This window comes from Enterococcus dispar ATCC 51266 (assembly GCF_000406945.1).
Lineage (GTDB): Bacteria > Bacillota > Bacilli > Lactobacillales > Enterococcaceae > Enterococcus_C > Enterococcus_C dispar.
Window position 1 is genome coordinate 2,468,000 of sequence record NZ_KE136354.1, and the last position, 57,671, is coordinate 2,525,670.

General features: G+C 38.5%; 52 protein-coding genes. 38 read left to right on the forward strand and 14 right to left on the reverse strand.

Features of this window, described 5'->3' with window-relative positions; genetic code table 11:
- Positions 1-99: 99 nt before the first annotated feature.
- From RK01_RS11570 to rsxC, 3 genes are read right to left on the reverse strand one after another with little or no spacing between them, the layout of a single operon-like run.
- Complete coding sequence (locus tag RK01_RS11570; protein ID WP_016173460.1) at positions 100-675, reverse strand: hypothetical protein; 576 nt, start codon at positions 673-675, stop codon at positions 100-102.
- A gap of 12 nt (positions 676-687) precedes the next feature.
- Positions 688-1,686, reverse strand: coding sequence for an RnfABCDGE type electron transport complex subunit D (locus RK01_RS11575; protein WP_016173461.1), 999 nt, complete (start codon positions 1,684-1,686; stop codon positions 688-690).
- The gene (rsxC, locus tag RK01_RS11580; RefSeq protein WP_016173462.1) at positions 1,676-3,001 is read right to left on the reverse strand and encodes an electron transport complex subunit RsxC; all 1,326 of its coding nucleotides are present in this window, start codon (positions 2,999-3,001) and stop codon (positions 1,676-1,678) included. The genes RK01_RS11575 and rsxC overlap by 11 nt, the downstream gene beginning before the upstream one ends.
- A 359-nt stretch (positions 3,002-3,360) precedes the next feature.
- On the opposite strand from rsxC, the gene RK01_RS11585 reads away from it, so the two are divergent.
- A complete protein-coding gene (locus RK01_RS11585; protein ID WP_051113730.1) occupies positions 3,361-4,785 on the forward strand; it encodes an aldehyde dehydrogenase family protein in 1,425 nt (474 codons plus the stop codon).
- 74 nt (positions 4,786-4,859) lie between these two features.
- Here the strand turns inward: RK01_RS11585 and RK01_RS11590 are convergent, their stop codons facing one another.
- A complete protein-coding gene (locus tag RK01_RS11590; RefSeq protein WP_016173464.1) occupies positions 4,860-5,765 on the reverse strand; it encodes a diacylglycerol/lipid kinase family protein in 906 nt (301 codons plus the stop codon).
- A 70-nt stretch (positions 5,766-5,835) separates the two neighbouring features.
- Positions 5,836-6,021: a hypothetical protein gene (locus RK01_RS11595; RefSeq protein ID WP_016173465.1), complete on the reverse strand. Its 186-nt coding sequence runs from the start codon at positions 6,019-6,021 to the stop codon at positions 5,836-5,838.
- A 212-nt stretch (positions 6,022-6,233) separates the two neighbouring features.
- Here RK01_RS11595 and RK01_RS11600 point away from each other — a divergent pair, with 212 nt between their 5' ends.
- The 5 genes from RK01_RS11600 (at position 6,234) to RK01_RS11620 (ending at position 9,430) form a co-directional block, all read left to right on the forward strand.
- A complete protein-coding gene (locus RK01_RS11600; RefSeq protein WP_016173466.1) occupies positions 6,234-6,701 on the forward strand; it encodes a TspO/MBR family protein in 468 nt (155 codons plus the stop codon).
- Positions 6,702-6,912: 211 nt separating this feature from the next.
- Entirely contained in the window at positions 6,913-7,230 is a 318-nt protein-coding gene (locus RK01_RS11605; protein WP_016173467.1) for a rhodanese-like domain-containing protein, read from the forward strand.
- Positions 7,227-8,894: an FAD-dependent oxidoreductase gene (locus RK01_RS11610; protein WP_016173468.1), complete on the forward strand. Its 1,668-nt coding sequence runs from the start codon at positions 7,227-7,229 to the stop codon at positions 8,892-8,894. Before RK01_RS11605 ends, RK01_RS11610 begins: the two co-directional genes overlap by 4 nt.
- A complete protein-coding gene (locus RK01_RS11615; protein ID WP_016173469.1) occupies positions 8,872-9,177 on the forward strand; it encodes a rhodanese-like domain-containing protein in 306 nt (101 codons plus the stop codon). Before RK01_RS11610 ends, RK01_RS11615 begins: the two co-directional genes overlap by 23 nt.
- Positions 9,167-9,430 carry a metal-sensitive transcriptional regulator gene (locus tag RK01_RS11620; RefSeq protein WP_016173470.1) on the forward strand — a complete coding sequence of 88 codons (264 nt, stop codon included), beginning with the start codon at positions 9,167-9,169 and terminating at the stop codon, positions 9,428-9,430. Before RK01_RS11615 ends, RK01_RS11620 begins: the two co-directional genes overlap by 11 nt.
- Positions 9,431-9,525: 95 nt before the next feature.
- Here RK01_RS11620 and RK01_RS11625 read toward each other — a convergent pair whose 3' ends face one another.
- Positions 9,526-10,548, reverse strand: a complete 1,023-nt coding sequence (locus tag RK01_RS11625; RefSeq protein ID WP_016173471.1) for an LLM class flavin-dependent oxidoreductase — start codon at positions 10,546-10,548, stop codon at positions 9,526-9,528.
- A 526-nt stretch (positions 10,549-11,074) separates the two neighbouring features.
- On the opposite strand from RK01_RS11625, the gene RK01_RS11630 reads away from it, so the two are divergent.
- The 10 genes from RK01_RS11630 (at position 11,075) to lepB (RK01_RS11675) (ending at position 22,957) form a co-directional block, all read left to right on the forward strand.
- Positions 11,075-11,830 carry a V-type ATP synthase subunit I domain-containing protein gene (locus RK01_RS11630; RefSeq protein WP_016173472.1) on the forward strand — a complete coding sequence of 252 codons (756 nt, stop codon included), beginning with the start codon at positions 11,075-11,077 and terminating at the stop codon, positions 11,828-11,830.
- A 23-nt stretch (positions 11,831-11,853) separates the two neighbouring features.
- Positions 11,854-13,608: a glucosaminidase domain-containing protein gene (locus RK01_RS11635; RefSeq protein WP_016173473.1), complete on the forward strand. Its 1,755-nt coding sequence runs from the start codon at positions 11,854-11,856 to the stop codon at positions 13,606-13,608.
- A gap of 70 nt (positions 13,609-13,678) precedes the next feature.
- Positions 13,679-17,878: a pectate lyase-like adhesive domain-containing protein gene (locus tag RK01_RS11640; RefSeq protein WP_016173474.1), complete on the forward strand. Its 4,200-nt coding sequence runs from the start codon at positions 13,679-13,681 to the stop codon at positions 17,876-17,878.
- 17 nt (positions 17,879-17,895) lie between these two features.
- Positions 17,896-18,255: an LPXTG cell wall anchor domain-containing protein gene (locus tag RK01_RS11645; protein ID WP_016173475.1), complete on the forward strand. Its 360-nt coding sequence runs from the start codon at positions 17,896-17,898 to the stop codon at positions 18,253-18,255.
- The gene (locus RK01_RS11650; protein WP_016173476.1) at positions 18,252-19,016 is read left to right on the forward strand and encodes a WxL domain-containing protein; all 765 of its coding nucleotides are present in this window, start codon (positions 18,252-18,254) and stop codon (positions 19,014-19,016) included. The genes RK01_RS11645 and RK01_RS11650 overlap by 4 nt, the downstream gene beginning before the upstream one ends.
- Positions 19,017-19,035: 19 nt before the next feature.
- On the forward strand, positions 19,036-19,797 hold the full coding sequence (locus RK01_RS11655) for a WxL domain-containing protein (RefSeq protein ID WP_016173477.1): 762 nt from the start codon (positions 19,036-19,038) through the stop codon (positions 19,795-19,797).
- Positions 19,798-19,884: 87 nt separating this feature from the next.
- Positions 19,885-20,976, forward strand: coding sequence for a WxLIP family cell surface protein (locus RK01_RS11660; RefSeq protein WP_016173478.1), 1,092 nt, complete (start codon positions 19,885-19,887; stop codon positions 20,974-20,976).
- Positions 20,977-20,988: 12 nt separating this feature from the next.
- Positions 20,989-21,648, forward strand: a complete 660-nt coding sequence (locus tag RK01_RS11665; RefSeq protein ID WP_016173479.1) for a hypothetical protein — start codon at positions 20,989-20,991, stop codon at positions 21,646-21,648.
- 11 nt (positions 21,649-21,659) lie between these two features.
- Positions 21,660-22,277: a signal peptidase I gene (gene lepB / locus RK01_RS11670; RefSeq protein WP_016173480.1), complete on the forward strand. Its 618-nt coding sequence runs from the start codon at positions 21,660-21,662 to the stop codon at positions 22,275-22,277.
- A 5-nt stretch (positions 22,278-22,282) separates the two neighbouring features.
- Positions 22,283-22,957, forward strand: coding sequence for a signal peptidase I (gene lepB, locus RK01_RS11675; protein ID WP_016173481.1), 675 nt, complete (start codon positions 22,283-22,285; stop codon positions 22,955-22,957).
- 173 nt (positions 22,958-23,130) lie between these two features.
- Here lepB (RK01_RS11675) and RK01_RS11680 read toward each other — a convergent pair whose 3' ends face one another.
- Complete coding sequence (locus RK01_RS11680) at positions 23,131-24,108, reverse strand: alpha/beta hydrolase (protein WP_016173482.1); 978 nt, start codon at positions 24,106-24,108, stop codon at positions 23,131-23,133.
- Between the two features lie 335 nt (positions 24,109-24,443).
- On the opposite strand from RK01_RS11680, the gene RK01_RS11685 reads away from it, so the two are divergent.
- Positions 24,444-27,995, forward strand: a complete 3,552-nt coding sequence (locus RK01_RS11685; RefSeq protein ID WP_016173483.1) for a SpaA isopeptide-forming pilin-related protein — start codon at positions 24,444-24,446, stop codon at positions 27,993-27,995.
- A 388-nt stretch (positions 27,996-28,383) separates the two neighbouring features.
- Here RK01_RS11685 and guaA read toward each other — a convergent pair whose 3' ends face one another.
- Both guaA and coaA read right to left on the reverse strand, forming a co-directional pair.
- Complete coding sequence (guaA, locus tag RK01_RS11690; RefSeq protein ID WP_016173484.1) at positions 28,384-29,949, reverse strand: glutamine-hydrolyzing GMP synthase; 1,566 nt, start codon at positions 29,947-29,949, stop codon at positions 28,384-28,386.
- An 82-nt stretch (positions 29,950-30,031) separates the two neighbouring features.
- Positions 30,032-30,955, reverse strand: coding sequence for a type I pantothenate kinase (gene coaA, locus RK01_RS11695; protein WP_034864692.1), 924 nt, complete (start codon positions 30,953-30,955; stop codon positions 30,032-30,034).
- Positions 30,956-31,189: 234 nt separating this feature from the next.
- Here coaA and RK01_RS11700 point away from each other — a divergent pair, with 234 nt between their 5' ends.
- The 17 genes from RK01_RS11700 (at position 31,190) to RK01_RS11780 (ending at position 47,802) form a co-directional block, all read left to right on the forward strand.
- A complete protein-coding gene (locus tag RK01_RS11700) occupies positions 31,190-31,762 on the forward strand; it encodes an SGNH/GDSL hydrolase family protein (protein ID WP_016173486.1) in 573 nt (190 codons plus the stop codon).
- 4 nt (positions 31,763-31,766) lie between these two features.
- Positions 31,767-32,372, forward strand: coding sequence for a class I SAM-dependent methyltransferase (locus RK01_RS11705; protein WP_016173487.1), 606 nt, complete (start codon positions 31,767-31,769; stop codon positions 32,370-32,372).
- Positions 32,373-32,763: 391 nt separating this feature from the next.
- Entirely contained in the window at positions 32,764-33,042 is a 279-nt protein-coding gene (locus tag RK01_RS11710; protein WP_016173488.1) for a hypothetical protein, read from the forward strand.
- Between the two features lie 25 nt (positions 33,043-33,067).
- A complete protein-coding gene (locus RK01_RS11715) occupies positions 33,068-33,991 on the forward strand; it encodes a LacI family DNA-binding transcriptional regulator (protein ID WP_016173489.1) in 924 nt (307 codons plus the stop codon).
- A 188-nt stretch (positions 33,992-34,179) separates the two neighbouring features.
- Complete coding sequence (locus RK01_RS11720; RefSeq protein ID WP_016173490.1) at positions 34,180-35,199, forward strand: LacI family DNA-binding transcriptional regulator; 1,020 nt, start codon at positions 34,180-34,182, stop codon at positions 35,197-35,199.
- Positions 35,200-35,323: 124 nt separating this feature from the next.
- Positions 35,324-36,625: a pyrimidine-nucleoside phosphorylase gene (locus RK01_RS11725; protein ID WP_016173491.1), complete on the forward strand. Its 1,302-nt coding sequence runs from the start codon at positions 35,324-35,326 to the stop codon at positions 36,623-36,625.
- Positions 36,626-36,763: 138 nt separating this feature from the next.
- Positions 36,764-37,426: a deoxyribose-phosphate aldolase gene (gene deoC, locus RK01_RS11730; protein ID WP_016173492.1), complete on the forward strand. Its 663-nt coding sequence runs from the start codon at positions 36,764-36,766 to the stop codon at positions 37,424-37,426.
- A gap of 54 nt (positions 37,427-37,480) precedes the next feature.
- Complete coding sequence (locus RK01_RS11735; protein ID WP_016173493.1) at positions 37,481-37,879, forward strand: cytidine deaminase; 399 nt, start codon at positions 37,481-37,483, stop codon at positions 37,877-37,879.
- Between the two features lie 80 nt (positions 37,880-37,959).
- A complete protein-coding gene (locus RK01_RS11740; RefSeq protein ID WP_016173494.1) occupies positions 37,960-39,081 on the forward strand; it encodes a BMP family lipoprotein in 1,122 nt (373 codons plus the stop codon).
- A 247-nt stretch (positions 39,082-39,328) separates the two neighbouring features.
- Complete coding sequence (locus RK01_RS11745; RefSeq protein WP_034864845.1) at positions 39,329-40,891, forward strand: ABC transporter ATP-binding protein; 1,563 nt, start codon at positions 39,329-39,331, stop codon at positions 40,889-40,891.
- Positions 40,884-42,035, forward strand: a complete 1,152-nt coding sequence (locus RK01_RS11750; RefSeq protein WP_034864689.1) for an ABC transporter permease — start codon at positions 40,884-40,886, stop codon at positions 42,033-42,035. The genes RK01_RS11745 and RK01_RS11750 overlap by 8 nt, the downstream gene beginning before the upstream one ends.
- Positions 42,035-42,988 carry an ABC transporter permease gene (locus RK01_RS11755; RefSeq protein ID WP_016173497.1) on the forward strand — a complete coding sequence of 318 codons (954 nt, stop codon included), beginning with the start codon at positions 42,035-42,037 and terminating at the stop codon, positions 42,986-42,988. The genes RK01_RS11750 and RK01_RS11755 overlap by 1 nt, the downstream gene beginning before the upstream one ends.
- Positions 42,989-43,117: 129 nt before the next feature.
- Positions 43,118-44,284, forward strand: a complete 1,167-nt coding sequence (gene deoB, locus RK01_RS11760; protein WP_016173498.1) for a phosphopentomutase — start codon at positions 43,118-43,120, stop codon at positions 44,282-44,284.
- A 108-nt stretch (positions 44,285-44,392) separates the two neighbouring features.
- A complete protein-coding gene (locus RK01_RS11765; protein WP_016173499.1) occupies positions 44,393-45,211 on the forward strand; it encodes a purine-nucleoside phosphorylase in 819 nt (272 codons plus the stop codon).
- A 52-nt stretch (positions 45,212-45,263) separates the two neighbouring features.
- Entirely contained in the window at positions 45,264-45,971 is a 708-nt protein-coding gene (gene deoD, locus RK01_RS11770) for a purine-nucleoside phosphorylase (protein WP_016173500.1), read from the forward strand.
- A 399-nt stretch (positions 45,972-46,370) separates the two neighbouring features.
- Positions 46,371-47,555 carry an iron-containing alcohol dehydrogenase gene (locus RK01_RS11775; RefSeq protein ID WP_016173501.1) on the forward strand — a complete coding sequence of 395 codons (1,185 nt, stop codon included), beginning with the start codon at positions 46,371-46,373 and terminating at the stop codon, positions 47,553-47,555.
- 16 nt (positions 47,556-47,571) lie between these two features.
- The gene (locus RK01_RS11780) at positions 47,572-47,802 is read left to right on the forward strand and encodes a hypothetical protein (protein ID WP_016173502.1); all 231 of its coding nucleotides are present in this window, start codon (positions 47,572-47,574) and stop codon (positions 47,800-47,802) included.
- Between the two features lie 174 nt (positions 47,803-47,976).
- Here RK01_RS11780 and RK01_RS11785 read toward each other — a convergent pair whose 3' ends face one another.
- From RK01_RS11785 to rpiA, 3 genes are all read right to left on the reverse strand, one after another.
- Positions 47,977-48,663, reverse strand: coding sequence for a 2,3-diphosphoglycerate-dependent phosphoglycerate mutase (locus tag RK01_RS11785; RefSeq protein WP_016173504.1), 687 nt, complete (start codon positions 48,661-48,663; stop codon positions 47,977-47,979).
- A 136-nt stretch (positions 48,664-48,799) separates the two neighbouring features.
- Positions 48,800-49,384, reverse strand: a complete 585-nt coding sequence (locus tag RK01_RS11790) for a recombinase family protein (RefSeq protein WP_016173505.1) — start codon at positions 49,382-49,384, stop codon at positions 48,800-48,802.
- Positions 49,385-49,575: 191 nt separating this feature from the next.
- On the reverse strand, positions 49,576-50,259 hold the full coding sequence (rpiA, locus tag RK01_RS11795) for a ribose-5-phosphate isomerase RpiA (protein WP_016173506.1): 684 nt from the start codon (positions 50,257-50,259) through the stop codon (positions 49,576-49,578).
- Between the two features lie 407 nt (positions 50,260-50,666).
- Between rpiA and rpsL the strand changes: the two genes are divergently transcribed.
- From rpsL to tuf, 4 genes are all read left to right on the forward strand, one after another.
- Positions 50,667-51,080, forward strand: a complete 414-nt coding sequence (gene rpsL / locus RK01_RS11800; protein WP_016173507.1) for a 30S ribosomal protein S12 — start codon at positions 50,667-50,669, stop codon at positions 51,078-51,080.
- Between the two features lie 66 nt (positions 51,081-51,146).
- Positions 51,147-51,617 carry a 30S ribosomal protein S7 gene (gene rpsG / locus RK01_RS11805; protein WP_016173508.1) on the forward strand — a complete coding sequence of 157 codons (471 nt, stop codon included), beginning with the start codon at positions 51,147-51,149 and terminating at the stop codon, positions 51,615-51,617.
- 100 nt (positions 51,618-51,717) lie between these two features.
- Complete coding sequence (gene fusA, locus RK01_RS11810) at positions 51,718-53,802, forward strand: elongation factor G (RefSeq protein ID WP_016173509.1); 2,085 nt, start codon at positions 51,718-51,720, stop codon at positions 53,800-53,802.
- Positions 53,803-53,954: 152 nt separating this feature from the next.
- The gene (gene tuf / locus RK01_RS11815; RefSeq protein ID WP_016173510.1) at positions 53,955-55,142 is read left to right on the forward strand and encodes an elongation factor Tu; all 1,188 of its coding nucleotides are present in this window, start codon (positions 53,955-53,957) and stop codon (positions 55,140-55,142) included.
- 328 nt (positions 55,143-55,470) lie between these two features.
- Here tuf and RK01_RS11820 read toward each other — a convergent pair whose 3' ends face one another.
- Together RK01_RS11820 and RK01_RS11825 are read right to left on the reverse strand one after the other, a co-directional pair.
- Positions 55,471-56,193 carry a nitroreductase family protein gene (locus RK01_RS11820; protein ID WP_016173511.1) on the reverse strand — a complete coding sequence of 241 codons (723 nt, stop codon included), beginning with the start codon at positions 56,191-56,193 and terminating at the stop codon, positions 55,471-55,473.
- A gap of 37 nt (positions 56,194-56,230) precedes the next feature.
- The gene (locus RK01_RS11825; protein WP_016173512.1) at positions 56,231-57,658 is read right to left on the reverse strand and encodes an aminotransferase-like domain-containing protein; all 1,428 of its coding nucleotides are present in this window, start codon (positions 57,656-57,658) and stop codon (positions 56,231-56,233) included.
- Positions 57,659-57,671 lie beyond the last annotated feature (13 nt).

Genomic DNA, 57,671 nt, shown 5'->3' on the forward strand with positions numbered 1-57,671 from the left:
AAGAAATTTGAAGAGCAATTTATCAAAATCCCATCTTATTGCTTGAGAGTTAATCACGTTCATTTCGCTTTTCTTAGTTTGCTGCTACCAAAAATCGGTTTAAAATAACTCGTCAAAGAAAACACCTTTGAAAAAGGATAAGCTCAAAAATATTAGCATTAAGACAGTCAATTGGATTGGCAAGCCTTGTAAAAGACGCGGAATAGGGGCTATTTTTAACCGTTCTAAAATACCAGCAGAAAACAAACTGACGACAAAAAGGAAAAGCAAGCTCAAAAGATAGGTGTACCAAAATTCAGCTTTACTGTCTCTGAGAAGTCCAGGTACAAGGGCTAAATTCAGTAATATTGGTAATAGTAGCAAACAAGATTGTAAGGCAGGCTCTAATCTTTTTTTCACTAAGAGAAGTGTCACGCCTGATATTACAAAACTCATCAATCCTACTAAAAAGGGGCGCATTACTACTTCGTTGCCACCGATGGTTCCAAAAATTTGATCAAATCCCCAAAATAAAGCTGTACCACCTAAAGCGGCGCCGGTAATCAGAAAAGTTAACTGGACTTGGTTTAAAAAAGGTGTCTTCTTTTTTTGCCCAATTTTTACTGGCATGTGCTGGGTAATGTTTTGCAAGACTAAAATAGTGAAAAAACATACTAAACGCATGGTTAAATTCATCTGTTTTTCCTCCTATCTTCTGAATTTCAAATCAAGCGGCATTGTCTTTTTTTCACCTAAAACGCGCCGACGTAAGATGCGATCAATGAAAGGCGTAGCACAATTCATGGTTAAAATGGCATAACTGACCCCTTCTTGAGTGGGACCCCAGAAACGGAAAATGATAATTAGACACCCAATGATAAAGGCATAGAGGTATTCCCCAACTTTGGTTGAAGGGCTTGAAGCATAGTCAGTCGCCATGAAAACGGCACCCAATAATAATCCACCACTTAATAAATGTCCGACTACAGTTTGCCATGGTGCAAAAGTTCCATCACCAGCAAAAAGCCAAGCACCAATTCCTACTGTTGCAAGAATGACTAAGGGAATATGCAGGCTAATGATTTTTTTGCGCCATAAAACGATAAAGGCTATTAAAATTAAAAAACTGCTTGTTTCCCCAATACGCCCGCCAGTAAAGCCAATAAACGTTTGCCACAATTCAGTATTACTTAATGTGGCTGATTTCATCTGAGCCAATGGTGTAGCTTTAGTGACAGCATCAGGTGTAATACTGTTAAAAGGGGGAGCTGGCCAACTAATTTTAAACATTTCTTGGAAAAATAAACCGACTAACAATGCTCGTCCTCCTAATGCCGGATTTAAAAAGTTGTAGCCTAGTCCACCAAAAAATTCTTTTACGACAATAATGGCAAAAATTGCACCAATGACAGGAAAATACCACGGAGCAGAAGGCGGTAAGTTCATTGTCATTAACACAGCAGTGACAATTGCACTTAAATCCCACGTTAGTTCTTTTTTTGAGCATTTAAACCAAACGATTTCGGCTAATTGAGCAGTTGTAATCGCAATGAAGAATAAAAGATAAACCCGCCAACCAAAAAAGTAGCCTGAAACTAAAATAATAGGAAAAAGAGTAATTAAGACCCATTTCATAATCCCGCGAGTATTAGTATCACCGAGTAGATGGGGAGAGTCGGCGGTTTTTAATGTCCTCCTATTTAGCATCTTCTAACGCCTCCTTTTCTTTTTGAATGGCGGCGCTTGCTTTGGTGATGTTGGCAGCCAAATGACGTCTGGCCGGACAGACATACGTACAACAGCCACAGTTAATACAAGCTGTTGCCAGTAGCTGGTCACAAGTAAATAAATCATTGCTGCGATAGGCCAGATCAATATTTTGTGGTTCTAAGCGCACCGGACAAACTTCAACACAGCGATTGCAACGAATACAAGGTGATTCATTTGTCTTTTCGTCGTGTTCTTCATTAAAAACGATAATGGCATTACTCCCTTTGGTTAAGGGTAATTCCAAATTGGTGATAGCTTTTCCCATCATGGGCCCCCCATGAATAATCCGTGAAGGACGCCCTTTATACCCCCCACAAAATGCAATTAAATCTTTGACTTGCGTCCCTAAAGGAAAACAAATAACTTGCGGCTGCTGCACGTCTCCGGTAACTGTCACGTAGCGGTGTGTCAAAGACTTCCGTTCATCCACGCTTTCTGCAATTGCAAAAGCTGTCGCTACATTAATTGTAAAAGCTCCCGTTTCCACTGAACGCCCATCCAGTGGCGATTCAGCGGCAACTAAAGTTTCTAAAAGCTGGCCTTCGCCCCCTTGGGGATATTTCACTGGTAAAGGAACAATCCGACAATTTTTAACTTTGCGCGCAGCTTTTTCCATCGCTGCAATGGCTTGAGGTTTATCTCTTTCAATCCCAACTAAAATTTCTTTTGCTTCTAAAATATCTCGGGCAATTTCACCACCGCGCAAAATTTTGCTGCTTTCTTTTTGCATTAAGAAATCATCTGAGGCAATAAAAGGCTCACATTCGGCGCCATTTAGAATAATCGTTTGAACATCAATATGATCGGCGGGATTCAATTTAACATGGGTTGGAAAAGTGGCACCGCCCAATCCGACAATTCCAGCAGCTCGGACAGCTTTTTCAGGAGAATAGCGCACATCAATCAAACTTTCAGTGTTACTATTTTTCGACTCGCCTTTGATAACAGCGGCAGTTTGGGTGTTGCCTTCTAGTGCTGGAACTTCGCAAACATCTACTAGAGTTCCAGTAATCGAAGAATGGACATGCCCACTAATATCAGCGCTGCTTTTAGCGATGACTTCTCCTTTTTTGACGGTATCTCCTATGGCTACCACCAATTCATTGGCAGCGCCGATATGCTGATCAAAAGGAATTACAACCAAAGCGGGCTCGAATGTCACAACTTCTTCTTGCTGAATTTTGAACAAGTCTTTTAAGTGATTACTACTAGCATCAAAAAAGAAACCACCGGAAAATCGTTTTATTTTCATTTCTTGTTCCTCCTTTGAAAACGCTCTATATTTTTATCGTAACATAAGGAAAAAAATCACAAAAGAAATATGAGAAATCCGGCAAGACAATTCTTCTTGTAGCGGCGCTTAATAAAATCTTAATAGTTTAGAAAAATTCCTTTGGTTTCTGTTAGGACGTGGTTTCTCTAAAGGTCTGTAATACTCAAAAAGAAAACGGATACATATCATTTGAAGTCTACTTTGTTTCTTCTTTATACTGAGATTAAGCGGCATAAGGAAATTTCAAAATTTTTTTGTGCCAAATTTTTAGATAAACCCAAAAAATAGGAGGAGATTCGGTGAAGAAACCTGCAGAACTGCTAGACGAAAAGTATTTGATGTATATCAATGGTGAGTGGACAAATGGGGTTAAAGGAAAAACACTAACCTCCAAAAATCCAAGTGATGGTGCTACATTAGCAACTTTTATCAGTGCTGAAGAAGAAGATGTGGATCAGGCAGTAGAAGCGGCAAGTGCAGCATTTCCTGCGTGGAGCAAGACTGGAGTTGAAGAGCGCAGTCAAATTCTTTTAGACATTGCCGATGTTTTAGAAGAAAATGCCGAAAAATTGGCATGGATTGAAACATATGATAATGGCAAGCCGCTACGGGAAACTAAAAATGCAGATATTCCTTTGGTAATCGATCATTTTCGTTACTTTGCAGCATTAGTGCGTTCAGAAGAAGGTACCATTAAAGAGTTAGATGAACACACTTTGACAATGGTGTTAAAAGAACCAATCGGTGTAGTTGGTCAAATTGTACCGTGGAATTTTCCTTTGCTGATGGCAGCGTGGAAAATAGCTCCCGCATTAGCAGCGGGTAACACCATCGTGATTCATCCTTCTTCATCCACTCCCCTTAGTTTATTAGAGGCAACGAAATTAATCGGCCCATTATTACCAAAGGGGGTCTTAAATGTGGTAACCGGAAAAGGTTCTGAGTCTGGTGATTATATGTTAAGCCATCCGGGTTTTGCCAAAATTGCCTTTACGGGTTCAACTGAAGTGGGTTATAAAGTAGCCGAAGGTGCAGCAAAAAATCTCATTCCAGCGACATTAGAGTTAGGTGGAAAATCCGCTCACATTATTTTCAGTGATGCCGACCAAAAACGGGCACTGGAATATGCCAAAGATGGTATTTTAACCAATCAAGGACAAGTTTGTTCAGCAGGAAGTCGCTTATTAGTACAAGCTGATATTTACGACGATTTTGTTGAAAAATTAGCTGAAAGTTTTAAAGCAGTAAAAGTCGGTCTCCCTTGGGAAGAAGATACGGTCATGGGCGCTCAAATTAATGAAGGACAAGTTGAAACCATTTTGGACTATATTAAAATTGGTAAAGATGAAGGTGCGAAAGTTATTGTGGGTGGCGAACGCTATACAGATGGCCCACTATCAGAAGGCGCTTTTGTCAAACCAACTATTTTGGCTGAGGTTAGCAATGATATGCGCGTTGCCCAAGAAGAAATTTTTGGTCCGGTTATTGTAGTAATTAAATTTGAAGATGAAAAAGAGGCGATTGAAATCGCCAATGATTCAGATTACGGTTTAGCCGGCGGTGTCTTCACGGAAAATATTAATAAAGCATTCCGGGTTGCTCGCGCTGTTCGTACAGGGACCATGTGGATCAATACTTATGGCGATTTACCGGCAGGAACACCATTTGGAGGTTACAAAAAATCTGGTATCGGACGGGAAACTTATAAAACGATTCTAGATGCTTATTCCCAAACAAAAAATATTTACATGCATATCGAATAACTTAGGCGGTATTTGTAAAAAACACGGCTTGCGCTTCTCTCATAGAAAAGCGTAAGCCGTGTTTTTGCGTCTAATTAATCAGGATTAGATTCCACCGTAGTTTTGGCATATATAGGCAAAAAGCCATCTAAAAATTCTACAGTTAAAGGTAGAGCTGGTCCTTTATCACCATCAATCCGACTGTAAATTTTCTTTTGTTCCAAAGACTCTAACCTAATTTTTTTAGGTTTTAAATAGGTAAGTGTATGGGCTTTTTTTTGACGCAAATTCCCAGTTAAAACAAAAAAGAGTAATTGAAATAATTTCCGTAAGCGCATGTTATGCAAGATACTGACGTGAAAGGCATGGGGGCTTGAAGGGACGTAATCAATACCTCCTACCAAATGTGTCGTTGTCAATAGGAAAATCCAAACTTTCATTTTTTCGTTGAAATCTTCTGTCTGAATATGCACCTTATAAGAGGCTTTTTGACTAATTTGTTTAAGACCTTTTAACGGATAAATCAATAAGCCGAATTTTCGTTTCTCGCTTTGACGGACTTGATTGGAAATATCTGCCAAAGAACCAAAAGTCAAAGAACTGACAATTGCTTTTTGTCTGTCTTGGCAGGCGCCAATGCCGACGTTTATCTTCTGTTGATCTAATATCAAAGCCATTGCAGCATCTAAATCCTGGGGAATTTCCCATCGTTTGGCAAAGTTATTAATGGTTCCTCCAGGAATGATTCCTAAAGGGAGTGTTTGTTTTGCTTGTAAAAAGGCAGTCGCCACTAGATTTAACGTCCCGTCCCCTCCAATTGAAATCAGGCCATCGTAATCTGTTAAAGAAGTACGAATTTTTTCAACCGCTTTTTTAGGATTGGGAGCTGTAAGTGGTTCAGAAGTATGACCGGCTTTCTTTAATTTAGCTGCAACTTTTTGAGCCGTGTCTTCGTTATCACCACGTCCGGCAGTGGGATTATAAAAAATGGCATAATGCATTGTGATCACCTCGTAATAAGGGTAACACTTTTAGTATCTAGGAACGAACAAAAGCGTTTGGCAATTTTAGTTAGTCTTTGTCCTTATCAGAATCATTGATAATTACATCGCAGCGCTTTGCTACTGCTAACTCATTAGTATCAAGACATTCTACGATCGCCACATTTTGATATTCTTTTACTAGGATAACTTCGTGCACACCTTCTAAACCGATTATTTTAGCTTGGCAAGTTGGGGTAGTATTTGTTTTTGTCATTTCGCAACAATCCTTTATTTTTTAGGTAGAATAGCCTATTTGGGTAAAATAATCGAATATTTCGCCTTATAAAACTCAAAATTTAAAATTATTTAGCGAGATATTGAGCAGATTTGTTTTTTGTCGCATTTAAGAAGCGTATGCTGGGTTAAGAAGGTAAAAAATGAAATAACGGACTAGCTGTCTTTAAAATAGAGGAGATGAGATAAAATATGAAGAAAATGGGCCAATGGTTATTGTGTGTGCTTGGTGTTGAAGCAGTGGGAATTTTGTCGGGAGTTTTTGCAAGGGATATTGCAGCTACTTATGCAAATTTGAATACGCCGCCTTTTTCACCCCCAGGAAATATTATTGGCATTATATGGACTGTTTTATATGGATTAATTGGAACGGCCTTGTATTTTATTTTAAATGCATCGAGTAGCAAGAAAGTAAAAAATCAAGCGTTATTCTTATTTGGTTTACAACTTCTTTTGAATTTTATTTGGAGCATTGTTTTCTTTGGCGGTGAGAATTTTTGGTTAGGCGTAGTAATTGTTTTACTACTATTGGCCACAGTTTTTAGTTGTCTGATCCGTTTTTATTCTATTCAAAAACTGGCAACATTTCTGTTTACTCCTTATTTTATCTGGTGCATATATGCTGCCTACTTAGCCATTGGTTTGGCAATCAAAAATTAAAGAGCACCTAGACAAAGGCTACTGAGAAAATAAAACTCGGTAGTCTTTTTAGTTAAGGATAAATCAGTATTCTAATATACCCTATGTAGGTATTAACATAAAGATAATGGAAAATAGAAATATTTTTTAGAAAAAAATGATGCTTCGTGTTTGACAATGGTGGCTTTCTATTGTTCAATAATACCTATCGGGGTATATAAGGAGTGGCATTATGTTTTCATTTTTTTCAAAGACAAAAAGTATTACAACGACAGAACTGGCAGATAAATTGACTAGTTCTATCACATTATTAGATGTACGCACACCAGAGGAATACCGGAAGGGGCATATTTCAAGTGCGCAAAATATTCCTTTAAACAAGATTTCAGGTTATCGTGGAAAAAAAGATACTGAAATTTATGTCATTTGTCAGTCTGGGATGCGCAGTAAACAAGCAGCAAAACAGTTAAGAGATCAAGGCTACGATGTGGTGAATGTCAAAGGTGGCATGAGTCAGTGGTCCGGCAAAGTAAGAGGAGGAAAAGCATGAAAGTCATTATCGTAGGCGGAGTAGCAGGAGGAATGTCAGCAGCTACGCGATTACGCCGCTTAGATGAAAAAGCAGAAATTGTTATTTTGGAAAAAGGACCATTTGTCTCCTTTGCCAACTGTGGTTTACCTTATTATGTTTCGGGTGAAATTGCAGATAAAGAAACATTATTGGTCCAAACACCGGAAAGTTTACACCGGCGCTTCAATTTGGATGTGCGCCCTTTTAATGAAGTTATAGAAATTGAGGCCTCAAAAAAAGTTGTGACGATACAAAACCAAACTGAAACGTATCAAGAAAGCTATGACTTCCTTATTTTATCGCCGGGGGCAAAACCATTTGTTCCACCAATTAGTGGTATTGAGGAAGCGAAAAATACTTTTACGCTACGGAATGTACCCGACTTAGATAAAATTATGCAGGCACTTACACCGAACGTCAAAAAGGCAACTGTCATTGGGGCAGGTTTTATCGGTTTGGAAATGGCAGAGAATTTGAAAAAAACAGGTTTAGACGTCACGATTATTGAAAAGGCTCCTCATGTTTTACCGCCATTAGATGAAGAAATGGCCAGTTTTGTGCAAAAAGAGCTGATTGATAACGGGGTTAACGTCATTACTGGACAATCAGCAGTAGCCTTTAAACAAGCTGGCAGAGAAATTGTATTAGAAGATGGTACTCAACTGGAAACAGATATCACGATTTTATCTGTTGGTGTGCAACCAGAAACAGCGCTTGCCCAAAAAGCCGGTATTGAATTGGGGTTAAGAGGTGGTATTGTCGTAGATGAAAAATATGAAACCAATCTTGCTGGAATTTTTGCCGTAGGAGATGCAATTGTCACCAAACAACAAATTTCCAATGAAGATGCCTTGATTTCCTTAGCTTCACCGGCGAACCGTCAAGGGCGGCAGGTTGCCGATGTAATTTATGGCTTGCCACGTAAAAATCTCGGCAGTATCGGAACGGCAATTGTACGTGTCTTTCATTTAAGTGCGGCAGCTACGGGACTAAATGAAAAAGCTGTGCAACAAGCGGGCTTACCTTATGCTGTTGTCCATGTGAGTGGTAAAGATCATGCCGGCTACTATCCGGGTGCTACAGAATTAACCTTAAAATTAATTTTTAATCCCACGACAGGAACGATTTATGGCGCGCAAGGCATAGGAGCAAAAGGTGTTGATAAACGCATTGATGTCTTAGCTACTGCCATTAAAGGGGAACAGACAATTTTTGACTTACCGGAATTAGAATTCACCTATGCCCCACCTTTTGGTTCGGCTAAAGATCCAGTGAATATGCTGGGCTATAGCGCCTTAAACATTGCAGAAGATTTTAGCCAAAATATTCAATGGTACGAGCTTTCTGATGAAATAAAAAAAGGTAAAGTGCTATTAGATGTACGCAATGAAGCTGAATTAATAAATAACGGTCAATTTTTACAATCTGTTCATATACCGTTAGATACATTGCGGAACAATTTAGCGCAGTTAGACAAAGAAAAAGAATACATTGTCACGTGCCACAGTGGGTTACGTAGTTATATCGCAGAACGAATTTTGAAGCAAAATGGCTTTGACGTAGTGAATTTAGACGGGGCATTTGCATTGTATCAGATGGTAAGACCAGAGGAGATTAAACATGGAAAAAACAATATCAAATAATGATTTTAATGAACTATTGCAAAAAGAAAATTTAGTCGTAATTGATGTGCGTGAAGCAGATGAATTTGCTGCAGGACATATTCCGAATGCAAAAAACTTGCCATTAAGCCAATTAGAAAATCGCTTTTTTGAATTAGCTAAAGATACTCACTATTACGTTATCTGTCATTCAGGCCGTCGTTCTGAAATTGCGTGTCAATTTTTAACTGCTCAAGGTTATCAGGTGACCAATGTTTTAGGTGGAATGATGGATTGGAAAGGAGCAGTTGTTGATGGCCGCTAGCTGTGATAAGAATATTTTAAATCGTTTAAAACGTACGGAAGGACAAATTCGAGGCATTCAAAAGATGATTGAAGAGGAAAAAGAGTGTGTCGATGTCATTACCCAATTAAGTGCGGTTCGCGCAAGTATTGATCGAGTAATGGGAATTATCGTAGCGGAGAATTTGAAAAATTGCTTGGAAAATCCCACCGAAGATGCAACAGTCCAACAAGAAAAAATTCAACAAGCCATTCGAATGATTATTAAAAAATAGCAAAAAGCGCCGAAATACAAGTAGAGAGATAAAACTTTTTCTACTTGATTTTCGACGCTTTTTTGTGCATTCAACTAGCAACTAAGGCTGGTAACTTAACGCCAGCTCAATTCTGGTGCTACATCTTTCATAATTGTTTCTAAAATGTGCATATTATATTCGACACCCAAAGTATTTGGAATAGTGATTAAAACCGTATCAGCTTCTTTAATTGCTTCATCTTCTGCCAGTTCTTTCACTAATTTATCTGGTTCCCCAGCAAAAGTACGTCCAAAAATTGTTGGATTACGGTGATAAGCTAAGTAACCCACAGAATCTTGTTGCGGTTCACCATCTTGTCCGAATAATTGGCGGTCCAAGTCGGTTGTAATCGGTTGAATCGAACGTGTTACTAATGTACGTGGTTCAAAGTTATGTCCGGCTTCTTTCCAAGCTTGTTTGTATGCTCGTAATTGATTGGCTTGCTGCACATGAAAAGGTTCGTTACTTTCATAATTCACCAAAGTAGAAGATTGCAAATTCATTCCATGTTTTGCTGCCCAAATCGCAGTTTCTTTGGAACCGGCCCCCCACCAGATGCGTTGACGTAATCCTTCTGCATAAGGTTCAAGACGTAATTTTCCTGGTGCTTGCGGGAACATTGGTTGTGGATTTGGTTCAGCAAAATATTTACCTTCTAATAAATCCAAAAATTCCAATGTCCGTTCCCGTGTGATTTCTTTAATTTCTTCTTCCGTGTAGTCATAACCAAAATAACGCCAACCATCTAAAACTTGTTCAGGTGAACCACGACCCACGCCTAATTGCACACGACCTTGTGTAATAACATCCGTTAAGCTAGCATTTTCAGCCATCATATACGGATTTTCATAGCGCATATCGATTAAACCTGTCCCAACTTCGATCTTGCTTGTTTTCGCACCAATCGCAGATAAAAGTGGAAATGGGGAACCGATTTGAGGGGCAAAATGATGAACGCGGAAATATGCACCGTCCACGCCGATTTTTTCAGCTTCAACTGCTAATTCAATTGATTGCAAATAAGCATCGCTAGCAGTCTTAACCAATGACCCACGATCCATCCAATGACCAAAACTCAAAAAACCAATTTTTTTCATGCTGGAAAACCTCCTTTTTTATTTATCAGCTCATCCTCTGATAATTACCACGATTTTACTACGATTCTTTTTAAAAGACGAATAATTGTGCCGCAGGAAGCTTTCAGTTGATTATGTATCACATTTCCATTTTTTTATTTAAAAAAATGAGGTTTTTGAAGGCGTAATTACTATTTATGATAAAAAAAGCGTTTTTAACAATCATTTTTTTTAACTCACAATAAAAATTTGATTGTGAAAATAAAAACAATATTAGCTGTTTTTATTTCAAAAAAAGCACAAATGTTGAAAAAACGGGAATGTTGTATTTAAACATTCTCAATTTTTTTGTAATTCTATTGAATTTTTGAGAAAACTAGGTAAGTTTTTTTCAATTTTATTAAATAACGATAATATTTTTGAGAAAAAAAGTGAATAAGATTTTTATATACTAGGACTGTAACAGAGTACTGATGAGTGAAATTAGTTTAGGTCGCTAACTTTACTCCAGAAATTGACGGAATAAAAATAGAGAGGGGAAAAAGAGATGTTTGGTAAAAAAAAGAAAGATGACTTATTAGCAGAATTAGAAGAACTCGGTTTTCATGATGATAGCGATGAAGATGTCAAAGAATTAGAAGCAAAAAATAGTTCACTGACACAAGAGATTGCGTCATTGAAGGAAAAAAATACAGGGTTAGAGAAAGAAAAACAAGAGCTGACTACTAAGGTACAAGAGTTACAAGCAACCGTTGAAAAAATGGAAAATGAATTGGCTTCTGTTGCTGCAATTCCTGCTGATTATGACGGACGGGTAGCAGAAAGTGAGCAACTGAATCAAAAAATAGAAACCTTAAAAGCTGAAAATAAACAATTGACAGCCAATTTGGAATTTGCCAGTAATCGTGCGATGGAGTTAACGCAGCGTCTTGAAAAACAAACGCCAGAAGACAAGGACGATGATGAAATTAGCCTACCCAGTGATGCCTATAGTGAATTAGAAGAAAAATACCAACAGGTAAAAGCAGAGCTTACAGCATTGAAGTCAAGTCAAGAACGTGACGAATTGGAATTGACGAAAAATGAGCTGGCAGATGTCTTATTAGCCGCAAAATCGAAAGCCAAAGAAATTGTGCGCAAAGCTGAATTTGATGCGCATGATCTTAAAATGAAATCAGAAGAAGAATTAGAGGAATTAAAACAAGGATGTTTACGTTATCAAAATTATATTGAAAAAATGCGCGATGAGTCGATATCTTTGTTAGATCAACTACTACAACAATCCCATCGAGCTACAAAATGATCAAAAGTGAGGGGGGAAAATCCATGAAAAAAATCGTACCGCTATTAACAGGAGCGTTTGTGATTGCTTCATCTACTACAACTTTTTTATCCACACCAGTCAATGCAAAAAATCTGGATGAAAAAGAAAATGAAATAAAAGAAACAAACGAAAGCGATAAGCAGGAGATTCCTCTCTTAGATAGTCACGATAAAGAGGAACCTGATGAGCAAGAAGAAATAGAAGTAGAAAAAAACGTAGAATCAGAAGAACTGGCAGAAAAAGATTCTGATTCTTCAACAGAAATAGCTGAAACAACGGATGCCACTGATGAACAGACAGCATCAACAGAAGAAAGTAAAGAAGGTGCTACTCCAACTGACAGTAAAGAAGATACCACACCAACTTCTGAAAATGTTGAAGCAGAAAAAGAAATCGTTACAGTAGATGCAGCAAATTCTAACCCAACATCAAGTTCAGTTGGGAAAAACCAATCCGACAAAATCAATACAAGTTCGAGTCAGAAAAAGACTACTACAGCACCTAAAAAGAAAAACAAAACTGCTAAAACAAAAGTCCATAAAAGCACACCATTTGCGCCCGGTAAAAGTCAAAGTTCTAAAAGAACGACAACAAATGGGGATACTACAAGTAGTGTAACCATGGGTGAAAATAGTTATACTTTCTCACCCAATTTCACCACACAGCGGTTTATTAAAACTATTGGTGAAGATGCCAGAAATTTGGGCCAAAAGCATGGATTATACGCATCTGTGATGATAGCCCAGGCTATTTTAGAAAGTGCGTCAGGAAACAGTTCACTGGCAAGCCCGCCCAATTACAATTTATTTGGAATTAAAGGTAGTTATAAAGGCACTAGCGTAAATTTTGCCACCCAAGAAGATGATGGTAGCGGCAATCACTATACCATTCGGGCTAACTTCAGAAAATATCCTTCATATAAACAATCATTGGAAGATTATGTTCAATTAATTCGCGGAGGACTTCCTTATAATCACAACTTTTATAGTGGGGTTTGGAAAAGCAATACGAAATCTTATCAAGATGCGACCCGCTTTTTAATGGGAAGATATGCCACGGATACCAGCTATGCAGCAAAATTAAATGGTTTAATTCGGACTTATAATTTGACGGCTTATGATATTCCGGCAGTAAAAGTTGAAAATTTGACTAATCCCATCTTGGATAAAAAAACAGAAAATTCAAAAAACAACGAGCGCGATATTGTAAAAAATATTACGGTAGCAACAGAAAAATCAGTCCAACCAAATAGAAAAGTGAATAAAAAACAAGCGACCGTAGCGCACACAGTTAAAGCCGGAGAATCATTGGTTTCCATTTGCCGATTATATCAAGTCCCTCTTCATCAAATCGTTTCACAAAATGGTTTAAATAGCTATCTATTAGCGGTTGGACAAGTATTAGAAGTTGGGAAAACAATTCGTTTAAAAGAAGAAGAAAAGTTAAGCTATAGCGTGAAATATTTTGAAAGAGACCTTGAGCATTTTAGTAAGCCAGCAGGAAACGAGCTGTTTTTGAGATTGAACACACCCTTTTTCAAAAATTATTCCGTCAAGGCCTACAGACAACGCCCTGCTGGTTTTTATAGTGTTCAACGCGGCGATACATTAGCAAAAATAGCGAAACGCTTTAAAATATCGGTGCAATCTTTACGACGATGGAATAATTTAGAGGGCTATCTGATATATGAAGGACAACAACTACGACTAACGCCGTGGTTAGATGAATTCTTGCCCCAAGTTTTCACCACGATTTAGTGGTTGAAAATAAGCTCATTGCTTTTCTCCAATGGGCAAAAAAACACAATAGAAAGGAGTTGAGAATTGAATGAAGAAAGAGAAAAAAGGGTTGATTGTTTTAGTAACAATTGCGGGTTTATTGCTAGTTGGAAATGTTATTGGCTATTTACAGCCGATTTTTGCAGGTGAAGATCAGACCGTAATAACAACTGATGGTACAGATATAAAAGCTACTGCTAGTTCAGCTATTTTAGAAAAAATTGACGACTCAGACAACCGTGATTACTCAACACAAGTCTCGTCATCTGAAACAGCTGAAGAAGCTGAGGATACTGATGAGTCAGATGAATCAGATGAAAAAGTATCAAAAGCACGATTGATAAAAGCAGCAGCAGATGAAACAGCGGTTTGGGGTACAGAAGCAGCTGCGACGAAAATTATTGAAGTAGATAACTGGTCAGATTTTGACAAGGCGGTCACGAATGGCTTTTCAGGAGATGAAGCAGAAAAAAATGATGCGGATTATATTAAAGTAACCGCAAGTTTTTCGAATCCTCGTACAGGAACGGCGGCTTATGCCGCTAACGTTACTATTCCGGTTAATCGAGTAGATTTTGTCGTAGATGGGCTAGAAAATACGATTCATTTTCATGGGACGTCATACAGTTGGCGTTCTAATCGTAGTGATGTCAGAAAAGTTTATGTCAAAGATTTAGCGATGTATGGAACGAATTATTATGGTCCTTTTCGAATAGGTGATGCAACTTCAATTGAATCAGAATTAGCAATTGAAAATGTCTATTATGAAGGTGGCCAGCTAACTGCTTCATATCAAGCTACCATGCGTTTTATTGGCAAAAATACTATTAAGTCTGTTAATAGTTACGAAGACCCCTTTACCCCTGAGAGAATTATTAGTACACAAGGAAACCAATCTGGTTTAGAAGCTTTTCGCACCGTCTTTGAAGAAAATAGTGAAACCGAGGTGGACGTTGAAAATGGTAATGGTTTTATTTTAGCAAGTTATCTTGGAAACATAGGCTCTACTTCAGGAGAAGACGCTTATGCGCTATTGAAAAGTAAAGCTAAAGTAAATATTACTACTCTTGGAAGTACCGGAGAAAACTATGGTGTTGGCTACTATGTTTTAGCGCTTAATAAAGGCGATGTCATTGTAGAAGACGAAGCGGAATTAACTTTGAATACAGCAAAGGATACGACTAAAGGTGGAATAGAACTTGCAAATGGAACCAATATTGATATCTCCAATAAAGCTAAGGTGAATATCAATATCAACGGACCTATGGGAGGTACTCGAAATGCAGTTTCTATCGGGAATAGCTCTAAGTTCAATGTTTGGGATGAAGGAGAATTACACATCAATCTGAAAAATCAGGGAACCGATAGTAGAGATGTCATCACCGCTGGTAGCGATAGTACTTTTGAAATTGGGCGAAAATCAGTTTTCAATATTAAGTTAGAAGATGGAACAGGTTCGCGAAATTTGATTGATATTGGAGCCAGGGGGGCTTTTCGCTTCGCTGATGCCTATTCTATTGATTTAGATGCTCGAGCTAATACGAATGCTCATTTGATTAATATGTCAAATCCAGGTCATTTTATTGCAGATGTCCAAAAAGTTTCAACATGGTTGAAATCAGATCCGACTGTATTATATAAATCTTGGGCTCCAATTTATGGAGTAGATGTTACGTATAATGGTCGAAATCAAACAGGTTTAGTCGGACAAAGTGTAACGAGCACTATCACTGACGACTTCTTGGAAAACTATTATACGAGTGGACGCTCTGGCAGCAGTGTTCCGTCAGCTAGTCATACCGGTTTTTCACGGGTTTTGTTTGAATTTATTGAGGATGTCAATATTGGCATAAACGATATTACGGATAATCCAAACGAAGATGCTCATAAAGAATTCAGTGGGGCGGTAAATCCCGATCCAGAGTATGGTAATGGAACAGCTATTACCTTTTACTATGTTGATCGTGATGATTATACAGAAGATGATCCGCTACCATTAGATCGACCAGTTGGAACCCCAGCAGTTGCATCTCCTTTAGAAGGGGATGAGCGGGTTTTTCATACGATTGCGGATTCTTTTACTGGTAGCTATCAATTTACAGTTCCTGAAGATGAGCGTGAAAATTTAGTTGCCGGTCAGAAAATAATGGCTGTAGGTTGGCTAAATGGGAAAGAAAACTATGCGATTACGACAGTAAAAGATACAACTGCACCAACTGCAGATGGACGGTCTTACATTGTTGAAAAAGGAGTAATGCCTCCTAGTGCTGATGTCTTTTTAGAAAATATTCAGGATACAAATCCAATGGAAAATCAAACATTTGCTATTTCTTACAAGACAGATATTTCTGAGTTAGTTCATCAGCCGACTAAAGAAGGCCATGTTATTGAAATTAATGTAACAGATGAAGCTGGCAATACAGCTACAGTTGAAGCCAAATTGATTGTTTACGACGAAGGAACCGGCATTGATGCTAAAGATATTGAAATTGACGCAACAGACATAAAAGATAAAACTGAAGCAGAAATTAAAGATTTTATTTTGGCCGAAAGTAGCGCAAGTGCATTTTATTTAAAAGATGGTGCTGAAGTTGATGTGACAGAAAAGATTGAAGTAGCGGATTTAGGTGGTTTATCCACAGCATCTGGAGAATATACCGTTAAATTAATTGTACCGACAGATGTCGAAAATGGGTTACAAGAAAGTATCACAAAGGAAATAGTGGTGACAGTAAAAGATGTAGAACCTCCGACTGGTACCGGGAAACATACCTTGGTACCGCTAAATAAAGCAGACTACCTCATTGGATCAGATGTCGATTTATTTAAGTTTTTAAGTACGTATCAAGATAATGTAACCGAAGCTGAGGAACTTCAAATTCGCTTGGTAGAAAATGCAAATGAAATTGAAACCTTAGTAAGTTCTGTCGGTAGTAAAGTTATTCATGTGATTTTAACGGATAAAGCCAAAAATGATAGTGAACCAATCGAAATCCCAATTACTGTAGTAGAAGGTGAGGTAAGCGGCAACGTTGCAATTACCGGAGAAGATTTTCGCTTAGATCGAAGTGAATGGGAAAACGCAGTTACAGAAAATCAATTAAAAGAATTTATTTTAATAAATGGGCAAGTAGAAGCTGTGGAAATGATCGAAGGTGTTGTTACTTCTGTTACCGATACAGATAAAGTCAGTATTAATGTTGAAGAAGTCATCGTCGATAGCGCTCATGAAGAACAACCAATGACGATTACATTAATTGTCGACAATGGAACGGATAAAGTTTCTAAAACTATTCAAGTAACTTTTAATGATAAAACAGCGCCAACAGCCGAGCCGAAACCGACAGAGATTAATATTGGGAATGTTAATGCCATTCAAAATGCAGATCCAAAAATATTTTTAGAAAACTTGACCGATAATGTAAGTGAAGTAGACAAGATAAGCGTGAAATTTGCTGAAAATCAAGATTTTGATGAAATGGTACAAACCCCAGGTCCAAAAGATTTACTGATTGAACTAGTAGATGAAGCCGGCAACAAAGCGACTATTACGGTAGAAATCACGATTTTTGATAATAGTTTAACGATTCGATTTGTCGATAGTAAAGATCAAGATATTGTGACACCAGTCGTAATTAGCGACAAGATTCCAGGCGATAAAGTTGATTTAACGGCAGAGCAAGCCGTTTTAAAAGGATTACAAGATGCTGAGGATTTACATTACTTACTTCTAACTAGACCGGGAAATGAGGAGCAAGTAGAAGTTACTTCCACCGGTAAAATTGTGAAATATGAATTTGACGGTACTTTATTTATCTCATCTTATCCTGAAACATTGGATTTTGAAACGCATCAAGTTTGGTTTTCTGACATTCGCGTGGAAAAACCACAATATCAAGAGCCATTAGTGATTTGGGATAATCGTGGAATAAAAGCTAATTGGACATTAACGGCAACCTTGACAAAGGACTTCACCTTGCAAGCAGGAGATGTCGATGATCCAAACTTTATTTTGACGGATGTTTTAAGTTATCAAAAAACTACTGAAGAAAATTCAGCAGTGGTACTACACGATGAAGCCGAAGCAGTTTACTCAGCGCAACATGCTGAAGATCAATCAGAGTACAACATTAGTGATACCTGGGATGAAAATGGACCAGGTTTGAAATTTGAAACGACAGCTGCCAATGTCAAAAAACTTGGCGATTATCAAGCGGAAATTCTTTGGACATTAGGGGATGCAAGATAGAAAGGGCGTGAGAAAAAATGAAGCGCAGAATTTTTAGTCTTAAACGAATTGTAACAACCGCCGTTATTTTTCTTGCGTTGTTTACATCTTTTGGTGAATTTTACGCCGAAGAACAAGGTCAGAAATCGCAAAGTGTAACGACAGAAGGCGTGATTGTATTTGAAGAAGGAGAACAAGGAAGTGTTGAATCCACGCAACAGTCACAAAGTATTACACCAGTTGCAAAACCTAGTGGCACGTCAAAACTTTATGGTAAAAGTTACCCTGCTACAGGGGAAATGATAAAGAAAAGTTTGATGTACACAGGTGTTGGCCTCATCTTACTATTCTTCTTGTTACTTTTTTGGAAGAAACGCAAAAAGGAGGAGAAGGGATGAAAAAATTCTTTTTACTATCTTCTTTCCTCTTCTTGATGATGCCGCAGATGGTATTGGCACAAAGCGATACTGTTGGAACTGGGAAAATTGAATTTAATGATCATCAACAAGTAGCTGATCCAGAAAATCCAGTAAATCCAATTGAACCAGAAGATTTAATCCCCCCTAGTTCAGATTTATTGCGGTTGGATTACGTTCCAAGTTTGAAATTCTCAACGCAAAAAAGTGATGCAAATGATCAAAAATACGCAGCAAATGCCATGATGTTTGCAGATGACACAATGCCACGAGCTCAGTTTATTCAAGTAACCGATCGCAGAGGAACAAAGGCAGGGTGGAACGTTAGTGTCAGACAAGAAAAACAATTTGCCACAGCAGAGAATATAGAGTTAGACGGTGCGATGTTGTCTTTTGATTACTCCTGGACAAATGGTTCGGATAAAGCCAAAGCGCCCGTTGTAAAAAAAGACATTATTGAAATGAAAATTGGCGAAACACAAGAAATCGCCAATGCCAAAAAAGGTACAGGTGATGGTACTTGGTTTATCTCATTTGGCGCATCACAAAATAATTCGCAGGGTGTAAAAAATACTTTAGAACCCAGACTTGATCGTGACGATCAAGTAATTATGCACGATACGTTTAATAAACCACTATTTTTAAATTCTGCTATCCAACTGGCAGTCCCAGGACGAACAGAAAAAGTTATCGGTAAACCTTATAAAACGGAGCTAACTTGGATTTTATCTGAGTTACCATAAAAAATTGGAGGAAAAGAAGATGAAAAACATTACAAAATTAACTACCACAGCATTACTAGGAGCATTGGCGTTAGGCGTGGTTGCCCCAGCAGCAAATGCGGCCACAGATGTTATAGGAGAAGGTAAAATTGAGTTCAAGCAAGAAACACCAGAAAATCCTACTCCAACACCAGGGGGGGAAGATGGCCCAGAAATTAAAGAACCAGAACCAAATCCAGATCCAAATCCTTTGAAAATTCTTTCTGTTACGGATATGGATTTTGCTATTCATGAAGTACCAGTGGGTAATGCGGATCGTTCTTATGATGCCCTACCATTTAATGCAACACCAGTAGATCCTGACGCAGACCCATTTGATACAGCCCACTTTGTTCGCTATATGGATGTTCGGGCAGATGGGGCAGAAAACCACCATACTATTAAAGCACAGTTGACCAAACAATTTACTCATTCAAATAATACAAATACATTAGCGGCTTCATCGTTGCTGTATAAAAATATTACCCTAGAAGCAAGTAATGGTACCGCAGATACGAATACACCATCTGCCGCTGCAGTTACCAATGCTGCGAGTGCGGAAGTCACTGAAGATGAACAAGAAACGATTGTTGAAAATACAGAAACAGGTAAAGGACGTGGTGTATTCGATATTATCTTTGATAAAAAAGATGATTATACCACTTATGATGGGGTTTCATTAGAAGTACCAGCTGCAGTGAATATGATTACTGGTACTTACACGGGTGAAGTAACTTGGACAATTGAGGATGCACGCAATTAAGCAAACATAGTTTTACCATTCAGACGGCTGCGGTGTGTGGTCATTTTCAAGTAGCCGTCTGATTTAATGACTAAAGGGGTGTGTACCATGAATAAAAAGGCCTGGTTGGGAATAATCTTAGTCTACATAACAGGATTATTTCTCGGAAATACAACTATCAGTTATGCTGATGAGAGCGGTGAGGTGGAAGGTGGCTTCTCTTATGAAGTCATCCGACCGGAAAATCAAATAGATAAGGGTGTCGGCTATTTTGATTTGTTAATGAAACCGAAACAAAAACAGACAGTCAAAATAAAGTTGAACAATACAGGTGACAAAGAAATCACCATTTTGGTGGGAGCCTATGGTGGAAAAACCAACAGTGGTGGTGTGATTGAGTATAGTAATAATGCGATTGAAAATGACAAATCATTAAAATATCCTTTTGAATCGGTTGTAAAAGTACCAAAAGAAGTCAAACTGGCGGCTAATTCATCAGAAGATTTAAATATTGAAATTGCAATGCCTAAATCAGAATTTGAAGGCTATATTGCTGGTGGTATTTTATTACAGGAAAAAGATGCGGAAGGGGCAAAATCCCAAAGCCAACAAGGGATGGTGGTCAATAAGTTTGCCTATCTAACCGGCATGTTACTAAGTGAGAAGAAAACAGATAACATAAAACAAGAAATGAAATTAAATCGGGTTTATGCAACATCTAAGAATCATCGCAATGTGATCAACGTGAATTATTCCAATATCCAACCAGATTTTGTTGATGGCATGACGACAGATGTTCAGATTATGAAAGCAGATGCCGATGAAGTAGTATATGATGCGAAAAAATCGCAAATGCGAATGGCCCCAAACTCGATGATTGATTTTCCGGTTAGTTTAGAAGGTTCGGAAATGGTACCAGGAAACTATCGGGCTAAAATTTTAGTAACAACTGAAAAAGGCGGTCGTTGGGAATGGGAGCAAAAATTCACTATTACCGATGAAGAAGCAGATAAATACAATGCACGCGATTTAACATTGGTACAAGAGCCAGGACTTAACTGGCGTTTGATTTTACTAATTGTCGGCGGGCTATTAATTGTTCTGCTGCTTATTTATCTGATTGTCCGCAAAATGAACAAAGAGCGCCGCAAAAAAGAATTAATTGCCAAAAAATTAGCAGCGAAAAAGAAAAAAGAATAGGGGGAGGTAGTGATGGAACTACTTGATTGGCTTTTTGTCATCCTCTTATCACTGGCTATTTTTGCAGCAATCTTCTTAGTTATTTCACTAGTTGGCTGGATTGCGGATAGTCAGAAGTTAAATAGTGTTACTGCAATAAATCCCAACAAAAAACAACGGCGGGCTTGGTTACAGTATCGACTAGAATTGACGAATCAAATTAGTAAAAAAAGAAACCACGCACTTTTTGCGGTGATCTTTGCAGCAGTTTTTGCTGGTGGGAGTTTTTATATTCAGTATCACCAATCAACCAGTTTGACCGCCAAAGACTCAGAAAATGTAGTGCAAGGCTATTTTATCTTGCAAGAATTGGAAAAACAATTAACCGAACTCCCCACTAGTGGCAATGAAAAAAAGGCGCAAGCGACCATTTATGAATTGTCTTCACGTTTGGTTAGTTATGGTTCAAATGTTCCCGAACCAAGATTGGGAAAAGAAGAAAAATTGGTCTTAAAACAACTCTACACCCGCATGAAACAATTAGGAATTAATTTAGCTGGACTTTCCATTACCCAGCTAAAAACAGAAGATGTCAATACGGGCTATTTAAATGATATAAAACGAACGCAATTAGCCCAGGAAAAAGTTTTTGAGCACTTCAAGGTCGATAAAGCTGCCCTCGAGCAAGAATAGGAGGGCTAAGGATGAAAAAGAGATTAACACCATATCAAATTGACTTATTGGCGCGTAGTATTGAGCAAAAAAGACGCCGACAAATTTGGCGTGACAGTCTGATTACAATCCTGATTTTTAGTCTATTGGTAACCGGTACTTTCTTAGCATTCTTTCGCCTTTGGCAAGTTGAAGATTTTAGCATGTTGCCTAATTTGCAAGCAGGTGATCATTTACTTTTAGCCAAACATAAAGATATTACGCGCTTTGATTTGATCGCGTTTGACATCCCTGGGCAAAACAAACAAGCAATTCGACGGGTAGTTGGTTTACCGGGAGAAGATATTCGTTATTACGACGATATTTTATACGTGGGAAGTCGTGAAATACCCGAACGCTTCTTAAGTGAGGAGTTATTAGCAGCCAAAGAACAAGATTATCAATTGACGCAAAATTTTACGTTGCAGGATATTCCAGGGACAAAAAAGCAACGAATTCCAGAAAATCATTATTTGGTTTTAGCAGATAACCGTAGTTTTGGCGTTGACAGTCGTGATTATGGACTGATTGCCAAAGACAATATTTTAGGCGTTGCCAGTGGAATAACTTTCCCTATTTCCACATATAGTATGTTGCAGTTTAGGAGTTGAAGGTGATGGCAGAAATAAAGAAAAAGCAGCAAAAATCACAAATTGCGTCGCCTACAATGCATACAAAAAGAAAACGTAAAAAATTGTCTCAAGCACAAATTGCCCTTATTTTACGCCACCGTCGGCAACAACGTGTTCAAAGATATTGGGATTTCTTTTTATTATTTGTAACGATTGTATTTTGTCTTTTCTTTTTGACCAACTACAAAGCGCATCAGATTGTTGGTAACTCTATGACTTCAACACTTCAAAATGGCGATCGTATTTTAGTCAAAAAAACACAAAATATTCAACGCTTTGATATCGTTACCTTTCGTCCGGATGAAAAGAATACAGAAGAAACTTATATTAAACGGGTCATCGCAATGCCAGGTGATAAATTTGTAATTCAAGGAACGAATATGTATTTATTTTTCCAAAAAAGTATTGTAGAAGATTTTGAAGCTATGCGCTATACCAGTAATTTACCGGACAGTACGGAAGTTTTGCAGTTGGATAAAAAAGTGGCAGATAACTTACGCAATAAAACCCAAATTCCGAAAGACTATTATTTTGTCTTAGGGGATAATCGCAAAAATTCCGCTGATAGTCGTATCTTAGGTTTAGTACCGAAAAATAGTCTTGAAGGAGTGATGAAATTTCGCTTTTATCCTTTCAATAAGACGGGGATGGTCCATTAAAATTAATAACCAAACGAAATAAGACGCACTAGTCCTAGTACGCCCGCTAAAAAGTAGAAAAATTTGGCAGGACACATATCGGACTATTTCGTCTTTTTTGGTTACAAAAATTTCTAAAATGTATCTATTTTAAACAGGGTCAATGATCACGTTAGTGTAAGGTTTCAAAATAATTAATTTTGGCTTTGATAAAACGTTTGGGTCGCCATTTTGTAATTTTTCATCAGGTTATGATGGGCTTTTTGTGAAATTTTGGCTTTAGGTACTACCAAATCAAAGGCGTGAAATACCCCGGGATAGATATCTAGCTGCGACTTTATGCCGGCTTTTTGCAACTGTTCAATATAATTTTTTGTCTCATCATAAAAAGGTTCTTCACGGCCTACAAAAGAATAAGTTGGCGGTAATCCTTCATAGGTATTAAGACGCGCCGGTGCAGCGTAAATAGAAACAGAATCTGTTTTAAAAGCTGCTCCTAGATAGAGTTTCCATGCAGTCTTATTCGATGTAATATTCCATAACGGACCGTTATTATCTTTCATCGATGGTGTTTGCATCCGGTCATCTAACATCGGATAAAGTGGTATCTGATAGGCAATTTTTACGTCTCCTTTGTCTTTTGCATACGCAGAAAGACAGCACGTTAGACCACCGCCTGCACTTTCGCCACCAATAAATAATTGGTTTTCATTGATACCAAGAGTTTTTGCATTATTTTTCATCCATAAAAGACTAGCGTAAGCATCCTCTAAAGCAGCTGGAAAGGGAGTTTCAATAGATAGACGATAGTCTGGCGCAATTACGATTGTCTCACTTGTATGAATAAACTCTTCGATTGTTCCTGTTTCTTGTTCTGGCAGTCCATTCGCATACCCGCCGCCATGGAGCCAAAGTAGCCCGGTGACTGGTTTTGTCGCAGTGAGGTTTTTAGGACCGTAAATACAAAGGCGAATCATATTGTCATCGTTTCCTTTTATCCATTCTTCCTGATAAAAAATATCGGAACTTTTTGGCCTTTTTTTGGCATAAAGTTTTTTATAAAGCCATTGGACTTTTTTGAAAGTTTTTGGTGATTTTACTTGTGTGATGGGTTGCAAAAGGCCACCTACCACACGAAGTTGTTTATTTAGTTGGCTTAATTTAAATTTCATCTCACTCGCTCCTTTTCAATATTTTATCATTAATAAAAAAACTGAGAAAATTGTTTGACTTGTAGTGTAAGTAAAGATACATTAAGAAAAAATTGACGAGATTTCATCCATTACCGTTGTGTATTTTTTTAACAAATTAAAAACATGTTGTTATTTAATGGCGTTTATAGTCTCAATATATGAAAAGATTATGCTAAAGCAACGAAATTTCAACTGCTGAAAATAGCCAATAAACTGCAAATATAACGGTTATTATGCTTATTTTACAGCTGTAATAGCAATTACTTGAAAGATTAATTTGAGCGCTATATACTCCCAAAAAAGGGGGTATAGTGATGAAAAGAAAACTGCAAAGGTTGGGGAAATTTCTTTTTGCAGGGATGCTTATTTTACCAATTATCTTACCTGTTATTTTTTCTAGTTCAGCACTAGCTGCGGAGCAAAAATTAACGTTGGCTTTTAAGCCACAACCGACCAAAGTTGCCGATCAAGGGGAGTTAGTAATTACAACTATCAATCCTAGCGAAGTAATAGTTACGGTGACGCCAGATCAAGGGTTGCGTTTAACAAAGACAAAAACACAAGCTGGAAAGACCACGTATCAATACAAAGTAGAAGACGTGGGGAAATACGCCATTACAGCGACACAAATTGGAACCAATCAAAAGGAAACTACAGTGGTGACAATTAATCAAACTGGCACAACGAACACAGCAATGACAGCGGATTCAAAATCAGCAGCTGCTATTGATTCCAATGCAACAAATGATGAAAGTTCATCAATGCAAAACCAAACGACTGTAAGTTCTGCTACTGAAACAACCAATCAAAGTAAAGCAACATTACAAGCAAAAGCGACACAAGCAAATGCTGATAATAAAGCAGTAAAAGGTGCCGTAGTACGAGAATTGCCAACAGCAGATGAAGACAAGTTGGGCAACCTTTGGGACTACAATGCCTATTTGACTGGGCAACATTCAGCCAATATGGCCGATACTGAAGGTGCAATAGCGGTAAAAGGCGACAGCGTTTTTCCCAATGATTTACAAACCTTTACGTATGGTGCTTCATTTCGCGAAGTGAATACTACAATTGGCGATCCCATTCGAGAAGATCAATATGTCAATGTCTTAATTGGCGGTAAAATTGCTAATCGGGCTCAAAATGATTGGGTGAAACCTGTAGTAGAAAATCGAACCAGTAATGGTAAAACACAAGGCTGGTTAGTAGGCCGAATGAATATGAACGATTGGATTTATAAGAATTTGGGCGAATGGTTTTCAGCCATTGCTTATAAAACAAGAGACAGTGTTATTGACGGTGCTTTTGATAGCTTACAAACGCAAGAAAATCAATTAACCGGAAAATTAGATCAGGTAACAACCAATTTGGGCGAAACGGTGTATGAAGGGGATAATTTCAAATTAATCGCCTCAAAAAGCGATGCTGAAGTGCTAATTTTGAAGCCCATAAGTATTCAAGATCCATTAGAACTTAAAACACTTTCGATTCCAGCAGAATATCTGCAAGGAAATCGTTACAAACAAATTATTGTAAATTCTCCCGCAACAAAAGTTGTAATGAATGGAACCAGCATTGCCGGAGCAGTACAACAAGATGTGGGAACCTATAGCCAATTAGCTAGCAAAGTTACGTTTTATTTGCCCCATGCCCAAAGTATTACAAACTATGTGGAAGATGATGGCGCTTATCCAGATACTGCCCAACTTGGGATTGCAGAAGACGGATCGGATAACTACGGAAAGGACAATGGTAAAAACTATTATCATAGTTTTACCATCGGCAGTATTGTCGCTCCTAACGCGACCGTGGTTTATCATTCTGGCAGTATTAATGGGTATGTTTTTGTCAAAAACTTGCATCAACGCGATGGGATGGAAATTCATAACTTTTATAATCCTTGGATGCCAGAAATTGAACAAGAAAAAGAAGGAGAAGTTCAGTTGCACAAAGAAGATGCCACTGATAAATCTGCTTTGGCCGGAGCTGAATTTGGTATTCGCAAAAAAGGGGATTCCGATTTTATTGCGGTTAAAACAACGGATGAAACTGGTAATTTGACCTTTAGTGGTTTGGCATATGGCGAATATGAAATTTTGGAAACAAAAGCACCGAATGGTTATCAATTATCTCCGATGGTTCATGAAGTGACAATTAATGAAGATAAGCCAACGCTTAGCCTTACGTTAGAAAATCAAAAAGAACCAGTTGCCCACGTGGGAATTGAAATTCATAAAGAAGATGCTGAAAACCAAGAAGAATTAGCCGGAGCTGTTTTTGGTCTAAGAGGTTTACGGGAGCATGAATTCACAAAAGAAGAAACAAATGCTGCCGGTAATGCTGAATTTGAAGACTTAGTTCCAGGTTATTATGAATTAGTTGAACTGACTTCACCTGAAGGTTATGAAATTGATCCTCATCCACAAATTATTTATGTGGACGGACAAAATAAAAAAGAAGTTATAGAAATTGAAAACACAGCTAAGGAAGAAAAAACTGGTAGTATTCAACTTAAGAAAATTGACGCTGCGACAGGAGATGCATTAGCAGGTGTAGAATTTGGTGTCAGAGAATTCGGATACCGAGATTTTGTCACCAAAAAAACCGATAGTAACGGTGTCGTACAATTTAGTGATTTAAAAGCAGGCGCATTTTACACGGTGGCAGAACTAAAAACTTTGACAGGCTATGAATTAACGCCACGACCATTAGTCGTTAAAGTTAGTGAAAAAGGTCAAGATGTCAATATTGGTAATTGGACCAATCACAAAGAAGTTCTCAAAAAAGGTTCTTTACAAATTGAAAAAAGCGATCAAGAAACTGGTTCTCCTTTAAAGGGCGCTATCTTTGGTGTACGAGCGTTGGGTCAAAAAGACTACATTGAAAAAGAAACTGATAAGAGTGGTATTGTACGTTTTGATGATTTGGCTCAGGGCGTTTATGAAGTACGTGAATTAAAAGCACCCCTTGGCTACAGTACTACCAATCTCGTTAAAAAAGTTAACGTCGGTTATGATGAAGAAAATAAACTTACGATTGAAAAATGGACCAATGTGAAGACAGCGGTACAACTTGGTAGTGGAAAAATTATTAAAGTTGACGAAAATGGCTCACCGCTATCAGGCGCAGAGTTTGCTATTCGTAATGACCATGAACGAGAATTTAGTCACCATGCTGTCACGAATGAACAAGGGGAAGCTTATTTTGACAATCTACCTTTTGGCAAATACGACGTCATGGAAACAAAAGCCCCAGATGGCTATCAACCTGATGGGAAAATTTATCATCTGTATGTTGGGAACAAAGAAACAGATGAAGAAACAATTACGGTTACCAATCAAAAGAAAGTTACGAATACAGGACAAGTTGCACTTGAAAAAAGAGAGCAGGATAGTGGAAAGGTCATGACCGGAGTCGTCTTCAATTTAGAAAAATCTGATGGAACAATTTTAGACATGTATACAACTGATAAAAATGGACGTATCTTTGTTAAAGATTTGCCATTGGGGAACTATCAATTTGTCGAACAAAAAACATTACCTGGCTATGAACTCGATCCAACCCCATTAACCTTTACCATTACGCATGACAATGAAACACAAGTACTTTTATTAAATATGGTCAATGTTAAGGAAAATCCGACCGAATCCACGACAGAATCTACGACGGGTACGACAGATACAGTTACAACGTCAGAATCTACAGCAGTTGGAGTGGGCACTACAACGAATTCTACCAAAACAGCAAATGCAACAAAGGATAATCATTATCCTAAAACTGGGGATCGTCCTAACTGGTATTTGATGATTGGCGGAACAGGTCTAATAGCTGGAGTTATTTATCTCTTTTATCGAAAAAATAAATAAGCTATAAAGGAAAGCTGGCTTTAAAAAAGTCAGCTTTTTTTATTTTTTTGAAACTTTCCTTGATCAACGAAAGTATTTTGGGAGTTGATTTGCTTAGTCTACTAAGAGGTATTCTTTCAAGGATCCGTTATAAACAATTTGAAAAGTAAATAGGAATTATTTATGCGTTATTAAAAGCAGACAAAAAGATAGCGTGACAAAAAAAACAGATGCGCTTTAAGATGAATTTGAGAAGATAGTTTTCCAATATTGTTTTTTTATTAACTTGTAGAAATCTTCTATTTTAAAAAGATAGCACTAAATAATTGTTGGTTACCAGAAAGGGTACCAAAATAAAAAAAGAAGCTTAGAAATACTGAAATAACAGTATCTAAGCTTCTTTTTTATACTATTCCCATTCTACAGTTGCAGGTGGCTTAGAGGTAATGTCGTACACGATACGGTTAACGTGATCTACTTCGTTAACGATACGGACAGAAATTTTTTGCAATACATCCCAAGGGATACGGGCAAAATCGGCTGTCATCCCGTCAATTGATGTTACTGCACGGATGCCGACTGTGTAGTCATAAGTTCTGCCATCACCCATCACCCCAACAGAACGGATGCCAGGTAATACGGTGAAGTATTGCCAGATATCTCGATCAAGACCGGCTGCAGCGATTTCTTCACGTAAAATAGCGTCTGATTCACGGACGATTTCTAATTTTTCTTCGGTTAATTCACCTAAGACACGAATGCCAAGACCTGGGCCTGGGAATGGTTGGCGCCAAACGATAGCATCTGGCATGCCAAGTTGTGTTCCTAATTCCCGCACTTCATCTTTAAATAAAGTGTTTAATGGTTCAATTAATTTGAACTGCATATCTTCTGGTAGACCACCAACATTATGGTGAGACTTAATGGTTTGGGCAGTTTCAGTACCAGATTCGATTACGTCAGTGTAAAGTGTCCCTTGAGCTAAGAAAGAAATGCCTTCTTCACCAGCAAGTTTGGTCGCTTCATCGTCAAAGACGTAGACGAATTCGTTGCCGATGATTTTACGTTTTTGTTCGGGGTCAGAAATGCCTTTTAGTTTGTTTAAGAAGCGGTCTTTGGCATCTACTTTAATAATGTTTAAACCAAATTTGCCGCCAAGACTTTCCATTACTTGTTTGCCTTCGTCTTTACGCAACAAACCGTGATCAACAAAGATACAAGTTAATTGGTCGCCAATGGCTTTTTGCAATAAAACACCAACAACAGAAGAGTCTACTCCGCCAGAAAGGCCAAGTAAAACTTTTTTATCGCCAACGGTATTGCGGATTTCGGCAATTTGCATGTCAATAAAGTTATCCATTGACCAATCGCCTTTACATTGACAAACGTCCATAGCAAAGTGTTTTAATAATTCATTGCCATGTTCAGAATGACGAACCTCAGCGTGAAATTGAATGCCATAAATTTTGTCTGCTTTATTTTGGATGGAAGCAATTGGACAATCTTTACTTGTTGCGACCACTTCAAAACCAGCTGGTGTTTGGGTTACCAAGTCACCGTGGCTCATCCAAACGGTTTGTTTTTTCGGTGTACCAGCAAAAAGTTCCGCATCGTCTGCAGTTACTTCTAATTCGGCTTTACCATATTCTTTGTTTAATGCGGGCTCAACTTTACCACCTAATTTATAAGTGATTAGCTGCATGCCGTAACAAATACCCAGAACTGGGATTCCTAACTTCAAAATCTCTTCATCAATGCCAAAGGCGCCTTCATCATAAACGCTATTGGGTCCGCCAGAAAGAATGATTCCTTTTGGATTAATGGCCTTGACTTCTTCTGCAGTGATTTTGTGGCTCATCAATTCAGAAAAGACACCAAATTCACGGATGCGGCGTGTAATCAATTGGTTGTACTGGCTACCATAGTCTAAAACGATGATCTTTTCGACTGTGGGCAGGTGGTCAACATTTGTCACAGTTAAATCCCTCGATTCTTCAGATTATTTATTGTAAAGAAGTAAGCTTCTTACAAGCAGTTTAACAGGCATGAAAATAAAATCAATATTTTCGCAAATAGATTTCATCAATTAAATGATGATTTGTTTTATGGAGAATTATATCTGCTCTGCTTCTAGTAGGCAAGATGTACTCTTCTAAATTTTTCAAATTCACATTTTGCCAGACGCTTTCAGCCATAGCTAACGCTTTTTTGCGATTCCCAATGGCAAATTGATAGTAATAATTAGTTGGGTCCAAAAATGCAGTATCTAGTAATTGCTCAAAGCGTTCCAAATACCAATGTTCAATTAATTCTGGTTCAGCATCCACAAAAAGAGAAAAGTCAAAAAAGTCACTGACGTAAATTTGTTGATTTTGTGGCAGTTGTAAGGTATTAATTCCTTCGACAATTAAAATATCCGGTTGCTCTATTAGTTCAAATTCATCCGGTACAATATCATAAACACTATGAGAGTAAACGGGCACTTTAATCTCTTTTTTACCTGACTTGACTTCATTCAAAAATTGAATTAGCCGCTCCATGTCATAGCTTTCAGGAAAACCTTTACGATCCATAATCCCTTTTTCTTGGAGTGTGGCATTGGGATATAAAAAACCATCTGTGGTAATTAATTGGACGTTGCGTCTTGGAAATAGACGGGAAAGCAAGGTTTGAACTAAACGGGCAGTAGTGGATTTTCCCACGGCCACTGAGCCGGCAATACCAATAATAAAAGGCGGTGTTTTGACATAGCGATGTAAAAAAAGACCTTTACTCAAATTTAAAGATTCTGCTTCTTTCATATAAAGGTGAATCAAATGGCACAAAGGTATATAAACATCTTCTACATCTTGCATGGACAAGCGGTCATTTAAACTTTTGATGCCATCTAATTCTTCTTGGGTCAATGGCATATTGTTACTATTGTAAAATCCCTGCCATTCTTGGCGTGAGATTTTGTAGTAATTCATTTTTTCCTCCATAAGCGACTCCTTTAGGCTGCTTTGCTACCATTAATGCGCAACAAAAGATACTTGTCAAAATAATGGCGGACTACCTGATTGGCAGACTTCGCGAACATTTTAACACAAAACCGTGCGCTTTATTAGTGAAAACACAAATAAATGCAGTTTATTAGCCTTTCTGCTAGTATTAAGATGGACAGTCGAATAAAGAAATGACGAAATACGTGTAGAGATTAAAAAGGAGCGATGAAGATGAAAAAAATTGTAATCATGGGCGATAGTATCGCTGCCGGTTTTTTTGAAGGCGAAGTAACGAATTTGTTAAATGAATATGTCTTGGAAACTTTAACTGGCATGGGCTTTCCTGATTATACAGTCGTCAATTTGGGTCAAAGAGGTGCCTCAACGACAACGGCATTGGAACAACTGCCAAGTGCTGTCGCAGAAAATCCTGATTTTGTGGCTCTTAACGTGGGGATTAATGATGCCTTAAATGATGGCCAAAATATTCAAGCTTATGGCGAAAATCTAAAGAAAATGATAACCGCTTTTCCAGTAGAAAAAGTTATTCTGGTTGGACCAAGTTGGGTTGATTTTGCGATTCGGACCACTGGCGATGAAGCGACATTACTAAAATACATTGCAATGGCAAAAGATATTGCCCAAGAAACAGGAGTCAACTATATTGACATGTATCATCATATGGCGGTTTACCCAGAACCAGCGGAATTTTTACAAAGTGATGGTTTACATCCTTCCAAATTTGGGTATCATTTATTAGGAGCTTTAATTGCTCGTGACATTAAAAATAAACTATTAGGATGAAATTATGAGTGATCATTATTATACCAATCAACCCCATGCAGCCCACGATTTTACAGAATTTGATTTTGAATTAAAAGGGCACAGACTGCATTTTATTACCGATAGTGGCGTTTTTTCCCGCAATACGATTGACTATGGTTCACGCGTTTTAATTGAAAGCTTTTCGCCTACGGATTTGCCGGAAGGCCCACTTTTAGATGTTGGTTGTGGTTATGGACCAATCGGTTTAACCTTGGCTGCGACAACTGAGCGCTTTGTAGAAATGATCGATGTCAATCAACGTGCCGTCGACTTAGCCCAACGCAATGCCGGGCGCAACCACATTGAAAATGTTGCAATTCATGAAAGCAACATTTACGAGGATGTAAATGAGACAGCCTATGCGGCAATTTTAAGCAATCCGCCGATTCGTGCAGGTAAAAAAGTCGTCCACACGATTTTAAGTGACGCCTATCCGTTACTAAAAGTAGGTGGAACTTTGACCGTGGTCATCCAGAAAAAACAAGGAGCACCTAGCGCCGAGAAAAAAATGAAAGAAGTCTTTGGTAATTGCGAAATTTTAACCAAAGATAAGGGCTACTATATTTTGCAAAGTGTCAAAGAAGATTAATATAAAAAACGGCAACTTCTCGCAAACTTAATGAGGAGCTGTCGTTTTTTTTGTAAGGTGGGATATGTACTGATCCAGCTTCTCAAACGAACTCTTAACGATAAAGACCTAAACGCGTTTATTTAGCTTTTCTACTTATCTCGCTTTTCTATTGATCCAGCATCATGAACGAACTCTCTGCGGTAATAAGTCAAAATCTTGCGAAATTTGCCAAACAATTTATCAAGATTTCGTCTTATTACTTGAGAGCTAACGACGTTCATTTAGCTTTTCTGATAAAAAAGTGAGTTTTTTTCCTTGCTCTGAAACGAGTTTCATAGATTATGCTCTAAATGTAGTTAAAAAAGCGCTTTTTAACCGGCAATCTGAAACGCAAATAGGAGGAAGGATTATGTTTACTTATGTGAAATTAACTCAAAATGGCGTTACGCAACTTTATTACGTTCAAGTGGAGATTGTAGCAGGAAAGCTTATTTTAAATGATGTCAGTGGCCTACAAACAAGAAAGCTTTTAGTAGAAGATATTCGTCAACTAGATTGGCAGGTTTTCGATGAATATTATGGTGGTCGTCGTTTTTCCTTTGGTAAAGGAGAAATGAGTTGCCAAGTTTATGAAGCAGGCCTGGCTGTGATAGACTATCTTTATCATCAATTACAAGTAGCCGTGTAATTTGGCCAAATTAGAGGTGGAAAAAGTGGCAAACATTCGAGATATTGCAAAAATGACGGGGTATTCGGTGACGACTATTTCGCGGGTGATTAACAATCATCCTTATGTCGCAGAAGAAAAAAGACAAAAAGTTTTGGCAGTCATGAAAGCCCTCGATTATAAGCCTAACCGGACTGCGCAAAATTTGAGCAAAGGGGTTACGCGAAACGTGGGGGTTATCGTTCCTTTTGTCGATCATCCTTTTTATAATCAATTGTTAAAAGGAATTATGAAGGCCGCTTTTGCTCACCAATATAAAATTACGTTATTGCCCACTAATTATGATGAAAAGCTGGAGAAAAGTTATCTGGAAGAGCTAGCCGCAAAGAGTTTTGAGGGACTAATTGTCACCACCAGAGCAAATCATATGGATGTTTTTTTACCTTATTTGGCGAAAAATAATATTGTTTTTTGTGAAGCTTCTGATTTAAAAGAAGCCCGTTTTGTGGCGATTGACCTGGCTGCCTCGTTAAAAGCTAGTATTCTTTATTTGAAAGAGCGCGGGGTGAAGCGTTTGGGCTTAACTTTAGGTCGGAGTAAACGCTTAAGTGGGAACTCTCTGCTGACGATTGAACAAAGCAAAAAATATTTTCCTGATTTTGATCTATCGAACATTTTTTGGGATTGTATTCATGCCGAAGATGGTCTTCAAGCCGCTGAATTTTTTCAAAAGCGCCAAGTAGATGGGATTATCACCAACGGCGATGAAGTGGCAGCAATGATTTTAGCGCAATACCCACCAGATGAACAACCTTTTGTAATCGGTCGTGAGAATCTTTTAGTCAGCCAACTGTTACGATTTTCAACTGTCGATCATCAACTAAAACAGTGTGGTAAAGTGGCTTTTCAACTTTTTTATGAAGAAGCAAAAGCGCAAATAACTATTCCTCACCGATTAATTATTCGCTAGGAGAAACCTCTTTGCCATTTTGGTTAAAGAGGTTTTTTTCTAATTTATTAAAAGTAGGTCTGCTTTACAAACTTATTTGGTTAATCTTTTAGTGCAGATAACTACTGGGATTTTTTCTGAACAGAATTGTTAACGCGCTATTTTTTTAAAGCGGATTTTGGTACACTATGGCGTGTGGGGGGATGTAAATGAAGCTAACGATTAAGCAAATAGCGGAAATGGCAGGAGTTTCTGTTACGACTGTATCGCAAATTTTAAATAATAAAGGAATGCGTTTTAGTAGTGAAACACGGCAACGTGTTTGGGATATTGTAAATAAATACCATTATAAGCCAGACTTTTTTGCTTCTAATTTAATTAATCGCCGCTCCAAAACCATCGGAATGATTATTCCGGATGTAACAGACTTTTTCTTTTCAAAAGTGGTGGAAGGCGCCGAACGTTATGTTAATCCATTGGGTTATATGATTATTCTTTGCAACTCCCAGCAAAGTCAGGAAAAAGAAATTACCTATCTAGAAGAATTGAGCCATCGCTCTGTCGATGGAGTTTTACTGGCAACGCCGCATTTATTAGCAAATGGCTACGAAATGGGTAGCTCAATTTACCATAAAATGCCCACAATTTTAATTGATCGAGGAATTAATCAGCGTAATAATGGCCGTTTAATTGTGAAAGATTATGAAGGCGCCTATCAAGCCGTAAAATACCTCATTGCACAAGGACATAAAAATATTGGCATGTTAAAAGAAAGTACCGGCTATTATCAGTTGCAAGAACGTTTCAACGGCTATCGCCATTGCCTAAAAGATCATAATCTCCCTTATAAAGGTCGTTATGTCGTGGAAAACGAATTGACGGTGGCCGGTGGCTATCAAGCAGCTAAAGAATTATTGCGGCAAAAAGAGTTAACGGCTATTTTTTGCAGTAACGATTCCATGGCAATTGGCTGCTACCAAGCTATTTACGAGTTGGGTAAAAAAGTGCCGGAAGATATTTCTGTGATTGGTTTTGATGGCTTGAATTTAACAGAATACGTCACACCTCCGCTCACTACTGTTTTACAGCCGGCTTTTGATATTGGTTTTTACGCCGCCAAGTTCTTAGTTGACGCGATTGAGTTTCCAGAACGGCGAATTCCGAATAAAGTATTTGATACTAAATTAATTATTCGTGAGAGTGTGAGGACCTTGACAAGCGAGAATTAATACAGTATATTGCTCCTGTAAGCGCTTTAGCGTTCGGGAGTTTGTCAGGTAAACTGTTTTACTAAAGTGGTTTACCAATTAGAAATTTGTTGTATAATGACACTGAACTTGAGGAGGAAAAAGCATGCGAATGGTCGATTTGATCGAAAAAAAGCGTGATGGTCAATTGTTATCTAAAGAAGAAATTGACTTTATTATTACAGAATATACAAAAGGTGAAATTCCAGATTATCAAATGAGTGCCTTATTAATGGCAATTTATTTTACCGATATGACCGATACGGAGATTACGAACTTAACGTTAGCCATGGCACATTCTGGTGAAGTCATTGATTTGTCTTCGATTGAAGGGATAAAAGTAGATAAACATTCCACTGGGGGTGTGGGGGATACCACGACCTTAGTGTTAGCGCCATTAGTTGCCAGTGTTGGGGTCCCTGTAGCTAAAATGTCTGGTCGTGGACTAGGTTTTACAGGTGGAACGCTGGATAAATTAGAGGCAATTCCTGGTTTTAAAATTGAACTCACCGATGAAGAATTTATTCGAGTTGTTAATGAAAGTAAAGTGGCTGTAATCGGACAGTCAGGTGATTTAGCGCCAGCGGATAAAAAACTTTATGCTCTGCGGGATGTGACTGCGACAGTGAGCTCGATTCCATTGATCGCCAGCTCCATCATGAGCAAAAAAATCGCAGCCGGTGCAGACGCCATTGTATTAGATGTAACCACAGGAGATGGCGCCTTTATGAAAGACATTAAAGATGCCCGTCGCCTAGCTCACACGATGGTACGAATAGGGAAATTAGCTAACCGTCAAGTAATGGCTGTGGTTTCTGATATGTCGCAACCATTAGGGGAAGCCATTGGCAATAGTCTGGAAGTGGTGGAAGCGATTGAAACACTGCAAGGTAATGGACCTAAAGATTTAGTCGAAATGTGTTATGCCTTAGGTAGCCAAATGGTAGTGTTGGCAAAACAAGCGCAAACATTAGAAGAAGCCCGTGAGATGTTAGAAGAAGCACTGTCTTCTGGTAAAGCATTAGAAAAATTCAAAGAGATGATTAAAAATCAAGGTGGCGACGAAACAGTAGTCGATGCGCCGCAACGTTTACTAACAGCCCAATATGAAATTGCTTTACCTGCTAAAGAAAGTGGTGTAGTGACAAAACTTGTGGCAAATGAAATTGGTATTGCTGCGATGCTTTTAGGTGCGGGCAGGAAAACCAAAGAAGATGAGATTGACTATGCAGTAGGGATAAAATTGCATAAAAAAGTTGGCGATAAAGTGACTGCAGGTGAGGCTTTATTGACTATTTATAGCAACACAGAAGATATCACGAATGTTAAAGAATTGCTTTATAACAATATTGCAATTGGTGAAAACGGCAGTGAACCACCACTTATTCATGACATTATTACAGAATAAGCATATTTACAGGAAACGTTTTTTGAATGGCTAGATAAATGGTAAAATAGTTTTAATGAAAGTTTTTCATTAAGAATTTGGTTTTTTGGAGATTGGAAAATAATTTTACAGACTAAAATATTTAGGGAGTTGTACAAAATGGAACTAAATCGCATGATTGACCATACAATTTTAAAAGCGGATGCGACACAAGAAGATGTATTACGAATTATTGAGGAAGCAAAAAAATATCATTTTTATTCTGTCTGCATTAATCCAACTTGGGTAAGCTTTGCAGCAGAGCAATTAAAAGGGGAACCAACCGCAGTCTGTACTGTAATCGGCTTTCCTTTAGGAGCAAATACATCAGAAGTTAAAGCCTATGAAACGACAGATGCGATTCATAATGGTGCAGATGAAGTAGATATGGTCATTAACATCGGTGCGTTAAAATCTGCCCAATACAAAAAAGTACAACAAGATATTGAAGCGGTAGTCAATGCAGCTAAAGATAAAGCATTAGTTAAAGTCATTATTGAAACAGCATTATTAACGAACGAAGAAATTGTAAAAGCTTGTGAGCTAGCCAAAACTGCAGGAGCAGATTTTGTTAAGACATCAACTGGTTTTTCAACAGGTGGGGCAACAGTGGAAGATGTTCGCTTAATGCGTCAAACAGTTGGTCCTGAAATGGGTGTGAAAGCATCAGGAGGCATCCACAATGAACAAGAAGCAATGGCGATGGTGGAAGCTGGAGCAAACCGCTTAGGCACATCAGCTAGTATTGCGATTGTAACTGGTGCCCAAGGCGGCGGCTACTAAAAAAGACGCCGACTGTCTTCAGCTAACAATTGCAAAATAAGGTCAGGTGTAAAGATGAAAGCAAAAGAAGAATGGATTAATGTGGCCACAGAGGCACTAACAAAAGCCTATGTGCCCTATTCACATTTTCCCGTGGGGGCGTGTTTAGTCACCAAAGCTGGGAAAATTTATCAGGGTTTAAATATTGAAAATGCTTCTTACGGATTAGCCAATTGTGCGGAACGAACAGCTTTTTTTAAAGCTGTTTCCGAAGGTGAACGCGAATTTAGTCATTTAGTGGTAGCAGGGCATACCCCAGAACCAATTTCACCTTGTGGCGCGTGTCGCCAAGTAATGGCAGAATTTTGTCCACCAGATATGCCAGTCACATTGGTGGGAGAAAATGGTGTGACAAAAGAAACAACAGTCGGAGAATTATTACCATATTCTTTTACTGACAAAGATTTTGACTAGTAACTTATTAGTCGCTCAATTATGTTCATTCAGTCATTTGGGCTGTTGAAAAAAACTTACTTTTAGGGGGCTTTACAGAAATGAAAAAAGCAAAATTATTTGGCTTGGCAACAGTTGCATTAGCATCAATCATGTTGTTGGGTGCCTGCGGTAGCGGCGGTAGCAACAGCACAGACAGCACTGGCGGCGGTTCAGATGAAGGCAAAGATCCAAAACACAGTGCCGCAATTGTAACAGATATTGGCGGGATCGATGATCGTTCTTTCAACCAATCTGCTTGGGAAGGTTTGCAAGCTTGGGGTAAAGAACACAAGTTGGAAAAAGGCGTAGGTGGTTTTAACTACTTCCAATCAAATGATGCGTCACAATACACAACAAATATTGACAATGCAGTTTCAAATGGCTTCAAAACAGTCTTTGGGGTAGGTTACTTATTAACAGATGCCATTAGTCAAGCAGCTGATCAAAATGCAGATAACAATTTCGTTATTATCGATAGTGTCATTGATGGTAAAAATAATGTCGCTTCTGCAACATTTAAAGATAATGAAGCTTCTTATTTAGCAGGTTATGCTGCAGCTTATACTACCAAAACAAATAAAGTTGGTTTTATCGGTGGTGAAGAAGGTGTCGTAATCGACCGTTTTGACGCTGGTTTCACACAAGGTGTGAAAGATGCAGCGAAAAAATTAAACAAAGATATTACAATTGAAAACGAATATGCTGCTTCATTTAATGATGCCGCTAAAGGTAAAGCTTTGGCAGCTGCAATGTACCGTGATGGCGTAGACGTAATTTTCCATGCTTCTGGTGGTACTGGTGCGGGTGTCTTCTCTGAAGCAAAAGAATTAAACAAAAAATCAACAGAAGCTGAACTAAAAGACAAAAAAGTTTGGGTTTTAGGTGTGGATAGCGATCAAGAAGCAGAAGGTAAATTCCAAACTGCTGATGGTAAAGATGATAACTGTACGTTAGCTTCAACACTTAAAGGTGTGGGTGCTGCAGTACAAGATATTTCTAACCGTGCTTTAGAAGACAAATTCCCTGGTGGCGAACACCTGGTATATGGTCTTAAAGACGGCGGTGTTGATTTAACAGAAGGTTTCTTATCAGACGATGCCAAAAAAGCAATTAACGAAGTGAAAACTGAAGTTGCTGACGGCAAAGTTGAAGTTCCTGAAACACCAAAAGATGTTAAATAATTAATTTTTCAGGTCTTGTCTGTTTGACGGACAAGACCTGATTTTTCAATTGATTTCTTTAAAAGTGAGTTTGCTTAGATTGACTTGATTAAAAAGTCCAAACTTAGTTTTAAGGAAAGCAATTTCCTGGCGGCAACGCCGCAAAAATTTTTGCATTTATAGATAACGTATTCAATTTTACAAGTTGCGCAAGACGAAAAGTAAGGATGTGAAAAATTTGGCACAAGAAGAGAAATATGTCATTGAAATGCGGCATATCACCAAAGCTTTTGGCGATTTTAAAGCCAATGACGATATCAATCTACGGGTCAAACCAGGAGAAATTCACGCTCTCTTAGGAGAAAATGGTGCCGGTAAGTCAACTTTGATGAATGTTTTGTCCGGATTATTAGAACCTACTTCCGGCGATATTTTTATGAAGGGGCAAAAAGTCAATATTACCAGCCCAACTGCTGCCAATAAGTTAGGTATCGGCATGGTGCATCAGCACTTCATGTTAGTGGACGCTTTTACAGTAACTGAAAACATCGTATTGGGAAGTGAACCGACAAAAGGCGGTGTCATTGATCGGAAAAAAGCGCGAGAAGAAATCATGCGCGTTTCAGAACAATACGGTTTGGCCGTTGATCCAGATGCATATGTCCGGGATATTTCAGTCGGGATGCAACAACGGGTAGAAATTTTAAAAACTTTATATCGTGGTGCCGAAGTTTTGATTTTTGATGAACCAACGGCTGTTTTAACACCACAAGAAATTGATGAATTAATCGATATCATGCATGGTTTGGTAAAAGAAGGCAAATCAATTATTTTAATTACCCACAAATTGGATGAAATTAAAAAAGTTGCTGATCAATGTACAGTTATTAGACGGGGTAAAGGAATTGGCACAGTAACAGTCAAAGACGTTACGAGTCAAGAGTTAGCCGACATGATGGTTGGTCGCGCAGTATCCTTTAAAACACCGAAAAAAGATGCCAACCCACAAGAAGTTATTTTATCTGTTGAAAACCTAGTGGTGAAAGAAAGCCGCGGATTGGATGCGGTGAAAAACTTAAGCTTACAAGTCCGGGCTGGTGAAGTTTTGGGGATTGCCGGAATTGACGGCAACGGCCAGTCTGAATTGATTCAAGCATTAACTGGATTACGCAAAGTTGAAAGTGGCAAAGTCTTTTTAGACGGTGATGATATTACCAATAAAAAACCTCGACAAATCGTTGAAAAAGGAGTCGGACACGTACCGGAAGACCGTCATAAATATGGTTTAGTCTTAGAGATGACATTAGCGGAAAATATGGCATTACAAACTTACTACCAAGAACCGCTCAGCAAAAATGGCTTCTTAAACTATGGCGAAATCAATGAAAAAGCACGAGACTTAATTAAAGAATACGATGTACGGACAACAAATGAATTGGTTCCAGCCAAAGCGTTATCTGGTGGGAATCAACAAAAAGCGATTATTGCTCGGGAAGTCGATCGCGATCCAGATTTACTCATCGTTGCCAATCCGACTCGTGGTTTAGATGTAGGAGCGATTGAATTTATCCACAAACGTTTAATTGAACAACGGGATAAGTTTAAAGCGGTCTTGCTAGTTAGTTTTGAACTAGAAGAAATTTTGAATGTTTCAGACCGGATTGTTGTGTTACATGCTGGTGAAATCGTAGGGGAAGTTGATCCTAAAGAAACCAGTGAAAAAGAACTTGGTTTATTAATGGCTGGTTATTCCCTAGAGGAAGCCCGGGCCGAATTAGTCAAGGAAAACAAACAAGCACATGCTGAGGAAGTAGGTGGGACAGTTGAATAATCGTTCCGAAAAAATTAGAAATATGTTGGTCCCGGTTATCGCTGTATTGCTTGGTTTTGTTATTGGTGGAATCATTATGGCAGCCTTTGGTTTTAGTCCTTTAGCAGGTTACAGTCAAATGATCAAAACAGCCTTTTTAAACCCGCAAACCGGTGCGATTAATCCCCGGAATATCGGTGAAATTTTTGTAACGGCAGGTCCATTAATTTTTACTGCTCTAGGTTTCTCGGTAGCAAATTCTGCTGGGTTTTTCAATATCGGTCTTTCTGGGCAAGCCCTTTGCGGTTGGGTCGCAAGTATATGGGTCGCCTTAGCCATGCCTGATGCACCAAAAATTGTTGTTTTGCCTTTAGCAATCCTTGCCGGCGCGTTATCTGGTGCTGTGGCAGCTGCAATTCCTGGGGTATTGCGCGCTTTATTTGGTACAAGTGAAGTTATCGTAACAATTATGATGAATTACATTTTACTTTATACCAGTACCCATATCGTCAATAACGTCATGGACGAAAGGTTGATGAGTAACAAAGGTGTTACCAAAATGATTGGAGAAAATGGTTCATTGCGCACAAACTTTTTGACAGAAATTTCCAATCATTCGCGTTTAAATATGGGGATTTTTCTTGCCTTGATTTTCTTAGTTCTCGTTTACTTCTTAATGAAGAAAACAACGTTGGGCTATGAAATTCGTTCAGTCGGTTTAAACCCATATGCTTCAGAATATGCTGGAATGAGCAGCAAACGGACCATCATTATTTCCATGGTAATCTCAGGCTTTTTAGCGGGTCTTGGTGGTGTGGTACAAGGATTGGGAACCTTCCAAAACTTCTTTATTCAAGGAACATCACTGTCTATCGGGTTTGATGGAATGGCCGTTTCGTTATTAGGTAGTGGTAGTTCAGTGGGGATTTTATTGTCGGCCCTTTTATTTAGTGTTTTAAAATTAGGTGGGCAAGGTATGCAGGTAGCAGGTATTCCTTCTGAATTAGTGGATGTGGATATTGCAATTATTATTTTCTTTGTCGGTATAAGTTTTGTAATTCGTTTTGCATTGGCGAAATTCTTTGGTCCTAAAAAAGAAGTTGCAGTGGTGGAAGAAGTAGAAGCCAATCCAAGCGATCAAGATGAAGAAGGAGGAAAAATCTAATGAGTATTGATTTGATTGCCTCAATTTTAACCCAAACCCTGATTTATTCAGCTCCTTTAATCTTGACAGCTCTAGGTGGTGTTTTCTCAGAACGCAGCGGGATTGTTAACGTGGGGTTAGAAGGAATCATGGTAATGGGGGCCTTTACTTCAATTGTCTTCAACTTGGAGATGTACGACCAACTAGGAGCGATAACGCCATGGTTGGGGATTTTAGTTGGTGGTCTAGCAGGAGTTGCTTTTGCGCTATTACATGCAGTAGCCACGATTAACTTTCGAGCGGATCATATTATTTCAGGTACAGTAATGAATTTAATGGCTCCGGCACTAGCAGTCTTTTTAGTTAAAGCCATTTATGGAAAAGGACAAACAGATAATATTAATGGTACATTAGGTTATTTTAGTTTTCCTGTCTTAAAAGATATTCCGGTGATTGGACCAATTTTCTTTAAAGATACCTTTTTACCAGCGTATGTTGCCATTTTGATTGCAGTTTTGGCTTGGTTTATTATCTTTAAAACTAAATTTGGACTGCGTCTACGTTCAGTCGGGGAGCATCCGCAAGCAGCGGATACCTTAGGAATTAATGTTTATCTCATGCGCTATTCCGGCGTATTGATTTCAGGTTTTCTTGGGGGGATGGGTGGTGCTGTCTTTGCACAATCTATTTCCGGACGTTTTGCGATTACGACAATTGCGGGGCAAGGGTTCATTTCAATGGCAGCAATGATTTTTGGTAAATGGAATCCACTTGGTGCGATGGGAGCAGCCTTATTCTTTGGCTTTGCGCAAAATATTAGTATCGCTGGTTCTAAATTACCAATTATTTCATCGATTCCAGATGTGTACTTGCAATCGGCACCATATGTGTTAACAATTTTAGTCTTGGTTATCTTCTTAGGAAAAGCTTCTGGTCCTAAAGCCAACGGTACCAATTATATTAAATCAAAATAGTTTATTTAAGGGTGGGACTAAGGGACATTGTTGCTTTGTTCTGCTCTTTTTTAGTAGTTTACAACTGTCAAATAAGGCGACTTCTAGTAAGATAGAGGTAGCTTAAAAATATAGAAAGTAGGGAATAAAATGTTTAAACGTGTACATTTAATCGTCATGGATTCAGTTGGGATTGGTCAAGCACCGGATGCCGAAAAATTTGGTGATGTCGGTTCCGATACATTAGGACACATTGCACAAGAAGCCGGCTTAACAATTCCTCATTTAGAACAATTAGGCTTAGGGAGTATTCGCCCATTACCAGGTGTCAAAGATGAAAAAGATCATAAAGGTTATGCGACAAAATTAGAAGAAATTTCTGTCGGTAAAGACACTATGACAGGGCACTGGGAAATCATGGGACTAAATATTAAAAAGCCTTTCCGTGTTTTTCCAAATGGCTTTCCTGATGAATTATTAAAACAAATTGAAGATTTTTCCGGCCGTAAAGTTGTTTGTAACAAACCTTACTCTGGTACAGAAGTAATTAACGATTACGGTGAGCACCAAATGAAAACAGGGGACTTGATTGTCTATACGTCAGCTGACCCAGTATTACAAATCGCAGCTCATGAAGAAATCATTCCGTTAGAAGAATTGTATCGTATCTGCCAATTCACTCGTGATATTACAAAAGATGAACCTTATATGATTGGCCGCATTATTGCCCGACCTTATGTTGGCGAACCAGGCAACTTCACCCGCACAAGCAATCGTCATGACTACGCCTTAGATCCTTTTGGAAAAACGGTGTTGGATTCACTAAAAGATAACGGTAAAGATGTAATTGCCGTTGGTAAAATCAACGATATCTTTAACGGTCAAGGTGTCACTGAAGCGATTCGGACTAAGAGTAATATGGATGGCGTCGATAAATTATTAGACGTGATGAAAAAAGACTTCACCGGCTTAAGCTTTACGAACTTAGTTGACTTTGATGCTTTGTATGGCCACCGCCGCGACGTGGTCGGTTATGCCCATGCGATTGAAGATTTTGATTTGCGGATTCCAGAAATTTTAGACAATCTAGCTGAAGATGATTTGTTATTGATTACAGCTGACCACGGTAATGATCCGACTTTCCCAGGAACTGACCATACACGAGAATATGTGCCATTGTTAGCTTATAGTAAAAAAATGAAAGACCAAGGCGCATTGCCACAAGGATTTTATTCTGATATCGCAGCTACTATTGCAGAAAACTTTGCTGTACCTGCAACCGAAAATGGTGAAAGCTTCTTAGCTGCTTTGAAATAGTTTTTTAGCTGTTAGCGATAGTTAAAAAATGTATTTTTAGCAGATAGTTCATTTTAAGCGTGTAAGAAAACAAACCGCTTATTTAAATTTTATTCAGTGGAGGTCTTTATGACAGCGATTTTAGCACAATTAAAAGAAACGACAGAATTCATTAAAGAACAAGGCGTAAAAGACGTTGAATTTGGCTTGATTTTAGGTTCTGGTTTGGGAGAATTGGCCGAAGAAATCGAAAATCCGGTAGTCATTCCGTATAATGAAATCCCGCACTTTCCTGTTTCAACAGTAGTAGGCCACGCAGGACAATTAGTTTATGGTCAGTTGGCAGGTAAAAAAGTTTTAGCCATGCAAGGACGTTTTCACTATTATGAAGGGAATAGTATGCAGGCGGTGACTTATCCAGTACGAGTAATGAAGGAGCTAAAAGCGCATTCTGTCATTGTGACAAATGCTTGCGGCGGGGTAAATGAAACCTTTGCACCAGGCGATTTAATGTTAATTACTGACCACATTAACTTTATGAGTGCCAATCCTTTAATTGGTCCTAATGAAGAATCAATGGGACCGCGGTTTCCGGATATGAGCCAAGCTTATACGCCGGAATATATGGCAGTAGCTAAAGAAGTTGCCAAAGCTTCTGGCCTGCATTTAAAAGAAGGGGTGTACATGGGCTTTTCTGGTCCAACTTATGAAACACCGGCTGAAATACGTTTTGCTCGTACGATTGGAGCTGACGCAGTTGGAATGTCAACAGTGCCAGAAGTAATCGTTGCATCTCACAGTGGGTTGAAAGTTTTAGGTATCTCATGTATCACCAATCTGGCTGCTGGAATGCAAAAAAATCTCAATCACGCTGAAGTGGTAGAAACTACAGAACGCGTAAAAGCAGAATTCAAAGCTTTAGTAAAAGAAACATTAGCCCAGTTATAAAAGTAGGGGCAAAAGAAATTACAATGAAATTTACCTAGAAAGGAAGTTGTTCATGAGCGTCCATATTGAAGCACAAGCCGGTGAAATTGCCGATAAAATTTTGTTACCAGGAGACCCATTGCGGGCAAAATATATTGCCGAAACATTTTTAGAAGATCCGATTTGCTATAATAATGTGCGGGGGATGTTAGGTTACACCGGAATTTATAAAGGAGAACGCGTTTCCGTTCAAGGAACGGGGATGGGGATGCCTTCTGCTAGTATTTATGCCCATGAGTTAATCAACTCTTATGGCGTTAAAAAATTAATTCGGGTGGGAACGTGTGGTGCTTTATCAGAAGATGTGCACGTCAGAGATTTAATTATTGCGCAAGCTGCAACAACTAGTTCTTCCATCGTACAAAAGAATTTTCAATCGTTTCATTATGCGCCAATTGCCGATTTTGAACTATTGAAGAATTCTTATGAAATCGCCCAAGCCAAAGGGTTCACTACTCATGTCGGGAATATTTTATCAGAAGATACTTTTTATAAAGATGATTTAAGCGAAACATTTGAATTAGCAAATATGGGGATTTTAGGAGTGGAAATGGAAGCTGCTGCACTTTATTATTTAGCCGCTAAATTCCATGTCCAAGCACTAGCTATTTGTACGGTAAGCGACCATATGATTACTGGTGAAGAAACAACCGCCGAAGAACGACAAGTGACCTTCAACGACATGATTGAAGTTGGCTTAGAAACTGCAATTAAAGATTAATACAAAAGAGCCATTAAAGAAGAGAATTCTTTAATGGCTCTTTTGTTGCGTAATAAAGAAAGTATCTGATTTTCATAAGGAAAAAAGCGATATACCAGTTTTTTTGGGTGTCTAGGAAATGAACGAACTCTCTGCGGCAATAAGCCAAAATCTTAAGAAATTTGAGGAACAATTCACCAAGATTTTGTCTTATTGCTAGAGAGCCGAACACGTTCATTACGCTTTTCTTGGTGTCTAGCGATTTAAGAAATTTGAAGCGCGATTTATCAAGTTTTTGAGTATTGCTTGAGAAGCGAGCTCCTTCAGCTTTTCTTACATAAGCGAGGGTGCAACGCTTTCTTTTATTTTAACTTCGCGTTAAAGTAAAAGTGTAAATTGATTTTTGAAGGAGTGGCAAAAGTGAATAACTTTACGTTTAATGTGGGAACGGATATCCGTTTTGGGAAAGATCGTTTAGGTGAATTGGCACCTGTTTTGACTGATTTTGGTAAAACAATTTTACTTGTCTATGGCGGTGGCAGCATTAAGAAAAATGGCTTATATGACCGCGTCTTAAAAGAGTTAAGTGATTTTCATATCATTGAGCTTGCCGGTGTGGAACCAAATCCCCGGATTGAAACGGTAGCAAAAGGTGCTAAACTTTGTGCTGAAAATAAAGTGGATGCTATTTTGGCAGTGGGGGGCGGCTCTACAATTGACTGTGCTAAAGCTGTTGCTGCGGTTTATGGTAGCCCCAAGGAAGAACCATGGGCTGTGATTGAAAAAAGAAATTACGATGGCCCCGCCTTGCCAATTGTTACGATTTTAACTTTAGCTGCCACAGGTAGTGAAATGAATCGCGGTGCGGTTATTACCAACTGGCAAACCAATCAAAAACTTGGCATGGGTGGCAAAAATCTACTGCCAAAAGTATCCTTTTTAGATCCACAAAATACGTATAGTGTCGGTAAATATCAAACAGCTGCTGGTTCAGCCGATATTATGAGCCATTTGTTTGAAAATTATTTCAACAACACACCTGCTACGGATGTTCAAGATGGTATCAGCGAAGGCTTGATGCGGACAGTTACCAAAAATTGTCCCATTGCATTAAAGACACCAACTGATTACGATGCAAGAGCAAATTTGATGTGGGCAAGTACACTCGCTTTAAATGGATTAACCGGTAATGGTAAAGGTGGAGCATGGTCTTGTCATGCAATGGAGCATGAATTGAGTGCCTTTTATGATATTACCCACGGGATTGGTTTAGCAATTTTAACCCCTCGTTGGATGCATCACGTCTTAAATGAAGAAAATGCGCCAAAATTTGCCCAATATGGTCGCAATGTGTGGGGAATTACCGAAACTGTACCGATGATGGCTGCACGCATGGCGATTCAAAAAACTTATGATTACTTTAAAGCTTGTGGGATACCCATGACGTTACCAGAAGTTGGTATTGAAGATGATAGCAAATTTGAAGAAATGGCCAAACAAGCTGTAGCTTATAGTGCAATTGCTACTGATGCTTTTGTACCATTACAAGTAGAAGATGTTGTCAAAATTTATCAAGCTAGCATGACTGAACAAAGCTATTTATAAAAAGGGAGGAAGTAGGATGTTAAAAGAACAAGAAATGTTTTTAAACTTTATGAAAGAACGGACAGTTAAAGGTCAAGAAGAGCAAACAGAAGCTATTTTAGTCGATGCCTTTGCCAAGTTAGCCACTGATGAATTTACAACGGACGAATTTACGGCAGTGAGAGAAAAACTTCTGCCTTTAATTGCGCCGGAGTATCAAACAGAAGTAAAAGAAGCAATGGCTCATTTTGCCAGTATGTTGAAATAAAAAGAGGTTGTGACAGAAGTGTTCAGCTTCAAGCAATAAGAAGGAATTTTAAGGAAATTGCTACTTGAATTTTTGCGAAATTTCGGCTTACTTCAAAAAAAGTTGCTTTTGGGTCACTGTCTATTCGTAAAAAAAAGAGGTGTGACATTTGTCACACCTCTTTTTTATTGATAATTATAAGTAGTATTTTTTCGCTACTGTTAAATCGTCATTTAATTCATAAACAAGTGGTTGGCCTGTTGGAATTTCAAGATCCATGATGTCATCATCAGAGATTCCTTCAATGTGTTTTGCCAAAGCGCGTAATGAATTACCATGAGCTGCAACTAAAACGGTTTTGTCGTCTTTTAATGCAGGGGCAATTTCATCTTGCCAGAATGGTAAAGCACGTTCTAAAGTAACTTTTAAGTTTTCGCCACCAGGTACGTCACGAGGGTCTAACATTGCATAACGACGATCGTTTGCAGCAGAACCAGGATCAGTTGCATCCAATAATGGAGGTAATGTGTCGTATGAACGACGCCAGATGTGAACTTGTTCGTCACCGTATTTTTCAGCGGTTTCTTTTTTGTTCAAACCTTGTAAAGCACCGTAATGACGTTCGTTTAAGCGCCATGATTTAATTTGTGGTACCCATAATTGATCAGATTCTTCTAAGATATAGTTACAAGTTTTGATAGCGCGTTTTAATACAGAGGTATAAGCGATATCGAATTCGATGCCGGCTTCTTTAATTTTGCGGCCGCCTTCTTTTGCTTCTTCAACACCTTCTGGAGCTAGGTCTACGTCAACCCAACCAGTAAATTGGTTTAATGCATTCCATTCGCTCAAACCGTGACGAGAAAATACTAATTTTGGCATGAATAACTCTCCTTTGTCATTTGGTTTCTGAAATTTTCAATTCCTTCCATATTGTACACTGTTTTGGTGCATTTTGCTACTAAAAAAAGGCACAGCAACTTGTTTCTCAGGTGAGAAAAAGCTGTTGTGCGTCATTTTAATTTGTAATTTTTGCCAATTCATCGGGGGCTAAATTAATGTATTTGTAGCAAGTTCCCACCGATACACCACACTTAGAAGAAATGAATTGAATTGTTTCTTTTTTATCGTAATAAAGTTGGCGGATTTTTTTCACTGTTTTCATATCGATTTTAGGACGGCCGCCAATTTTTCCATTTTGACGTGCTTTGTTTAAGCCAACTAAAGTACGTTCTTTAATTAAAGCACATTCCATTTGAGCTAAACCTTCCATTAAATTAAAATAGATGTCGCCCATTTCACTACGAGTATCAATACCTTCAGTTAAACTAATTAAATGAAGGCTTCGGTTTTTAAACAAGCTGGTTAATTCCGTCAATTGACGGGTAGAACGTCCCAGACGATGTAAGTCACACACCACTAAAGCGTCTCCTTGTTGCATTTGTGCAATCACGGTGTCTAAATCCGCGTGATTTTCTTCGTGATATTTTTGTTCAAAAGTATCTTGAAAAATCGGTGTACAACCATATTCCGTCAAAGACTTCAATTGGGAATCTAAATCATTGTCGTTGATTGTTGTCCGGGCATAGCCAAAAATTGTCATGATAAATCCTCTCAGTCTCCATTTTCATTAAGAAAAATGTAGCATAAACTCCGTTAAAATGGTACCGTTTCTTGCAAAAAAAGCAAAAAAACTCCGAAAATAGAAAATAAATCGCAGTTCGTTTTTTTAGTGAGAATCATTTGGATAAAAAAACCGCTTCTTTTTTAGAAGCGGTTTGGTTTTGTTCACCATTAGACCAAGGTGGGGTTGTAGATTGTTTTGGGGCCATTTTTTTCACCAACAATGACGATATTGGTCATATCCAAAAACAGACCATGCTCTACTACGCCGGTCATATGAATCAGTTCTTCTGCTAAGGCATGAGGATCAGGAATTTCAGCTAAATGTAAATCGATAATATAGTTGCCGCTATCTGTGTGTAAAAATTCGCCATCACTGGTTTTACGGAAACTTGGATGATAACCGCGCTTTTCCAAAATATTGAAGATTTGTTGACTGCCATAGGGAATAACCTCTACTGGCAATGGAAATTCGCCCAATTGCGGAACCATTTTAGATTCATCAACAATCCAAATGACTTTATCGGAATAAGTAGCGACAATTTTTTCATATAAAAGGGCCGCACCGCCACCTTTAATTCCTAAAAAGTTGGGATCAACTTCATCGGCACCATCGATCGTAACATCGATATGATCGACTTCATCGATAGAAGCTAAAGGAATTCCTAATTCCCGCGCTTGAATTAAAGTTTGTGTAGAGGTGGTTACACCGGTTATGGTCAAATTTTCTTCTTTAATCATGCGGCCGACTTCAGCTACCATATGATATGCTGTTGAACCGGTCCCAAGCCCCACTGTCATACCGCTTTTAATATGTTTGCAAGCTTCTTTACCAACCATTTCTTTTAAATCCATTGTAATTCTTGCTCCTTTGCTTACTGATTTTGAGTTTATTTTAAAGCTTTTTTTAAAGAAATGATAGCTTTCTGGCGTTTCTTTTACAGTTAAAAAAACTATAAAGCGATTTGTGAGTTCAGTTATGCAAGAAACGTTTTTTTGGGGAAAATCAAGAGATTATAAGTAGATATTAAAAAAAACACAAGAACTTGAGAAAAGCTTTACGGTTTTTATTGACACGTATTTTCAATCATGCTATTCTAACAAAGGTGCTTTGTCTACAGGTCTCTTAAAACAGACGTGCTGACTGTAAGAAAAGTACAACTGACGATTATGCACAAGGCTGCATTATTTTTTATCGCTGAAAAAGAACCACCTGGATGTGTGGAGCTAGAAAGCGAATCAAGGAAGGAGGAAAACAAGGGATGCCTACAATTAACCAATTAGTACGTAAACCTCGTAAATCCAAGGTTGAAAAATCAAATTCACCAGCATTGAACAAAGGATATAATAGTTTCAAAAAAGCTCAAACGAATGTGAACTCTCCGCAAAAACGTGGGGTTGCCACTCGTGTGGGAACAATGACACCGAAAAAACCGAACTCAGCTTTGCGTAAATATGCCCGTGTTCGTTTGTCTAACTTGATTGAAGTAACAGCTTATATCCCAGGTATCGGCCACAACTTACAAGAACACAGTGTTGTTTTATTACGTGGTGGACGTGTAAAAGACTTACCAGGGGTACGTTACCATGTCGTTCGTGGTGCATTAGATACAGCTGGCGTTAACGACCGTAAACAATCTCGTTCTAAATACGGTACAAAACGTCCTAAAGCTTAATCTATTACAGACTATTAGACTATTAAGAACACAATATAAAATGACTACGTAAAGGAGGAGTTACGGATGCCTCGTAAAGGTCCAGTTGCAAAACGCGATGTTTTACCAGATCCTATGTATAACTCAAAATTAGTAACCCGTTTAATCAACCGTGTTATGGTTGATGGCAAACGCGGGATTGCTGCAAATATTATCTATAATGCTTTTGACATTATTAAACAATCTACTGGTAATGATCCATTAGAAGTTTTTGAACAAGCAATGAAGAATATCATGCCTGTCTTAGAAGTTAAAGCTCGCCGTGTCGGTGGTTCTAACTACCAAGTCCCAGTTGAAGTTCGTCCTGAACGTCGTACAACTTTAGGCTTACGTTGGGTTGTAAACTACGCACGTTTGCGTGGGGAACACACAATGGAAGAACGTCTTGCAAAAGAAATCATGGATGCAGCTAACAACACTGGTGCTTCTGTGAAAAAACGCGAAGACACTCATAAAATGGCTGAAGCCAACCGTGCTTTTGCCCACTATCGTTGGTAAGATCTTTTTTGTTCTGTCAAAAAAGACAATTCGATTGTTACAAGTAAGCGGGCAAAAGATTTCTTTTGCCGCTTTTTAAAGAGAGGAGCACAAGCAAGAAATGGCTAGAGAATTTTCGTTAGAAAAAACTCGTAATATTGGTATCATGGCTCACGTCGATGCAGGTAAAACTACAACGACTGAACGTATCCTTTATTATACAGGTAAAATCCATAAAATTGGTGAAACCCACGAAGGTGCTTCACAAATGGACTGGATGGAACAAGAACAAGAACGTGGTATCACTATCACTTCTGCTGCGACAACTGCTCAGTGGAAAGGTTACCGTGTCAACATCATCGACACACCAGGACACGTGGACTTCACAATCGAAGTACAACGTTCATTGCGTGTATTAGATGGTGCTGTTACCGTCCTTGACTCTCAATCTGGGGTTGAACCACAAACTGAAACAGTTTGGCGCCAAGCAACAGAATACCGCGTACCACGTGTTGTATTCTGTAACAAAATGGATAAAATTGGGGCAGACTTCTTGTACTCAGTTTCTACATTACACGATCGTTTGGGTGCAAATGCACATCCAATCCAATTACCAATTGGTGCAGAAGAAGATTTCACAGGTATCATTGACCTTGTGACAATGAAAGCTGAAATCTACACAAATGATTTAGGTACTGAAATTCAAGAAACTGAAATTCCTGAAGAATACCAAGAACAAGCGCAAGAATGGCGCGAAAAATTAGTCGAATCAGTTGCTGAAACTGATGAAGACTTAATGATGAAATATTTAGACGGCGAAGAAATTACCGAAGCTGAATTAAAAGCTGGTATCCGTCAAGCAACAATCAATGTTGATTTCTTCCCTGTTATGGCTGGTTCAGCCTTCAAAAATAAAGGGGTTCAATTAATGTTGGATGCTGTTCTTGACTACTTGCCTTCACCATTAGATGTTGAAGCAATTAAAGGGATCAATCCGAAGAATGACGAAGAAACAACTCGTCCTGCTGACGACGAAGCACCTTTTGCTTCATTAGCATTTAAAGTTATGACTGACCCATTCGTAGGTCGTTTAACTTTCTTCCGTGTATATTCTGGTATCTTGGAAAGTGGTTCATACGTATTGAACGCTTCAAAAGATAAAAAAGAACGTATCGGACGTATCTTGCAAATGCATGCTAACACACGTAACGAAATCGACCGCGTTTATTCCGGTGATATCGCTGCCGCTGTTGGTTTGAAAGATACAACAACAGGGGATACTCTTTGTGCTTTAGATGCACCTGTAATCTTAGAATCAATCGAATTCCCTGACCCAGTTATCCAAGTTGCTGTTGAACCAAAATCAAAAGCTGACCAAGATAAAATGGGTATTGCATTACAAAAACTTGCAGAAGAAGATCCATCATTCCGCGTTGAAACAAACGTTGAAACTGGTGAAACAGTTATCTCTGGGATGGGTGAATTGCACTTAGACGTCTTAGTTGACCGTATGCGTCGTGAATTTAAAGTTGAAGCGAACGTTGGTGCTCCTCAAGTTTCTTATCGTGAAACTTTCCGTGCTGCTACTGATGCAGAAGGTAAGTTTGTACGTCAGTCTGGTGGTAAAGGTCAATACGGTCACGTATGGATTGAATTTACACCAAACGAAGAAGGTGCCGGTTTCGAATTCGAAAACGCCATCGTTGGTGGTGTGGTTCCTCGTGAATACATCCCAGCTGTTGAAAAAGGTTTAGTAGATGCAATGGAAAATGGTGTCTTAGCTGGTTATCCATTAGTAGATATTAAAGCAAGACTTCATGATGGTTCATACCATGATGTCGATTCAAGTGAAACAGCCTTCCGTGTTGCTGCTTCAATGGCATTGCGCGCTGCTGCTAAAAAAGCAAAACCTGCAATTTTAGAACCAATGATGAAAGTTACAATTACTGTTCCAGAAGATTACTTAGGTGATATTATGGGTCACGTAACTGCTCGTCGTGGTCGCGTTGAAGGTATGGAAGCACATGGTAATTCCCAAATCGTTAATGCTATCGTTCCGTTAGCAGAAATGTTTGGTTACGCAACAACATTGCGTTCAGCTACACAAGGTCGCGGTACTTTCATGATGGTATTTGACCACTATGAAGATGTACCAAAATCTATTCAAGAAGAAATTATCAAGAAAAACGGCGGCAAAGCTGAATAATTTTTGATAATTAGGATTTTTTTAAAAGAGCTATATTTTTTAAAAAAATTCGTGTACAATATTAACGATGATAAGGGCAAACTGTCGCTTGCGGCAGTTTACCTATCAAAAAATAAAAAACTATTACGTATTTTTAGGAGGAACATTTTAAAATGGCAAAAGAAAAATTTGACCGTTCTAAACCCCATGTAAACATCGGTACTATCGGACACGTTGACCATGGTAAAACTACTCTTACAGCTGCAATTACAACTGTATTATCTAAAAAAGGTCTAGCACAAGCTTCTGCTTACGATCAAATTGATGGTGCACCTGAAGAACGCGAACGCGGTATCACAATTTCAACTGCTCACGTTGAGTATGAAACTGAAAACCGTCACTACGCTCACGTTGACTGCCCAGGACACGCGGACTACGTTAAAAACATGATCACTGGTGCTGCTCAAATGGACGGCGCGATCTTGGTAGTATCTGCTGCTGATGGTCCTATGCCTCAAACTCGTGAACACATCCTATTGTCACGTAACGTTGGTGTTCCTTACATCGTCGTTTTCTTGAACAAAATGGACATGGTTGATGACGAAGAATTATTAGAATTAGTTGAAATGGAAGTTCGTGACTTATTGTCAGAATACGACTTCCCAGGCGACGACACTCCAGTTATCGCAGGTTCAGCTTTGAAAGCCTTAGAAGGCGACGCTTCATATGAAGAAAAAATCTTAGAATTAATGGCTGCAGTTGACGAATATATCCCAACTCCAGTTCGTGATACTGACAAACCATTCATGATGCCAGTCGAAGATGTATTCTCAATCACTGGTCGTGGTACTGTTGCAACTGGTCGTGTTGAACGTGGACAAGTTCGCGTTGGTGACGAAGTTGAAATCGTAGGTATCGCTGAAGAAACTGCTAAAACTACTGTAACAGGTGTTGAAATGTTCCGTAAATTGTTGGATTACGCTGAAGCTGGCGACAACATTGGTGCATTATTACGTGGTGTGGCTCGTGAAGATATCCAACGTGGTCAAGTATTATCAAAACCAGGTTCAATCACTCCACATACAAAATTTGCGGCAGAAGTTTACGTTTTAACTAAAGAAGAAGGTGGACGTCATACTCCATTCTTCACTAACTACCGCCCACAATTCTACTTCCGTACAACTGACGTAACAGGTGTTGTTGAATTACCAGAAGGTACTGAAATGGTTATGCCTGGCGATAACGTTACTATGGACGTTGAATTAATCCACCCAATCGCGATCGAAGACGGTACTCGTTTCTCAATCCGTGAAGGCGGACGTACTGTTGGTTCAGGTGTTGTTACAACAATCGAAAAATAATTCTTGAACTTGAAGCAAAATCTTCGGATTTTGCTTCTTTTTTTTATGAGTAAAAAAGGATGATATACGAAGATTTTTAGGTTCCAGCTTCTTGAAGGAACCCTTAGCAACATGAAGTCAAAATCATAAGAAATCTGAGAAACAATTTCGTATGCTTCTTTCTTAATGCAAAAGAGTTGACCGCGTTCGTTAAGCTTTTCATAGTTATGTATAAAAAAACTCCTACAGTTCGTACTAAAAGGTTGCTGGCAACTAAAGTAAGAACGGTAAGAGTTTTTTTATTTAATGTCGTGTAACAGCAGCGAGAAAGAGGATTCATGGTAATTTATTAAAGAAGTTTTTGTTTTTTTAAGTAGCCATTTAAACTCGTATGGCCTGAAGCCTGATAATAGTCAGCAAATTTTTTAGTCCAAAGTTTCGTTTCTCTGGCTTCCCCAAATTTTTTCATAGTTTGGTCGTAGTCAGTGATTAGTTGGTAATTATATTCGTGATAAGTATCATAATGAACTACTGCTTGTTCTGGTAAACGGGGTTTAATCTGCATTTCAACAGCGGGTTTGCCGATGCTAAGTCCTGCCAATGGAAAAACATAATCCGGTAAATTAAAAAGTTCGCTAACCGCTGTAATCTGATTGCGTACACTCCCTACGATCACGCTACCTAATCCCAAAGCTTCAACTGCGATCACAGCATTTTGTAAAGCTAAACTAGCATCAGTAGTAGCAATAATTAATGGATTCAAACTGTCGTTGATATGATAGTCAACTTGTTCTTTGGTTGCGACAATTTGGGTTCGCTTTAAATCAGCGACAAAAAGTAAAAAGACAGAGCTGTGAAGCATATGCGGATTATTTGGGTTTATTGCGACTAGCTTTTCACGCAATGTTTTGTCTTTGACAACGATAATGGAATAGGCTTGACCGTTCATCCAAGAAGGCGCTTGTCTGCTGGCATCTAAAATTGTTTGCAATTCTTCTTTTGTAAGTTCGTAACTTTCATCAAAATCCCGATAAGTACGGTGATTCTGCAATAGCGCAATTACTTCGTTCATTTTCTTCCTCCTGAAATTTATTGGTGGTATATCACATTCACGCTTCTGCTCGCTTTAAAAGCAAAAGCGTAATTTCCTCGATTTTTTTGGCTAAGGCTGTTGCGCTTGTAGGTGTCAAACTGGTGTAATTGATTCTCATAGACATTGTATCATTGCTAAAGAGAAAGGAGGGGGCTACCAATAAATTTTCTGGGAAAAAAAGTTGCCAATCTTTCCGACTTAAATTTTGGTGTTGCCAAGTAAACCAGTAGTAAAGCCCGCCTTTAATTTCAGTAAAATACCAATCTTTTTGAAAAGGTGCAAAAGTTTCACACAATAAATGACTGCGTTTTTTGAGTGTATTCAGTAATTGCGTATGTTCCAGATCATAGTTGGCGTTGTTTAAAGCAAAATTCGCTAATATTTGCGTAAATAAATTTGTTTCGCTATCCAATAGTTTTTTTGTATTTGCTAAGGAACGAATCAGATTTGTTGGTGCTAACAACCAGCCGATTTTAATGTTTGAACCAAAAATTTTAGATAAAGAGCCCAAATAAAGCACTTGTTCTGGAGCTATTTCTTTAAGTTTAGGGATAGGAGCGGTGAAAGCTAACTCTCCAAAGACGTCGTCTTCGATAATGGGAACGTAATATTTGCGACAGATTTCAATAATTTTTAAGCGCCGCTCATAAGATAGACAGCGACTCGTCGGATTTTGGAAAGTGGGATTTAAATACAAAATTTTAACTTTTTTAGTCAAAATTTGTTTTTCTAATTCGCTCGGCATTATTCCTTCTTGATCAGTCGGGATCCCTTCTAGTCTCAAACCTAAAGATTGGAATAAGGGCAGTGCAAATAAAAAAGAAGGATCTTCAGTGGCAATAACATCTCCAGGCTGTAAGAGTGTTTGCAAAATTAATGAAATCCCTTGGGTCGAGCCGGCAGTAATTAACAAGTCTTGATTTGCTAAAGGAAGCTGAAAGTTTTGTTCTAATTTTTTGATAATCGTATTTTTTAAAGGAATATAGCCAGTATCTGTCAGGTTTTTTTCTTCCTTTATAATAGTATCCCAAGATAAAGCAGGAAATTGAAAATCGGGAATTAAGTCCGGGGGTAAATCACCGCTAGCAAGGTCAATTGTATCAAAACTTTTTCGCAGTCTATTTTGTTCTTTGAGATAAGGATCTTGTTGCTGGCTGCGAGTAGCCAGCAAATGTTGCCATTGGAATTGTGGCGCTTGGCGAGATCCCCAGCGCCCTTTTGCAACCTCGGTTCCGCTTCCTTGTTTACGAATCAACCAGCCCAAACTCGTAAGCTCTTCTAATGCGTGATTAACAGTCGAACGATTCACCTGATAAAATTCAGCCATTTTGCGTTCAGGCATTAGGCGATCTCCAGGAGCGAGCTTGCCAGATTCGATATCTGCAATAATGACTTCCATCAATTGCTGAAATAAGGGTGTTTTGCTTTTACGATTTAAAGCCATAGCTTCTCCTTTT

Bases quoted from the DNA above. Each gene is read 5' to 3' on its own strand.
- RK01_RS11570 (WP_016173460.1), bottom strand. From the start codon at position 675: ATGAATTTAACCATGCGTTTAGTATGTTTTTTCACTATTTTAGTCTTG.
- RK01_RS11575 (WP_016173461.1), bottom strand. From the start codon at position 1,686: ATGCTAAATAGGAGGACATTAAAAACCGCCGACTCTCCCCATCTACTC.
- rsxC (WP_016173462.1), bottom strand. From the start codon at position 3,001: ATGAAAATAAAACGATTTTCCGGTGGTTTCTTTTTTGATGCTAGTAGT.
- RK01_RS11585 (WP_051113730.1), top strand. From the start codon at position 3,361: ATGTATATCAATGGTGAGTGGACAAATGGGGTTAAAGGAAAAACACTA.
- RK01_RS11590 (WP_016173464.1), bottom strand. From the start codon at position 5,765: ATGCATTATGCCATTTTTTATAATCCCACTGCCGGACGTGGTGATAAC.
- RK01_RS11595 (WP_016173465.1), bottom strand. From the start codon at position 6,021: ATGACAAAAACAAATACTACCCCAACTTGCCAAGCTAAAATAATCGGT.
- RK01_RS11600 (WP_016173466.1), top strand. From the start codon at position 6,234: ATGAAGAAAATGGGCCAATGGTTATTGTGTGTGCTTGGTGTTGAAGCA.
- RK01_RS11605 (WP_016173467.1), top strand. From the start codon at position 6,913: ATGTTTTCATTTTTTTCAAAGACAAAAAGTATTACAACGACAGAACTG.
- RK01_RS11610 (WP_016173468.1), top strand. From the start codon at position 7,227: ATGAAAGTCATTATCGTAGGCGGAGTAGCAGGAGGAATGTCAGCAGCT.
- RK01_RS11615 (WP_016173469.1), top strand. From the start codon at position 8,872: ATGGAAAAAACAATATCAAATAATGATTTTAATGAACTATTGCAAAAA.
- RK01_RS11620 (WP_016173470.1), top strand. From the start codon at position 9,167: ATGGCCGCTAGCTGTGATAAGAATATTTTAAATCGTTTAAAACGTACG.
- RK01_RS11625 (WP_016173471.1), bottom strand. From the start codon at position 10,548: ATGAAAAAAATTGGTTTTTTGAGTTTTGGTCATTGGATGGATCGTGGG.
- RK01_RS11630 (WP_016173472.1), top strand. From the start codon at position 11,075: ATGTTTGGTAAAAAAAAGAAAGATGACTTATTAGCAGAATTAGAAGAA.
- RK01_RS11635 (WP_016173473.1), top strand. From the start codon at position 11,854: ATGAAAAAAATCGTACCGCTATTAACAGGAGCGTTTGTGATTGCTTCA.
- RK01_RS11640 (WP_016173474.1), top strand. From the start codon at position 13,679: ATGAAGAAAGAGAAAAAAGGGTTGATTGTTTTAGTAACAATTGCGGGT.
- RK01_RS11645 (WP_016173475.1), top strand. From the start codon at position 17,896: ATGAAGCGCAGAATTTTTAGTCTTAAACGAATTGTAACAACCGCCGTT.
- RK01_RS11650 (WP_016173476.1), top strand. From the start codon at position 18,252: ATGAAAAAATTCTTTTTACTATCTTCTTTCCTCTTCTTGATGATGCCG.
- RK01_RS11655 (WP_016173477.1), top strand. From the start codon at position 19,036: ATGAAAAACATTACAAAATTAACTACCACAGCATTACTAGGAGCATTG.
- RK01_RS11660 (WP_016173478.1), top strand. From the start codon at position 19,885: ATGAATAAAAAGGCCTGGTTGGGAATAATCTTAGTCTACATAACAGGA.
- RK01_RS11665 (WP_016173479.1), top strand. From the start codon at position 20,989: ATGGAACTACTTGATTGGCTTTTTGTCATCCTCTTATCACTGGCTATT.
- lepB (WP_016173480.1), top strand. From the start codon at position 21,660: ATGAAAAAGAGATTAACACCATATCAAATTGACTTATTGGCGCGTAGT.
- lepB (WP_016173481.1), top strand. From the start codon at position 22,283: ATGGCAGAAATAAAGAAAAAGCAGCAAAAATCACAAATTGCGTCGCCT.
- RK01_RS11680 (WP_016173482.1), bottom strand. From the start codon at position 24,108: ATGAAATTTAAATTAAGCCAACTAAATAAACAACTTCGTGTGGTAGGT.
- RK01_RS11685 (WP_016173483.1), top strand. From the start codon at position 24,444: ATGAAAAGAAAACTGCAAAGGTTGGGGAAATTTCTTTTTGCAGGGATG.
- coaA (WP_034864692.1), bottom strand. From the start codon at position 30,955: ATGGAGGAAAAAATGAATTACTACAAAATCTCACGCCAAGAATGGCAG.
- RK01_RS11700 (WP_016173486.1), top strand. From the start codon at position 31,190: ATGAAAAAAATTGTAATCATGGGCGATAGTATCGCTGCCGGTTTTTTT.
- RK01_RS11705 (WP_016173487.1), top strand. From the start codon at position 31,767: ATGAGTGATCATTATTATACCAATCAACCCCATGCAGCCCACGATTTT.
- RK01_RS11710 (WP_016173488.1), top strand. From the start codon at position 32,764: ATGTTTACTTATGTGAAATTAACTCAAAATGGCGTTACGCAACTTTAT.
- RK01_RS11720 (WP_016173490.1), top strand. From the start codon at position 34,180: ATGAAGCTAACGATTAAGCAAATAGCGGAAATGGCAGGAGTTTCTGTT.
- RK01_RS11725 (WP_016173491.1), top strand. From the start codon at position 35,324: ATGCGAATGGTCGATTTGATCGAAAAAAAGCGTGATGGTCAATTGTTA.
- deoC (WP_016173492.1), top strand. From the start codon at position 36,764: ATGGAACTAAATCGCATGATTGACCATACAATTTTAAAAGCGGATGCG.
- RK01_RS11735 (WP_016173493.1), top strand. From the start codon at position 37,481: ATGAAAGCAAAAGAAGAATGGATTAATGTGGCCACAGAGGCACTAACA.
- RK01_RS11740 (WP_016173494.1), top strand. From the start codon at position 37,960: ATGAAAAAAGCAAAATTATTTGGCTTGGCAACAGTTGCATTAGCATCA.
- RK01_RS11745 (WP_034864845.1), top strand. From the start codon at position 39,329: ATGCGGCATATCACCAAAGCTTTTGGCGATTTTAAAGCCAATGACGAT.
- RK01_RS11755 (WP_016173497.1), top strand. From the start codon at position 42,035: ATGAGTATTGATTTGATTGCCTCAATTTTAACCCAAACCCTGATTTAT.
- deoB (WP_016173498.1), top strand. From the start codon at position 43,118: ATGTTTAAACGTGTACATTTAATCGTCATGGATTCAGTTGGGATTGGT.
- RK01_RS11765 (WP_016173499.1), top strand. From the start codon at position 44,393: ATGACAGCGATTTTAGCACAATTAAAAGAAACGACAGAATTCATTAAA.
- deoD (WP_016173500.1), top strand. From the start codon at position 45,264: ATGAGCGTCCATATTGAAGCACAAGCCGGTGAAATTGCCGATAAAATT.
- RK01_RS11780 (WP_016173502.1), top strand. From the start codon at position 47,572: ATGTTAAAAGAACAAGAAATGTTTTTAAACTTTATGAAAGAACGGACA.
- RK01_RS11785 (WP_016173504.1), bottom strand. From the start codon at position 48,663: ATGCCAAAATTAGTATTTTCTCGTCACGGTTTGAGCGAATGGAATGCA.
- RK01_RS11790 (WP_016173505.1), bottom strand. From the start codon at position 49,384: ATGACAATTTTTGGCTATGCCCGGACAACAATCAACGACAATGATTTA.
- rpiA (WP_016173506.1), bottom strand. From the start codon at position 50,259: ATGGATTTAAAAGAAATGGTTGGTAAAGAAGCTTGCAAACATATTAAA.
- rpsL (WP_016173507.1), top strand. From the start codon at position 50,667: ATGCCTACAATTAACCAATTAGTACGTAAACCTCGTAAATCCAAGGTT.
- rpsG (WP_016173508.1), top strand. From the start codon at position 51,147: ATGCCTCGTAAAGGTCCAGTTGCAAAACGCGATGTTTTACCAGATCCT.
- fusA (WP_016173509.1), top strand. From the start codon at position 51,718: ATGGCTAGAGAATTTTCGTTAGAAAAAACTCGTAATATTGGTATCATG.
- tuf (WP_016173510.1), top strand. From the start codon at position 53,955: ATGGCAAAAGAAAAATTTGACCGTTCTAAACCCCATGTAAACATCGGT.
- RK01_RS11820 (WP_016173511.1), bottom strand. From the start codon at position 56,193: ATGAACGAAGTAATTGCGCTATTGCAGAATCACCGTACTTATCGGGAT.
- RK01_RS11825 (WP_016173512.1), bottom strand. From the start codon at position 57,658: ATGGCTTTAAATCGTAAAAGCAAAACACCCTTATTTCAGCAATTGATG.